Origin of the sequence: Streptomyces sp. NPDC006551 (assembly GCF_040611675.1) — a bacterium.
In the GTDB taxonomy this organism is placed as follows: Bacteria; Actinomycetota; Actinomycetes; order Streptomycetales; family Streptomycetaceae; genus Streptomyces.
Window position 1 is genome coordinate 1 of sequence record NZ_JBEXOT010000037.1, and the last position, 56741, is coordinate 56741.

The 56741-nt window shown below is 71.1% G+C and carries 50 protein-coding genes, 1 pseudogene and 1 riboswitch (1 of these 52 running past the window's edge); of the genes and pseudogenes, 23 read left to right on the top strand and 28 right to left on the bottom strand.

What is annotated here, in order from left to right; genetic code table 11:
* Window positions 1–3516 (top strand): multifunctional oxoglutarate decarboxylase/oxoglutarate dehydrogenase thiamine pyrophosphate-binding subunit/dihydrolipoyllysine-residue succinyltransferase subunit (locus ABZY12_RS26315; RefSeq protein ID WP_356894444.1); only part of this gene is annotated, 3516 nt, incomplete at its 5' end.
* 103 nt (window positions 3517–3619) lie between these two features.
* Here the strand turns inward: ABZY12_RS26315 and fxsT are convergent.
* From fxsT to ABZY12_RS26350, 7 genes are all read right to left on the bottom strand, one after another.
* Window positions 3620–6625: an FxSxx-COOH system tetratricopeptide repeat protein gene (gene fxsT, locus ABZY12_RS26320; protein ID WP_356894446.1), complete on the bottom strand. Its 3006-nt coding sequence runs from the start codon at window positions 6623–6625 to the stop codon at window positions 3620–3622.
* A gap of 57 nt (window positions 6626–6682) precedes the next feature.
* The gene (locus ABZY12_RS26325) at window positions 6683–7963 is read right to left on the bottom strand and encodes an HEXXH motif-containing putative peptide modification protein (RefSeq protein ID WP_356894448.1); all 1281 of its coding nucleotides are present in this window, start codon (window positions 7961–7963) and stop codon (window positions 6683–6685) included.
* Window positions 7964–8035: 72 nt separating this feature from the next.
* On the bottom strand, window positions 8036–8230 hold the full coding sequence (locus ABZY12_RS26330; protein WP_356894450.1) for a hypothetical protein: 195 nt from the start codon (window positions 8228–8230) through the stop codon (window positions 8036–8038).
* Between the two features lie 137 nt (window positions 8231–8367).
* Complete coding sequence (locus ABZY12_RS26335; protein ID WP_356894452.1) at window positions 8368–11445, bottom strand: SAV_2336 N-terminal domain-related protein; 3078 nt, start codon at window positions 11443–11445, stop codon at window positions 8368–8370.
* 7 nt (window positions 11446–11452) lie between these two features.
* Window positions 11453–12457, bottom strand: a complete 1005-nt coding sequence (locus tag ABZY12_RS26340; protein WP_356894454.1) for a MoxR family ATPase — start codon at window positions 12455–12457, stop codon at window positions 11453–11455.
* A gap of 154 nt (window positions 12458–12611) precedes the next feature.
* Complete coding sequence (locus tag ABZY12_RS26345; protein ID WP_356894456.1) at window positions 12612–14672, bottom strand: trypsin-like peptidase domain-containing protein; 2061 nt, start codon at window positions 14670–14672, stop codon at window positions 12612–12614.
* Complete coding sequence (locus tag ABZY12_RS26350; RefSeq protein ID WP_356894458.1) at window positions 14669–15184, bottom strand: CU044_2847 family protein; 516 nt, start codon at window positions 15182–15184, stop codon at window positions 14669–14671. The genes ABZY12_RS26345 and ABZY12_RS26350 overlap by 4 nt, the downstream gene beginning before the upstream one ends.
* 96 nt (window positions 15185–15280) lie before the next feature.
* Here ABZY12_RS26350 and ABZY12_RS26355 point away from each other — a divergent pair, with 96 nt between their 5' ends.
* Entirely contained in the window at window positions 15281–15466 is a 186-nt protein-coding gene (locus ABZY12_RS26355; protein WP_356102743.1) for a DUF6104 family protein, read from the top strand.
* Window positions 15467–15506: 40 nt separating this feature from the next.
* Here ABZY12_RS26355 and ABZY12_RS26360 read toward each other — a convergent pair whose 3' ends face one another.
* Entirely contained in the window at window positions 15507–16322 is an 816-nt protein-coding gene (locus ABZY12_RS26360) for a hypothetical protein (RefSeq protein ID WP_356894460.1), read from the bottom strand.
* A gap of 155 nt (window positions 16323–16477) precedes the next feature.
* Between ABZY12_RS26360 and ABZY12_RS26365 the strand changes: the two genes are divergently transcribed.
* Both ABZY12_RS26365 and ABZY12_RS26370 read left to right on the top strand, forming a co-directional pair.
* Window positions 16478–17365: a hypothetical protein gene (locus ABZY12_RS26365; RefSeq protein ID WP_356894462.1), complete on the top strand. Its 888-nt coding sequence runs from the start codon at window positions 16478–16480 to the stop codon at window positions 17363–17365.
* A 1-nt stretch (window position 17366) separates the two neighbouring features.
* Window positions 17367–18263: a helix-turn-helix transcriptional regulator gene (locus ABZY12_RS26370; protein ID WP_356894464.1), complete on the top strand. Its 897-nt coding sequence runs from the start codon at window positions 17367–17369 to the stop codon at window positions 18261–18263.
* 90 nt (window positions 18264–18353) lie between these two features.
* On the opposite strand, the gene ABZY12_RS26375 is transcribed toward ABZY12_RS26370, so the two are convergent.
* The 3 genes from ABZY12_RS26375 to ABZY12_RS26385 form a co-directional block, all read right to left on the bottom strand.
* The gene (locus tag ABZY12_RS26375; RefSeq protein WP_356894558.1) at window positions 18354–19688 is read right to left on the bottom strand and encodes a cellulase family glycosylhydrolase; all 1335 of its coding nucleotides are present in this window, start codon (window positions 19686–19688) and stop codon (window positions 18354–18356) included.
* Window positions 19689–19808: 120 nt separating this feature from the next.
* The gene (locus ABZY12_RS26380) at window positions 19809–20774 is read right to left on the bottom strand and encodes a zinc-binding dehydrogenase (RefSeq protein WP_356894466.1); all 966 of its coding nucleotides are present in this window, start codon (window positions 20772–20774) and stop codon (window positions 19809–19811) included.
* Window positions 20775–20984: 210 nt separating this feature from the next.
* Window positions 20985–22196 (bottom strand): NADP-dependent malic enzyme, encoded by a 1212-nt coding sequence (locus ABZY12_RS26385; protein ID WP_356894468.1) that lies wholly within the window; start codon window positions 22194–22196, stop codon window positions 20985–20987.
* Between the two features lie 536 nt (window positions 22197–22732).
* On the opposite strand from ABZY12_RS26385, the gene ABZY12_RS26390 reads away from it, so the two are divergent.
* Genes ABZY12_RS26390 through ABZY12_RS26400 form a run of 3 tightly spaced genes read left to right on the top strand, consistent with a single transcriptional unit; the run spans window position 22733 to window position 25439 of the window.
* Window positions 22733–23710, top strand: a complete 978-nt coding sequence (locus tag ABZY12_RS26390; RefSeq protein ID WP_356894470.1) for an ABC transporter substrate-binding protein — start codon at window positions 22733–22735, stop codon at window positions 23708–23710.
* A gap of 29 nt (window positions 23711–23739) precedes the next feature.
* Window positions 23740–24672: an amino acid ABC transporter permease gene (locus ABZY12_RS26395; protein ID WP_356894472.1), complete on the top strand. Its 933-nt coding sequence runs from the start codon at window positions 23740–23742 to the stop codon at window positions 24670–24672.
* Window positions 24673–24677: 5 nt separating this feature from the next.
* Window positions 24678–25439: an amino acid ABC transporter ATP-binding protein gene (locus ABZY12_RS26400; RefSeq protein ID WP_356894474.1), complete on the top strand. Its 762-nt coding sequence runs from the start codon at window positions 24678–24680 to the stop codon at window positions 25437–25439.
* Between the two features lie 63 nt (window positions 25440–25502).
* Here ABZY12_RS26400 and ABZY12_RS26405 read toward each other — a convergent pair whose 3' ends face one another.
* On the bottom strand, window positions 25503–26267 hold the full coding sequence (locus tag ABZY12_RS26405) for a class I SAM-dependent methyltransferase (RefSeq protein ID WP_356894476.1): 765 nt from the start codon (window positions 26265–26267) through the stop codon (window positions 25503–25505).
* Between the two features lie 95 nt (window positions 26268–26362).
* On the opposite strand from ABZY12_RS26405, the gene ABZY12_RS26410 reads away from it, so the two are divergent.
* Entirely contained in the window at window positions 26363–27037 is a 675-nt protein-coding gene (locus ABZY12_RS26410; protein WP_356894478.1) for a CGNR zinc finger domain-containing protein, read from the top strand.
* A gap of 65 nt (window positions 27038–27102) precedes the next feature.
* On the opposite strand, the pseudogene sodX reads toward ABZY12_RS26410, so the two are convergent.
* A pseudogene (gene sodX / locus ABZY12_RS26415) lies at window positions 27103–27387 on the bottom strand (nickel-type superoxide dismutase maturation protease); the annotation flags it as partial.
* 106 nt (window positions 27388–27493) lie between these two features.
* Between sodX and sodN the strand changes: the two are divergent.
* Window positions 27494–27889 carry a superoxide dismutase, Ni gene (sodN, locus tag ABZY12_RS26420; protein WP_137993403.1) on the top strand — a complete coding sequence of 132 codons (396 nt, stop codon included), beginning with the start codon at window positions 27494–27496 and terminating at the stop codon, window positions 27887–27889.
* A 359-nt stretch (window positions 27890–28248) separates the two neighbouring features.
* Here the strand turns inward: sodN and ABZY12_RS26425 are convergent, their stop codons facing one another.
* The 3 genes from ABZY12_RS26425 to ABZY12_RS26435 are packed head-to-tail and all read right to left on the bottom strand — an operon-like array spanning window position 28249 to window position 29675.
* Window positions 28249–28668: a DUF6304 family protein gene (locus tag ABZY12_RS26425; protein ID WP_356894480.1), complete on the bottom strand. Its 420-nt coding sequence runs from the start codon at window positions 28666–28668 to the stop codon at window positions 28249–28251.
* 42 nt (window positions 28669–28710) lie between these two features.
* The gene (locus tag ABZY12_RS26430; protein ID WP_356894482.1) at window positions 28711–29061 is read right to left on the bottom strand and encodes a hypothetical protein; all 351 of its coding nucleotides are present in this window, start codon (window positions 29059–29061) and stop codon (window positions 28711–28713) included.
* Window positions 29062–29087: 26 nt separating this feature from the next.
* A complete protein-coding gene (locus ABZY12_RS26435; RefSeq protein ID WP_356894484.1) occupies window positions 29088–29675 on the bottom strand; it encodes a dihydrofolate reductase family protein in 588 nt (195 codons plus the stop codon).
* Window positions 29676–29788: 113 nt separating this feature from the next.
* Between ABZY12_RS26435 and ABZY12_RS26440 the strand changes: the two genes are divergently transcribed.
* Window positions 29789–30364: a TetR family transcriptional regulator gene (locus ABZY12_RS26440; protein WP_356894486.1), complete on the top strand. Its 576-nt coding sequence runs from the start codon at window positions 29789–29791 to the stop codon at window positions 30362–30364.
* A gap of 3 nt (window positions 30365–30367) precedes the next feature.
* On the opposite strand, the gene ABZY12_RS26445 is transcribed toward ABZY12_RS26440, so the two are convergent.
* Window positions 30368–31417, bottom strand: coding sequence for a family 2 encapsulin nanocompartment cargo protein polyprenyl transferase (locus ABZY12_RS26445; RefSeq protein ID WP_356894488.1), 1050 nt, complete (start codon window positions 31415–31417; stop codon window positions 30368–30370).
* Window positions 31418–31649: 232 nt separating this feature from the next.
* Window positions 31650–33065, bottom strand: a complete 1416-nt coding sequence (locus ABZY12_RS26450) for a family 2B encapsulin nanocompartment shell protein (RefSeq protein ID WP_356894490.1) — start codon at window positions 33063–33065, stop codon at window positions 31650–31652.
* A 311-nt stretch (window positions 33066–33376) separates the two neighbouring features.
* Between ABZY12_RS26450 and ABZY12_RS26455 the strand changes: the two genes are divergently transcribed.
* Together ABZY12_RS26455 and ABZY12_RS26460 are read left to right on the top strand one after the other, a co-directional pair.
* Window positions 33377–33967 (top strand): N-acetylmuramoyl-L-alanine amidase, encoded by a 591-nt coding sequence (locus ABZY12_RS26455; protein ID WP_356894492.1) that lies wholly within the window; start codon window positions 33377–33379, stop codon window positions 33965–33967.
* Window positions 33968–33992: 25 nt separating this feature from the next.
* On the top strand, window positions 33993–34892 hold the full coding sequence (locus ABZY12_RS26460; protein WP_356894494.1) for a pyridoxal-phosphate dependent enzyme: 900 nt from the start codon (window positions 33993–33995) through the stop codon (window positions 34890–34892).
* A gap of 23 nt (window positions 34893–34915) precedes the next feature.
* On the opposite strand, the gene ABZY12_RS26465 is transcribed toward ABZY12_RS26460, so the two are convergent.
* On the bottom strand, window positions 34916–36514 hold the full coding sequence (locus ABZY12_RS26465) for a Na+/H+ antiporter (protein WP_356894496.1): 1599 nt from the start codon (window positions 36512–36514) through the stop codon (window positions 34916–34918).
* Between the two features lie 40 nt (window positions 36515–36554).
* Here ABZY12_RS26465 and ABZY12_RS26470 point away from each other — a divergent pair, with 40 nt between their 5' ends.
* The 3 genes from ABZY12_RS26470 to ABZY12_RS26480 all read left to right on the top strand — a co-directional run bounded on the left by ABZY12_RS26470 (window position 36555) and on the right by ABZY12_RS26480 (window position 38427).
* Complete coding sequence (locus ABZY12_RS26470) at window positions 36555–36815, top strand: UBP-type zinc finger domain-containing protein (RefSeq protein WP_356894498.1); 261 nt, start codon at window positions 36555–36557, stop codon at window positions 36813–36815.
* A 260-nt stretch (window positions 36816–37075) separates the two neighbouring features.
* Entirely contained in the window at window positions 37076–37489 is a 414-nt protein-coding gene (locus tag ABZY12_RS26475) for an anti-sigma regulatory factor (RefSeq protein WP_123457481.1), read from the top strand.
* Window positions 37378–38427 carry an RNA polymerase sigma factor SigF gene (locus tag ABZY12_RS26480; RefSeq protein ID WP_356894500.1) on the top strand — a complete coding sequence of 350 codons (1050 nt, stop codon included), beginning with the start codon at window positions 37378–37380 and terminating at the stop codon, window positions 38425–38427. The genes ABZY12_RS26475 and ABZY12_RS26480 overlap by 112 nt, the downstream gene beginning before the upstream one ends.
* A gap of 24 nt (window positions 38428–38451) precedes the next feature.
* Here ABZY12_RS26480 and ABZY12_RS26485 read toward each other — a convergent pair whose 3' ends face one another.
* Complete coding sequence (locus ABZY12_RS26485; protein ID WP_356894502.1) at window positions 38452–38877, bottom strand: hypothetical protein; 426 nt, start codon at window positions 38875–38877, stop codon at window positions 38452–38454.
* 74 nt (window positions 38878–38951) lie between these two features.
* Here ABZY12_RS26485 and ABZY12_RS26490 point away from each other — a divergent pair, with 74 nt between their 5' ends.
* Both ABZY12_RS26490 and ABZY12_RS26495 read left to right on the top strand, forming a co-directional pair.
* Window positions 38952–39920: a diacylglycerol kinase family protein gene (locus ABZY12_RS26490; RefSeq protein ID WP_356894504.1), complete on the top strand. Its 969-nt coding sequence runs from the start codon at window positions 38952–38954 to the stop codon at window positions 39918–39920.
* Between the two features lie 317 nt (window positions 39921–40237).
* Window positions 40238–40495 carry a WhiB family transcriptional regulator gene (locus tag ABZY12_RS26495; protein ID WP_003953983.1) on the top strand — a complete coding sequence of 86 codons (258 nt, stop codon included), beginning with the start codon at window positions 40238–40240 and terminating at the stop codon, window positions 40493–40495.
* A 178-nt stretch (window positions 40496–40673) separates the two neighbouring features.
* On the opposite strand, the gene ABZY12_RS26500 is transcribed toward ABZY12_RS26495, so the two are convergent.
* Both ABZY12_RS26500 and ABZY12_RS26505 read right to left on the bottom strand, forming a co-directional pair.
* Window positions 40674–42140: a PAS domain-containing sensor histidine kinase gene (locus tag ABZY12_RS26500; RefSeq protein WP_356894560.1), complete on the bottom strand. Its 1467-nt coding sequence runs from the start codon at window positions 42138–42140 to the stop codon at window positions 40674–40676.
* A gap of 303 nt (window positions 42141–42443) precedes the next feature.
* Entirely contained in the window at window positions 42444–43085 is a 642-nt protein-coding gene (locus ABZY12_RS26505) for a TetR/AcrR family transcriptional regulator (RefSeq protein ID WP_356894506.1), read from the bottom strand.
* Between the two features lie 203 nt (window positions 43086–43288).
* Here ABZY12_RS26505 and nagB point away from each other — a divergent pair, with 203 nt between their 5' ends.
* The gene (gene nagB, locus ABZY12_RS26510; protein ID WP_356894508.1) at window positions 43289–44074 is read left to right on the top strand and encodes a glucosamine-6-phosphate deaminase; all 786 of its coding nucleotides are present in this window, start codon (window positions 43289–43291) and stop codon (window positions 44072–44074) included.
* Between the two features lie 60 nt (window positions 44075–44134).
* Here the strand turns inward: nagB and ABZY12_RS26515 are convergent, their stop codons facing one another.
* The 4 genes from ABZY12_RS26515 to ABZY12_RS26530 form a co-directional block, all read right to left on the bottom strand.
* Window positions 44135–45652 carry a glycoside hydrolase family 3 protein gene (locus ABZY12_RS26515; protein ID WP_356894510.1) on the bottom strand — a complete coding sequence of 506 codons (1518 nt, stop codon included), beginning with the start codon at window positions 45650–45652 and terminating at the stop codon, window positions 44135–44137.
* 9 nt (window positions 45653–45661) lie between these two features.
* Window positions 45662–46543, bottom strand: a complete 882-nt coding sequence (locus ABZY12_RS26520) for a carbohydrate ABC transporter permease (protein WP_356894512.1) — start codon at window positions 46541–46543, stop codon at window positions 45662–45664.
* On the bottom strand, window positions 46540–47532 hold the full coding sequence (locus tag ABZY12_RS26525; RefSeq protein WP_356894514.1) for a sugar ABC transporter permease: 993 nt from the start codon (window positions 47530–47532) through the stop codon (window positions 46540–46542). Before ABZY12_RS26525 ends, ABZY12_RS26520 begins: the two co-directional genes overlap by 4 nt.
* 212 nt (window positions 47533–47744) lie before the next feature.
* Window positions 47745–49025 (bottom strand): extracellular solute-binding protein, encoded by a 1281-nt coding sequence (locus tag ABZY12_RS26530; protein ID WP_356894516.1) that lies wholly within the window; start codon window positions 49023–49025, stop codon window positions 47745–47747.
* 285 nt (window positions 49026–49310) lie between these two features.
* Between ABZY12_RS26530 and ABZY12_RS26535 the strand changes: the two genes are divergently transcribed.
* The 5 genes from ABZY12_RS26535 to ABZY12_RS26555 all read left to right on the top strand — a co-directional run bounded on the left by ABZY12_RS26535 (window position 49311) and on the right by ABZY12_RS26555 (window position 55810).
* Window positions 49311–50075 (top strand): GntR family transcriptional regulator, encoded by a 765-nt coding sequence (locus ABZY12_RS26535; RefSeq protein WP_356894518.1) that lies wholly within the window; start codon window positions 49311–49313, stop codon window positions 50073–50075.
* 132 nt (window positions 50076–50207) lie between these two features.
* Window positions 50208–50468: a DUF3311 domain-containing protein gene (locus ABZY12_RS26540; RefSeq protein ID WP_356894520.1), complete on the top strand. Its 261-nt coding sequence runs from the start codon at window positions 50208–50210 to the stop codon at window positions 50466–50468.
* On the top strand, window positions 50465–52087 hold the full coding sequence (gene mctP / locus ABZY12_RS26545) for a monocarboxylate uptake permease MctP (protein WP_356894522.1): 1623 nt from the start codon (window positions 50465–50467) through the stop codon (window positions 52085–52087). The genes ABZY12_RS26540 and mctP overlap by 4 nt, the downstream gene beginning before the upstream one ends.
* 89 nt (window positions 52088–52176) lie before the next feature.
* A riboswitch (cobalamin riboswitch) is annotated at window positions 52177–52253 on the top strand.
* 153 nt (window positions 52254–52406) lie between these two features.
* Complete coding sequence (locus tag ABZY12_RS26550) at window positions 52407–54791, top strand: ribonucleoside-diphosphate reductase subunit alpha (protein ID WP_356894524.1); 2385 nt, start codon at window positions 52407–52409, stop codon at window positions 54789–54791.
* Window positions 54791–55810, top strand: a complete 1020-nt coding sequence (locus ABZY12_RS26555; protein WP_356894526.1) for a ribonucleotide-diphosphate reductase subunit beta — start codon at window positions 54791–54793, stop codon at window positions 55808–55810. The genes ABZY12_RS26550 and ABZY12_RS26555 overlap by 1 nt, the downstream gene beginning before the upstream one ends.
* A 61-nt stretch (window positions 55811–55871) precedes the next feature.
* Here the strand turns inward: ABZY12_RS26555 and def are convergent, their stop codons facing one another.
* Together def and ABZY12_RS26565 are read right to left on the bottom strand one after the other, a co-directional pair.
* Window positions 55872–56501, bottom strand: coding sequence for a peptide deformylase (gene def, locus ABZY12_RS26560; protein WP_356894528.1), 630 nt, complete (start codon window positions 56499–56501; stop codon window positions 55872–55874).
* Between the two features lie 69 nt (window positions 56502–56570).
* Window positions 56571–56741: the final stretch of a hypothetical protein gene (locus ABZY12_RS26565; RefSeq protein WP_215065589.1), read on the bottom strand. The gene runs 810 nt beyond the window's last position; 171 of the gene's 981 nt are visible here — the last part of the coding sequence; the start codon falls outside the window, past its right edge; its stop codon occupies window positions 56571–56573.

The window sequence follows — 56741 nt, forward strand, 5'->3', positions numbered from 1 at the left end:
GCCCCCGCTCAGGCCGCTCCGGCTCCGGCGCCCGCCGAGCCGGCCGCCGCCGCTCCGGCCGCGCCCGCCCCGGCCAAGGCTCAGGCCCCCGCCCCGGCGGCCAAGGCCCCCGCGGCCCCGGCCGCCGCGCCGGCCACCGAGGCCCCCGCCGGCCCCGAGCTGATCACCCTGCGCGGCCCCGCCGCCGCGGTCGCGAAGAACATGAACGCCTCGCTGGAGGTGCCGACGGCCACGTCCGTCCGCGCCGTCCCGGTGAAGCTGCTCTTCGACAACCGGATCGTGATCAACAACCACCTCAAGCGCGCCCGGGGCGGGAAGATCTCCTTCACGCACCTCATCGGGTACGCGATGGTGCAGGCGATCAAGGCCATGCCGTCGATGAACTACTCCTTCGCGGAGAAGGACGGCAAGCCGACCCTGGTCAAGCCGGAGCACGTGAACTTCGGCCTCGCGATCGACCTGGTGAAGCCGAACGGCGACCGCCAGCTCGTCGTCGCGGGCATCAAGAAGGCCGAGACCCTGAACTTCTTCGAGTTCTGGCAGGCCTACGAGGACATCGTCAAGCGCGCCCGCGTCGGCAAGCTGACGATGGAGGACTTCTCCGGCGTCACGGTCTCGCTGACCAACCCCGGCGGCCTCGGCACCGTCCACTCGGTGCCGCGTCTGATGCCCGGACAGTCCGTGATCATGGGCGTCGGCTCGATGGACTACCCCGCCGAGTTCCAGGGCACCTCCCAGGACACCCTGAACAAGCTGGGCATCTCCAAGGTCATGACCCTGACCTCGACCTACGACCACCGGGTCATCCAGGGTGCCGCCTCCGGCGAGTTCCTGCGGATCGTCGCCAACCTCCTCCTCGGCGAGGACGGCTTCTACGACGACATCTTCAAGGCCCTGCGCATCCCCTACGAGCCGGTCCGCTGGCTCAAGGACATCGACGCCTCCCACGACGACGACGTCACCAAGGCCGCGCGCGTCTTCGAGCTGATCCACTCCTACCGGGTCCGCGGCCACGTCATGGCCGACACCGACCCGCTGGAGTACCGCCAGCGCAAGCACCCCGACCTGGACATCACCGAGCACGGCCTCACCCTGTGGGACCTGGAGCGCGAGTTCGCGGTCGGCGGCTTCGCCGGCAAGTCGATGATGAAGCTCCGCGACATCCTCGGCGTGCTGCGCGACTCGTACTGCCGCACCACCGGCGTCGAGTTCATGCACATCCAGGACCCGAAGCAGCGCAAGTGGATCCAGGACCGTGTCGAGCGCTCGCACTCCAAGCCGGAGCGCGAGGAGCAGCTGCGGATCCTGCGCCGTCTGAACGCCGCCGAGGCGTTCGAGACCTTCCTGCAGACCAAGTACGTCGGTCAGAAGCGGTTCTCGCTGGAGGGCGGCGAGTCCGTCATCCCGCTGCTCGACGCGGTCATCGACTCCGCCGCCGAGTCCCGCCTGGACGAGGTCGTCATCGGCATGGCCCACCGCGGCCGGCTGAACGTCCTGGCGAACATCGTCGGCAAGTCGTACGCGCAGATCTTCCGCGAGTTCGAGGGCAACCTCGACCCGAAGTCGATGCACGGCTCCGGCGACGTGAAGTACCACCTGGGCGCCGAGGGCACCTTCACCGGCCTGGACGGCGAGCAGATCAAGGTCTCGCTCACCGCCAACCCCTCGCACCTGGAGGCGGTCGACCCGGTCCTGGAGGGTGTCGTCCGCGCCAAGCAGGACGTCATCAACAAGGGCGGCACGGACTTCACCGTCCTGCCGGTCGCCCTCCACGGCGACGCGGCCTTCGCCGGCCAGGGTGTCGTCGCCGAGACGCTGAACATGTCGCAGCTGCGCGGCTACCGCACCGGCGGCACGGTCCACATCGTCATCAACAACCAGGTCGGCTTCACCGCCGCCCCGGAGTCGTCGCGTTCGTCGATGTACGCGACCGACGTGGCCCGCATGATCGAGGCGCCGATCTTCCACGTGAACGGCGACGACCCGGAGGCCGTGGTCCGCGTCGCGCGGCTCGCCTTCGAGTTCCGCCAGACGTTCAACAAGGACGTCGTGATCGACCTCATCTGCTACCGCCGCCGCGGCCACAACGAGGGCGACAACCCGCAGTTCACCAACCCGCAGATGTACAACCTGATCGACAAGAAGCGCTCGGTGCGCAAGCTGTACACCGAGTCGCTCATCGGTCGCGGCGACATCACGCTGGAAGAGGCGGAGCAGGCGCTCCAGGACTTCCAGGGCCAGCTGGAGAAGGTCTTCGCCGAGGTCCGCGAGGCCACCTCCGCCCCGGCTCCGGCGCACGTCCCGGACGCTCAGCCGGAGTTCCCGGTCGCCGTCACCACCGCGGTCTCCCAGGAGGTCGTGAAGCGGATCGCCGAATCGCAGGTCAACATCCCGGACCGGATCAAGGTCCACCCGCGCCTGATGCCGCAGATGCAGCGCCGCGCGGCCTCCATCGACGACGGCACGATCGACTGGGGCTTCGGCGAGACCCTGGCCATCGGCTCGCTGCTGATGGAGGGCACCTCCGTCCGGCTGTCCGGCCAGGACTCCCGCCGGGGCACCTTCGGCCAGCGGCACGCGGTCCTGGTGGACCAGGAGACCGGCGAGGACTACACCCCGCTGCTCTACCTCGCCGAGGACCAGGCCCACTACAACGTCTACGACTCGCTGCTCAGCGAGTACGCGGCGATGGGCTTCGAGTACGGCTACTCCCTGGCCCGCCCGGAGTCCCTGGTGATCTGGGAGGCCCAGTTCGGTGACTTCGTCAACGGCGCGCAGACCGTCGTCGACGAGTTCATCTCCTCGGCCGAGCAGAAGTGGGGCCAGACCTCCGGCGTCACGCTGCTGCTGCCGCACGGCTACGAAGGCCAGGGCCCGGACCACTCGTCCGCCCGCCCGGAGCGCTTCCTCCAGATGTGCGCGCAGGACAACATGACGGTCGCCATGCCGACCCTGCCGTCGAACTACTTCCACCTGCTGCGCTGGCAGGTCCACAACCCGCACCACAAGCCGCTGATCGTCTTCACCCCGAAGTCGATGCTGCGTCTGAAGGCCGCGGCGTCGAAGGTGGAGGAGTTCACCACCGGCGGCTTCCGCCCGGTGATCGGCGACGAGTCGGTGAACGCGGCCGACGTCCGCAAGGTCGTCTTCTGCGCCGGCAAGGTCTACTACGACCTGGAGGCCGAGCGTCAGAAGCGCGGTGTCACGGACACGGCGATCATCCGCCTCGAGCGCCTGTACCCGCTTCCGGGCGCCGAGCTCCAGGCCGAGATCGCCAAGTACCCGAACGCCGAGAAGTACCTGTGGGCGCAGGAGGAGCCGGCGAACCAGGGTGCGTGGCCGTTCATCGCGCTCAACCTGATCGACCACCTGGACCTGGCGGTCGGCGCCGACATCCCGCACGGCGAGCGCCTGCGCCGGATCTCGCGTCCGCACTCCTCGTCCCCGGCGGTCGGCTCGGCCAAGCGCCACCAGGCCGAGCAGCAGCAGCTGGTCAACGAGGTCTTCGACGCCTGACCCGCTGTCCGTCCGTTCTCGTACGGAAGGAGGCCCGGCACCCCGCGAGGGGTGCCGGGCCTCCGGCGTGTCCGCACGCCGCTCCGTACGGGTCCGGTACGGGTCAGACGTACGCCTCGAAGTCCCAGTAGGGCCGGTTCCGCTGGCGCGCGGAGAGGGTGTGGGGGTGCTGGGCGCCCAGGGTGCGGGTGAGGGTGAGCAGCGCGTCCTCCTCGACCTTTCCGGCCTCCTCCACCTCGCGCAGGCCGCGGAGGTCGGCGGCGAGGGCGATCTGGCAGGAGAGCGTCAGCGGGTGGTCGTTGCCCAGGACGTGGCGGGCTCGCCGCAGGGTGTCGCGGCTGAGTTCGGTGGCGTCGGCGACCCGGCCGTTGAAGTTCCGGGCGGCCGCCGCGTTGAGCGCGCAGCCCAGGACCCAGGGGTGGTCGGGGCCCAGGGAGGCGGACAGGCCGGCGAGGGACGCCTCCAGCATCGCCATGGCGTCGGCGCGCTCCCCGGAGGCCTGCATGACGAGGCCGGTGTTGGCGAGCATGCCGGTGGCGAAGGGGTGGGCCGGTCCGAGGAGGGAGCGGTAGCCGGCCTCGGCCTCGGCGATGAGGTCCCTGGCCTTGGCCAGGTCGCCGTGTTCGCGCAGATAGTTGCCGTAGTCGTTGACGAAGGAGAGCGTGACGTAGTGGCCGCGGCCGTGGACCTGTTCCAGCTGGTCGAGGACGCTGGACATCAACGCGCCGATGTCCTGCTGCGAACCGCCCTCCCTGCGGCGGCACAGCGCCAGCTGGGCTCGGGCCTTGAGGGTCTGCGGGTGCAGCGGGCCGAGGACCTGGACGTGCATCCGGAGGGTGGACTCCTGCCGGGCGAGGGCGTCCCGGTAGTGGCCGAGGAGCCGGAGGTCCTGGGCACAGGCGATGCTGGAGTTCAGGGTGTTGGCGTGCCGGGGACGCAGAATGGTCTCGCGCCGGGCGAGGGTCTCGACGTCGAGTTCGTACGCCTCCTGGTAGCGGCCGAGCAGACGCAGTCCCACGCCGAGGTTGTAGCGGGCGACGAGGGTGACGAACTCGGTGTCTCCGAGGAGCCGTTGGGCTTCGTTCAGGACCTCGCGCTGGAGCGCCTCGGCCTCCGCGTACTGGCCGAGGTGGCGCAGGTCGCTGGCGATGGCGCCGTTGCAGAGCATGATGCCGAGCTCGTTGGGCGGTGAGGCGCGGCGCAGGCGCTCCTGGAGCGCGTGGTCGAGCTGGTACGCCTCGCGGAACCGGCCGCTGGAGCGCAGGACGTTGCCCTCCTGGGTGGTCAGATCGAGGAGGGGCTGGGACAGGGGGTCCATGAACCCGGTCCAGCTGGTGCGGATCTTCTCGGCGAGCCGGACGCCCGCCGTGAACTCGCCGCTGCGGTAGCAGTAGCGCAGGCAGTTGAGGACGGCGTTCTGGATGCGCGGGTTGCGGCTGGTGAGGGCGCCGGACGGCTCCAGGTGCGGCAGCAGCTCCGCGTACCGGGGCCAGTGCCGGCTGTCCATCGGGTTGCCGGGGTCCGCCTCGGCCAGCAGGGTGCGGACGGCTTTGCGGTGGGCGGCGCGGTGGGGTCCGTCGGTGAGCCGGGCGACGATGTCGTGGACGAGCCGGTGCATGTGCACGGACTCCTGGTGCGGTCCCATCTCCGTGCTCGTGACGGGGCCGCGGGTCTCGCGGGTGAGGACGGAGTAGTTGACGAGCGTGTCCAGGGCGCGGGTCCAGGCGGGCAGGTCGTTCGCCATCCAGCGCAGGTCCTCGGGCAGGTCGGCCTGGGGGTAGGCGCGGACGACGCCGAGCGGGATCCGGCCGGGGGCGAAGGAGGCGCACAGACTGAGGATCTCGACGGCCTGCGGCTGGGCGCGTCGGAGCCGGTTGATCAGTATCGACCAGGAGGTGAGGGAGGCGTTGGGGAAGCCGTCGCCCTGCGCGGGTTCGTCGACGGTGGAGAGCCGCCCTTCTCTGACCATGCGCAGGTACTCGGGGACTTCCATGCCGGACTCGCCGAGCCAGGCGGCGGCCTGGACGAGCGGCAGGGGCACGTCGCCGAACTCGGCGGCGACCTCGTCGGCCTCCGGCCCGGTGATGTGCGGGGCGCGGCGCATCAGATAGGCGGTGGACTCGGCCCGGTCGAAGCTGGGCACTTCGACGATGTCGGTGTGCTCGCCCCAGCCGCGGTTGCGTGAGGTGATCAGCACGTGTCCGGGGCCGTGGGGGAGCATGACGCCGGCGCCGTCGGTGTCGTCCCAGCCGTCGAAGATGACCAGCCACCGGGACTGCGGGTCGCCCCTTCGCAGCGCTTCCCGTACGGCACGGATGCGTTCGCCGGGTTCGTTGCCCGCGGCGAGCCCCAGTTCGGCGGCGAGTTCGCCGAAGCGGTCGCGCTGGACGTTGCGGTCGTCGGAGTTGACCCACCAGACGACGTCGTAGTCGGGGCTGAAGCGGTGGGCGTACTCGGCGGCGATCTGCGTCTTGCCGATCCCGGACATGCCGAGCAGCGTGCAGGCCGCGTTGCCGCGTTCGGCGTCCATGAGCCGCTGCTGGAGTTCGGTGAGCAGGTCGTCGCGGCCGGTGAAGCGGGGGTTGCGGCGCGGGACCTCGCCCCAGATCTCGGGGGGCGTGTCGGGGTAGCGGGCGAGCGTTCCCGGCAGGACGCGGCGGTTCGGGGAGCGGCGTGGTTCGACGGCGAGCCGGGAGAGCAGACGGGCCTCGGCCTCGTCCTCCCCCACGCCCCACAGGCTGACGGGTTCGAGGACGGCGGTGGCGGGGAGCAGCGGCCGGTTGGTGAGGTTGACGGCGGCGAACCGGTCGGCGTGGGCCGCGACGAAGCCGCGCAGGACGTCGTTCCATTCGCCGGCCGGGCGTGGGCCGAGTTCGAAGAACCAGTCGTTGAGGACCAGGAGCACCTGGCCCCGGGCGAGCAGCAGATCGCCGAGGGAGTCTTCGAGGGGCACCTCGCGCGGGGGGTCCCAGCGTTGCAGGGTGACCCTGATGCCCTGGCCTTCGAGGCGCTGCGCGATCCAGGTGGCCCAAGGGCGGTGATAGCCCGGGAAGACCACCAGGACATGCTCCGGCGCCCCGGCGCCGCCCGACCGCCCTTGTTCCGCCATCAACGTCTCCCTATCCCGCTCACGCACCACGTGCTGTCATCGTTCGTCGACACAGTGTTACCCACGGGCCTTGCGCCCGCTGTCGAGGCTCGCATGGTGCCTCTTCATTTCGCGGACGAACTCCCGTCCCGCGATGGTCAGTTCATCGGATTCAAGCAGGATCGCGAGCGCCCCGCCCACCTGATCGTGGAAGCGCTCGAACTGTTGCCCGGCACCCGTTCGCCACGCGGTCGGCAGCCCGTCGGCCGCGGCGGCCCGCCGCCACAGGTCGGTGAGCGCGAGATGGGCGTAGGCACCCTGGAGCACTCCGGCGATGGGCCGCGGATCGGAGCGCCAGCCGACCTGGTGGCGGGCCGGCCGCCCGGGCCGGTGCAGGGGTACGAGTTCGTGCAGAGCGGCCAGTTTGCTGTGGTGGATCTCGTGGACGAGGGTCTCGGCCATCGTCCGCGCGCTCGACGGCAGGGAGGCCAGCACGGCTCCGGGTGCCGCGCGGAGGGTGGCGCTCATGGGCACCGCCCGGGGGCCGCCGGCGGTCAGCGGGACGACCGTCCGCACCACCCGTGCCACCTCCGCCGCGCGGTCCGGATCGACCTGCCGCAGCAGATGGCGGGCGGCTCGCCAGCGCCCGGACCAGGCGCCCGCGTCCGTGCGGGCGTGCTCGGCCGCGGCACGCGGTGGGGCGCCGACCCCGTCCGGTGGCACCCGGTACGGGTCCAGGTCGTCGAGGACGGCGGTGGCGCCGGGCAGGGTGCGCAGCGGGGTCCAGCCGGAGCCGAGCCCGGTCAGGGTGCCGGATCGGGGGTCCGCGAGGAGGAGGACCGCGTGGCCGGTACGGGACCCTTCGGGACCCAGCCGTACGACCCGGGCGCGGGTGCGCAGCCGTATCCGCTCGCCCTCCACCCGGAGCCGTCCGACGCCGGTCAGCGAGAAGACACCGCCGGGCGCCGAGACGGTGAGGTCGAGCGGGCAGCCGGCCCGCAGGGCGGCGGTGACGGCGATGGACTCCAGCCGGTCGAGCCTGCGGTCGAGGGCCGGGCCCTCGGGGGCGGCGAGTGCGGCGGCCAGCCACGCTCCGGTGGTCGGATAGTCGAGGACCGCGCGCACCACGCGCGGGTGGGTCCGCTCAGCCTGTTCGAGGAGGCCCCAGGCGGCCTCGAAGCGCCGGGCCACCGCGCCGTCCACGCCCTCCCGCCGACGCTGGACGCGTATCAGCAGGGCCTTGAGCAGCAGCAGCCGACGCGAGCGGAGTCCGGCGTCGAGCCTGGCCATCGCCGGAGTCGCCGGCCCGGTCCTGGCCAGCTCCGCGAAGTCGGCCGCGGAGAGCGGGGCGGCCGTCATCGTGCGCTCCCGGCACCGGCCGCCGCTCGTTGCCGACATCTGACCGGAAAGAGCCGGTGGGCGCGGTGAGCGTCAGGGGTTGCCCTCGCTGACCCAGGACTCGCCCAGCTCCAGCGACCGGCCGAGCACCCGGTCGACCGCGGCCACCAGGTCGGGATGGTCCATGACGCGCAAGGTCCGCAGGTCGACAGCGGTGAGATCGGGCAGGGGCGGAGCCTGACCGGCGTCCCGGTCGACACCGGTCGCCCACTCCGTGTGCTCCAACACCCTCGGCTCCTCCTCACCGACGCCTGTCCCCCACGGTCGTAGCGGCGGACCGGTTCTTCCCGACGCCAGGAAGTCAGAAACCCGTTCGACTCAACTGCGCCCATTCACGCCCCCGTATCCAGCCGTCTCCGCGGTCGCTATCCGGCCGTCTCGCTCCAGACCCACCAGGGCGGTGCGATCCGGTGGCGGTCATCATCGGAGAGCCGGCCCGTGACCCGCAGCCGTCCGCTGCCCGTCTCGACCAGCAACCCTCTGGTCCGTTCGACGTCGTTCCCGTCCACCTCCACCCTCGCGGCCACCAGTCGCCGCCACTGCTCGGCCGCGGCGCGCAGCACCGTACGGGCTCGTCCGTCCCGCCCCATCAGCCGCAGGACGGCTCCTTGGGCGTGCAACGCGCGGGCACCGGTGACCGTGCCCGGGGTGTCGCCATGGGCGGCCCTGGCGTCCTCCCAGGAGCGTTCGTACGCCGTGAGCGCGTCGCCGAGCACGCCGTCCCGGGCCGTCTCGCTCAACTCCAGTCTCACCCGTCCCAGTTGCAGCCACACCTCGGAGCGTGTGCCGGCGTCCCGGGTCGTCCGGACGGCCTGTTCGAGGAGATGACGGCTCTCGAACAGGTCGGGCAGGAAGCCGGCTCGGTGGAAGCGCAGGGCGAGCACGCTGCCGATCAATATCCGGGCCCGGTCCCGGCCGGGGGCGTCGGCGGGCAGGCGGGTGAGGGCCTCGCGCAGCACGCTCTCGGCCCGGTCGACCGGCTGCGTGCCGGTGTCGGCCGCGGCGCGGCGCATGAGCGACTCGCCCCAGGTCATCAGGATCCGTCCGCGCCGCTCGCTGTCGGCCGGGGCGAGCAGCGTGGCCTCTTCGTAGGCCGCGTCGGCGGCCGGTGCGTCGCCCACGGCGTCGTACAGCCTGGCCCTGGCCGTCGTCCAGCGCAGCCGCAGAGCGGCGCTGTCGCCGAGGGCGTCGCCCGCCCGGTCGAGTACGGAGGTGATCTCGGCCGCGTCGGCTCCGGCGAGGTGCAGGGCGTCGGCCAGGTCGAGCAGGACGGGACCGCTCTCGGACAGGCGCAGCGCGGCGGTGAGTTCGGCGACCGCCGCCGGGCCGTCGCCGCGGGCGAGAAGCAGACGGCCGCGGCGCAGGTGGAGGAGGTGGAGCGTGGGGTGGCCGGCCTCGGGCCAGTCGCCCGGGTCCCCGGCGAGCGCGTCCAGGGCGGCGTCCAGGTGCGCGGGGTCGTCCGTGTGGCGCCACAGGGCGTGGTGGACCACGGCGAGTTCGAGCCGGGCGTCGGCCCACTCCTCGCTGCCCCTCCCCGCCAGCTCGGCAGCCCGTTCCAGCTCGGCCACGGCACGGGTGAGCAGCTCGTGCCGCCGCCGTGTTCCGCGCACGGCGCCGGTGTCGGCCTCGGCTTGCAGGACCCGGCCGAGCACGATCCGGGCGCGGACGGCGTCGTCCGGGAGCGCCGCCTCGGCCCGTTCGCGGGCGTCGGCGAGGAGCGACGGGTCGGACTGGCCGCGTCCCTGCGCGAGCAGCCGTTCGGCCTCGGCGAGCGGTTCGGGGGTGACGAGGTCGGGGTGGTAGAAGCGGAGCACGCGCGCGGGGATGCGGGCGAAGAGTTCCGGCTCGGGTCCCACCGGGCCGGTCGGCTCGTCGGACTCGTCCGCCGTGGCGGGCAGGTCGTCCTCGGGGCCGTGGCCGGCGAGCCGGGCGGCCGCGAGCGCGGGGAAGTTGCGCATGCCCTGGCCGAAGTTGCGCTCCACGTACGCGGAGCAGTGCTTGAGCACGAGGGCGGCCGCGCTGCGGTCCAGCGAGCCCAGGAGGTACTGCTGCACGCCCGGCGGATAGCTGAAGCAGGGGTACGGGGAGGGGCCGGGCAGTTGTCTCAGCAGCCCGCTCAGGAGCACCTCGGCCAGCTCCATGGGGCCGGTGTCGGGGAGCATCGCGCGCTGGACCAGTTGCATGACGGGGAGGGTCAGCGGCGCGGCCGCGAGGTGGACGGCGAGCCGCAGGGCCCCGGGCGAGGCTCCGGCGCGGAAGGCGCTCAGCAGTTCGTCGTCGCCGCGCGCGGGCCGGGACGGTGCCGCGGTCGGCGCCGCGTCTCCCCGGCGTACCGCCTCGGGGTCGATCCGGGCGGCCCAGCCGCGGACCGCGCCGGCGCCGTGGCCGCTGAACAGCCGGGCCCAGGAGGCGAACGCCTCCGGGGTGGGCGTGAGGACGGGCACGGCCCGGCTGTCGGCCGGGACCGGATCCCAGGGCTCCTCGTCGGGCTGGAAGACGGTGTGTCCGCCGGGGGTGGAGGGGCGCAGCAGCGTGCCGGGTTCGACGGGGAGCGCGGTGCGCGGCCACAGGCGCGGGGGCAGCGGCTGCACGACGGCGAGCGGGGACTGCCGGGGCCAGTGGTGGATGAGCCGCTGAACCGCCCCGCGCTGCCAGAGCGGTCCGACGCAGTCGCTGACGATCAGGGTGAGGCGGCGTCCGGTGGGGTCGTGCAGCTGGTCGGCCGGGCGCAGCCGGGGGTGGCCGTCGGAGCCCGACGTGGTGGTGACGAGCGGCGGGCCCTCGCCGGTGTCGTACAGGCGGTGGACCTGGACGTCGCGGAAGGCGCCGGACTGCTGGCAGGCCTGGCGCAGTTCCTCCACCATCCGGGTCCATACGACCATGGCGGGCCCGGTGTCCATGAGGAGCTGGATGTCGGGGCGGCGGCCGGCGGCGGGGCGCAGGACCGGGGTGATGATGCCGGCGGCGGCGGTGCGCTCGGCCGTCGCCTCCTCGTCGAGGAGGCCTTCGCCCGGCCGGAGCGGGAACAGGGTGTAGTGCCGCAGGGGGCGGAGCGCCTTCTGCAGGCCGAGCAGTCCGGGCAGGGCGTTGGCGCCGGGCGCGCGTACGGGCAGGGCCGCGCCGCCGCGCACGCCGGCGCCGCCGCGGCCCGCGCCGCCCGAGTCCATGTGGAGGGCGACGGTCTCGGAGGGGCGGCCGCCGCGGACGTCCGGGGCGGGACGGGTCTCGCGGACGTCCTCCATCCCTGCGCCGATGGCCGGTTCTCGCCCCTCGCCGGGAGGGCCGGGGGCGGGCGGGCCGGTGGTCCGCTCCGCGCCCGGGTCCGCGGGCGCGTGCGGCAGCCACTGGGCCAGCCAGACCGCGTCCGCCATCTCCTCGGCGGTCGGGTCCTGGCCACCGGCCCGCAGTCTGCGGGTGAGCTCTTCCAGATGCATCCGGTGCATCCGGCCATCACCTCGGCTGATCGAGCGGCTGCATGAGCATGTCCGCGATGCGTTCCCGGGTCACCCGCTCGGTGCGGGGGGCGTGCTGGGTCAGGTAGATCGCGTTGAGGAGCTGGTCGGTGGCGATGACCTCGCCGGGTTCGCGGTTCAGGAAGCGGCTGATCAGGCCCTGCTCACCGGCGGCGGCCTCCGCCCCGAGATGGGCCTCGATCATGGCGCCCAGCTGCTCCTCGCCCGGCGGTTCCAGTTCGAGGCGGATGCAGCGGCGCAACAGGGCCGCCGGGAAGTCGCGTTCGCCGTTGGAGGTGAGCACGATGAAGGGGAAGGTGCTGCAGCGGATCCGGCCGCCGTGCACCGGCACCTTGCGGCCGTCGTCGGTGAGCACCTCGACCACGGGCTCCCGGTCGGCGAGCCGTTCCAGCTCGGGGATGGCGAACTCGCCTTCCTCCAGCGCGTTCAGCAGGTCGTTGGGCAGGTCGAGGTCGCTCTTGTCGAGCTCGTCGATGAGCAGGACGCGGGGCTGCTCGGAGGGGAGCAGCGCGGTGCCGAGCGGTCCGAGCCGGATGTACGAGCCGATGCCGGCCGGGGCCGCGGCGGGCACGGGCGACCCGGCCTGGGCGCGCTCCAGCTGGACGTCCTGGAGGCGTCCGATGGCGTCGTAACGATAGAGGCCGTCCTGCAGCGTCGAGCGGCTGACGATGGGCCAGCGGAGCACGCGGCCGAGCCCCAGCTCATGGGCGACGGCGTGGGCGAGCGTGGACTTGCCGGTGCCGGGGTTGCCCGTGACCAGGAGCGGTCTGCGCAGATAGAGCGCGGCGTTGACGGCGTCGGTCTCGGCGGGCCGGGGATGGTGGTTCTGGACGAGCCGGCGGCGGACGCCGAGCCGTCGTTCGGAGCCCGGGTCGGTGTCGTCCGGACCGGTGGTGAAGTCGCGCCACGGGGGCGGGGGCGGCAACCGCCTTATCTCGTCGTGCGGATGGCCGGCACCACGGTAGATCCGCCAATCGTTCACGCTGGACTCCTCCTGGCTGTGGTGTGGTGGCCGGGTACGTCGAACGTACCGCCCGGCGGGCGGAGCTGCCGATGCTCGAACCGGACCAATTCTCCCGGGGCCGGCCCGTGCGGAGCCATGGCCGGCGGAGGCGCCCGTCGCTCCCGTCGCGCCCTCACGCGGGGTCCTCGCCGAGCATCGGCGGACCGTGGAGCGGAGGGTCGTGCGGGGGCCGGTCGGGCGGGTCGAACAGGACGGCGAGGTTCTCGGCCCAGGCGTAGGCGGACCGCTCCCGTGGATCGGCCTCCTCGTCCCCCGCCCTGATCCGCAGGGTGCGGACGGGCCGGTGCAAGCCCTCGGCCTTCCCGGCCTCCAGGAGCAGCCGCCCGGCCTGCTCGTGGAACTCGGCGCAGTCGGTGTGGTCGTGGGGCCCGGTCCGCCACAGGGCCAGGGGGTGGCCGGCGGCCAGCGCGGCGGCCATGGCCTTGAGGCCGTCGCCGCTGCCGACCCGTCCGCAGTAGACCGGCACCGCGCCGCCCTCGGCGTCGGAGAGCCGGGCGTACGCCTCCCTCGGAGTTTCGCGCCGGATGTGCGCGGTGTGCGGGCTCCGGCCGGCACCGAGCACTTCGGCGCGCAGCGGAACGGCCCGGAGAGGCTCGTGCTCGGCGGCACGCCAGCGCTTGAGCCACTCGTGCGAGGGGGGCCGGGCGCGGCGGCCGGCGTCGCGGATGACCACGATCCGGCGCTGTCCGAGCGTCAGCGAGAACTCGTCGACGAGTTCGTCGTCCGAGGAGGGGCGCCAGCTGTCGATGGGCAGGTCGAACAGCTCGCGCGGCAACACCGCCTCGACGGCGGCCAGATGCTCGCCGCTGTCGCCGCGGCGCAGCGCGTCGGTGAGCGGTCCGCGCAGGGTCTCGGGCAGCCGTTCGCGCTCCACCCCCCGGTCGTCGCCGTGCAGCGGGCTGACGGTGCGCCCGTCGAAGAGCAGCTTCACCCGCCATGGGAAGCGGGTGCCGTAGTGAGGGGTGTCGATCTCCACCAGGACGTCGGCGCGCGCCCCGGGTTCTCGTACGGTGGCGGGGGCGGGCGCGGTGGCGTCCGGGCGGCCGGAGGCGAGGAGTTGGGCGATCTCCTGCTGGATGGCGGGGTGGGCCTCCACGGCCTCGTCCGTGATCCAGCGGACCAGGCTCTCGACGGCCGGGCCGTCGCCGTGCAGGTCGACGACGTGCCGGGCGACCAGCGCGGCGTACAGGAAGACGGCGTTGAGGCCGAGGTCCTGGATCGCCTCCTGCACCGGGTCGCGCAGTTCGTGGAGCAGCCCGACGCCCTCCCGCCAGGTGCGCGGGTCGGCTTCGAGCACGGAGCGGAAGTCGTCGTGCAGGACACGGCGCTTGACGTCGTCGACGAGGTTCATCACCTCGCCGGGCCCCGCGGGCGGGGGCAGTTCGGCGAGACGTCCGTACAGATGGATCCGGCGCCCGGGGCCGACGCCCTGGGTGGTGGGGGGCCGCAGCCGGATCTGCTCCCGGGTCCAGTCGGGGTCGCCGGAGAGCGAGCGGTACCGGCCGAGGTGGTGGCGGTCGTGGTCACGCATGACCTCGTGGAGGATCTCGCCGCCGGGTGTGTCGTACAGCCGGCGCAGGGCGGTGATGGGCACGGCGGCGCCCTCGTCCCTGCCCCGTCCTTTGTTGAGGCCGATGACGGCGCCCCTGCCGAGATCGACGACGGGTCCGCCGGAGCAGCCTTCCACGGGCAGCGTCCAGCGCAGCAGGAGAGCCTGGCCGTCGACGGCGTGGGCCTCGCCCACGGCCTGGCGGACTCCGGCCCTGCCGGTCTGCCGGGACCAGCCGTGCAGGCTCACCGGGATGGGCTGGGTGACGACGGGCGGGCGCTCGCTGAGCCGTACGCAGGAGACGTCCCGGGCGTCGGGGACGCGGACGAGGGCGATGTCGGGGAAGTCCCAGTGGTCGGGCGGCTGTTCGGGCCGCTCGGGGTGCGGTTCGGCGAGGACCACCTGCCCTGCGGCCGTCCCGCCCTGCCAGGTCACGCCGACGGCCCGCTCGTGTCTCCACACCGCGCTTCCCCCCTTGGCCACGACATGGGCGCAGGTCAGAACCCAGCCCGGGGCGATGAAGAAGCCCGAGCCCCAGTACCGCTCGCTGCGCCCGTCATACCCATCGGCGGGGTCGGAGATGCGCACCAGGGCGGAGCGCACGAGAGCGTCGAGGGCGCTCATACGGTGCCATCGGCCGCCGGGCGGTGACGCGGGCCGGGTTCGGGCGCGGCGCCGGACGTGGCCTGGGCGGGAACCGGCGCGGAACCCTCCCCGGGCCCGGTGGCGGAGCCGGAGGCCGTGCCCTCCGCGGACCCGGATCCGGACGCGGATCCGGACGCGGAGCCAGGGCCGGGTTCGGGGGTCGGGCCCGGTTCGGTCCAGGTCAGGGAGACCGACACCGAGGCCGTGCCGCCGCCGTCCGCGAGGACACCGATCACCTTGCCCGCCTGGGCCGAGAGTTCGATGCCGAAGCTCACCGCGACCTCCACGGGCGCCTGCGGGTCGAGCCCGGCCCGCAGCGAACCGACCACCCCGCGCACCACGTCCGTGAGCCCGCCGGCCATCGAGACGACCCGGTCACCGATACCGGTGTCCTGGAAACCGTCGCCCCGGTCGAGTTCCTCGGCCCCGCTGATCCGGGCCCAGACGGGCGTCCCGTCGTCCAGCCGTATACGAGCGATCCCATGCGTCACAGCGGCCCCCCGCTCCCCGGAACGATGATGAAGAAGGCTAGACCGTGGCGCTGACAAGCGCGAGGGGCCCTCGGACACACGGCCTATCCTGATCGCATGTACTTCACTGACCGTGGCATCGAGGAACTGGAGAAGCGGCGCGGCGAGGAGGAAGTCTCCTTCGAGTGGCTCGCCGAGCAGTTGCGTACGTTCGTCGACCTCAACCCCGACTTCGAGGTGCCGGTCGAGCGCCTCGCGACCTGGCTGGCCCGTCTGGACGACGAGGACGAGGACGACGAGTAGGACCTGAGATCGCGGCCCCGGGCGGGTGGGCGCGCGGGCGCTACGGCCCGCGCAGCCGGTCGTAGGCGAGACCGAACGCCCCGTGCGCGACGAGGAGCGCCCCCGCCGCCGTCCACCCGCCGCTGCGGCGGGAGACACCCCAGGCGAGCAGCGGCAGACCGGCGCCCAGTTGCGCCGCACCGAACAGCCGGGCCCGGGGACCGCGCAGATACGGGCCGAGACGGCCGCCCTCCATCGCGTCGAGTTCCGCCCGTACGGCATCGCGCCAGCCGGACCATTCGAGTTGTTCGGCCCCTTGGGCCAGGGCGACCGACCGGAGCCGGTCGGCGCTCTCGCCGGGCGTGAGCCCGGTCGGCAGGCGCAGGCCCACGCGCGCGAGGACCGCCACGAGGCCGAGGAGCCTGGTGTCGGCGTCGGCCTCGGGGTCGGGTTCGGTGAGCGGCGTCAGGGCCTGGAGGTCCAGAACGGGGTCGAGGGCGAGCCGGGCCGCGAAGGTGCGCATGGCCTCGTCCTCGCCGACCGGGGTGCCGTCGGTGAGCCAGGTGTAGCCGACGGTGCGGCGGAACCCGGCGGCGAGGGTGAACCCGGCCCGGTCCGCGTCCCACCAGAGCGCGAGGACGGGCCAGGTGGCGGCGGAGACCGCCAGCGCGGTGGCCCAGCCGGTGACTACCCGGTCGACGGGCTCGCCGCCGTGGAGCCACGGCTTCCCCTCGGGGACGATCACGCTCCAGTCGGTCCCGGCCGGGCCGAGGAGCAGCTGTTCCCGGAGCAGCTGGGCCGGTGGGCGGACCGCCGGGGGCTCGGCACGGCAGAGCAGCAGCGCCCCCACGGGGCGCGGTCCGGATCTCGCGTTCATGGCCCATACGCTAGGTCAATTTGTCCGTGTACGTAGGCGAATGCCACCCATTGAAGGGGGTTGACTTCCCCGCACCGCGATATATCGTGTTCAGCGAGAGACGCGATATGTTGCGTCACAGCGTCGCCGCGTCATCGATACGGGAGGACAGCACCATGACAGAGTGGTCCGTCGCCGAGCCCAGGAAACTCACGCTGACCGATCCCGTGTCCCGGCTCCAGGTGCGCATCGTGAACGGGGCGGTCAACGTCGTCGGGACCGACGAGGCCACCGCCCGCCTGGAGGTCTCGGAGATCGAGGGTCCGCCCTTGATCGTGACCCAGGACGGCTCGACCCTGACCGTGACCTATGAGGACCTGCACTGGAAGGGTTTCCTCAAGTGGTTCGACGGCAAGGGCCACCACCGTAGGGCCGTCGTCTCCGTCGCCGTCCCGGCCGGCGTGGACGTCGAGGTGGGCGTGGTCGGCGCCGGTGCCGTGATCTCCGGCATCCGGGGCCGTACGGACATCCGAGGGGTCACGGGCGACACCACGCTCGTCGGCCTCTCCGGCCCGGTCCACGCCGAGAGCGTCTCCGGCGATCTGGAGGCCCAGTCCGTCACGGGTGCCCTGCGGATCAACTCGGTGACCGGTGACATGACGGTGATCGAGGGCGCGGGCGCCTCCGTCAAGGCGGAGACGGTCAGCGGGGACATGGTCATCGACCTCGGCCCCACCCACCGGGAAGGACCGCCGGCGGACATCCGGCTGACCAGCGTCTCCGGCGAGGTCGCCATCCGCCTGCCGCACCCGGCGGACGCCCGGGTCGAGGCGAACACCACCAGCGGCTCCCTCTCCAACGCCTTCGACGACCTTCGGGTCGGCGGGCAGTGGGGCGCCAAGAGCATCACCGGCACGCTCGGAACAGGCCGTGGCACGCTCAAGGCCACCACGCTCTGCGGGTCGATCGCGCTGTTGCGCCGCCCCGACCCGGCCCCGGGCGACGGCGAGCCCCCCGCGCCGTCCGCCCCCGACGCGCCCACCGCCTCCGGAAAGGTGCTGTGACATGCCGCCCGTCTTCGCCCACGGCCGACTGCGCCTGTATCTGCTCAAGCTCCTCGACGAGGCCCCCCGGCACGGCTATGAGGTGATCCGCCTCCTGGAGGAGCGCTTCGAGGGTCTGTACGCCCCCTCGGCGGGCACGGTCTATCCACGCCTGGCCAAGCTGGAGGCCGAGGGCCTGGTCACGCACGCCACCGAAGGCGGCCGCAAGGTCTACTCCATCACCGACGCCGGCCGCGCGGAGCTGGCCGGGCGCGGGGGTGAACTGGCCGATCTGGAGCGGGAGATCCGCGAGTCGGTCTCCGAACTGGCCGCCGAGATCCGCGACGACGTGCGCGGAGCGGCCGGCAAGCTGCGCAGCGAGATGCGCGCGGCGGCGAGCGAGACCCGGCGCAAGGACTCCTCGTTCGCCGACGCCAAGGAGGAGCTGCGCCGCGCCAAGCAGGAGTGGAGGGAGCAGACGCGCCAGGCCCGCGCCGAGGCCCAGTCGGCGCGCCGCGAGGCGAAGGAGTTCCAGCGGATCGCCCGGCAGATCCAGGAACAGGTCCAGGACCGGTTCGCGCGAGGCGACTGGCCCTCGGGCGTCTGGGAGGGCCTCTCGGATCTCACCGCCCAGCTCGGCGGCCTGGTGACGGGGTCGACGCACCCCAAGGCGGCGGCTCAGCAGCCGGAGACCGCCGAGGAGGCCGCGTCGGAGTGGGCGAAGGACCACGAACCCACCGGCGACCCGGCCCGCGACCTGGACCGGCTCCTGGACCGCTTCCGCGACGACATCCGCGACGCGGCGCGCGACCACGGCGTGGACGCGGCCCAGCTGGCGGAGACCCGCCGCCATCTGTCGACGGCGGCGGCTCACATCACGGCCCTGTTGCACCCGTCGGGCCGGAAGCCGGACCACTGATCCGCCCACCAGGCACCGGGCCGGGGCTGCCACTCCGGCCCGGCCGCCTTCCGGAGGACGGGCCCTGGCCCCGGGGCTGATCGGCGGCCGTCAGCCCCGGGTGACGGTCACCGTCACCCGAGCACCGGGGGCTGCGAGGATCCATGCTCTGCCGGGCTCCTTGCGCAGCACGACCGCCTTGCCGCCGGCCGCGACCTTCCAGGGACCCGGCGGCAGGGAGAGCTCCGTCCGCCGGGCGCCGCGCCGCGCGGAGTCGTACTCCAGCCGGTAGACCCCGCTCCCGGAGTCGTACGCGGAGGAGCGGACCGTGCCCGCGACCGCCTCCGCGTACGGCTCGGCCGTCAGCTCCTTGTTCGTACGGAAGGTTCCCGCGCCGTCCACCGCGCAGTACCCGCCCCCGTAGCACCACACATAGCCGGCCCACCCGGAGCCGTACCGGCCGAGGGAGGCCATCGCGTCCCGGTAGAAGCGGTTCATGTTCGGCAGGGAGTTGTTGAGCGGGCCCCACTCCCCCACCACCACCGGGATCCCGTACTCCCCGGGGTACCGGGTGACGGCCTGCTCGTACGCCTCGATCCAGCCGGCCGCCGGGTCGTAGTCGGCGCCCGCCTCCATGCCCGCGTTGTAGAAGTGCGGGGCGTAGACGACCTTCGGGTCGTCGATCCTGCCGAGGCCGGTGGGGACGCCCTCGCCGACGATCGGGGTCGGCTCGACGAAGACCCAGGTGTCGCGGTCGACCGCGCGGACGGCGTCCGCGAGACGGTTGTACATCGGGGTCAGCTGCTCCCGCTCGATCCGCCGGGCGGCGGTCGGCAGGTCCTCACCCTCCCGCAGCTCGCCCATCGGCTCGTTGATCAGGTCGTAGCCGAGGACGGCCGGATGGTCCGCGAAGCGATCGGCGAGGACCCGCCACATCTCCGCCTGGGCGCGCCGCAGGTCCTCGTCCTGGTAGAGATGGGTGAAGGCGCGCTGCACGGCGGGCTCGAAGTACTCGGCGAACCAGTCGTCCGGGTGCGGGGTGAAGGGCAGTCCGTCCGTCCGGGTGGCCCACTCCGGCACACCGCGGTGTCCGAACGCCGGGCCGAAGACGTCCTGGTGGGCGTCGATCAGCACGTGGACGTCGTGTTTCTCCGCCCAGCCGAGGACGCGTTCGATCTTCCCCAGGTACGCCTGGCTGTACTGGCCCGGCCGGGGCTCCAGGTCGTCCCAGAAGACGAGGAGCCGGGCGAAGTTGAAGCCCTTGGCCCGCATGTCCCGGAAGTGTCGCTCGGTGACCGCCGCCAGGGCGTTCTCGCCGCGGCCCGCCTTGTCCTCGACGTTCCAGCCCCGCAGGGTGAGGGTCCGGCCGTGCGCGTCGGTGAGGACGGGTATCGGGCCGGCGTCACGGCCGGGGCTCTCGGCGTGGGCGGCCGGCGGGGCGAGCAGGGCGGCGAGGGTGGCCGCGACGGCGGCGGCTGCCGCAAGGGGCGTTCGTAACACGGGAAACCTCCGGCACGACGGCGTGTTCGCAGTGCCGGAGATCCCATCAGTACATCTGACGGTCCATCAAGACGTCGTGAGGACGATCTTTCCGAAGAGTTCGCCCGAGGCCATCTTCTCGAAGCCCTCGCGGGCCCGGTCCAGCGGCAGCACGTCGTCGATCACCGGCCGCACGCCCGTGGCCGCGCAGAACGACAGCAGGTCCTCCAACTCGTCCTTGGACCCCATGGTCGAGCCGACGACCTTGAGCTCCAGGAAGAAGATCCGGGTCAGCTCGGCGTGCGAGGGCCGGTCACCGCTGGTGGCGCCCGAGATGACGAGGGTGCCGCCCGGCTTCAGCGACTTGACCGAGTGCGACCAGGTGGCCGCGCCGACGGTCTCGATGACCGCGTCCACGCGCGCCGGGAGTCGCGCGCCCGGCTCGTACGCCTCCACGGCGCCGAGCTCGACGGCCCGCTTCCGCTTGGCCTCGTCACGGCTGGTGGCGAAGACGCGCAGTCCGGCGGCCTTGCCGAGCACGATCGCCGCGGTGGCGACGCCGCCGCCCGCGCCCTGCACCAGGATCGAGTCGCCCGGCCGCACCCCGGCGTTGGTGAAGAGCATGCGGTACGCGGTGAGCCAGGCGGTCGGAAGGCAGGCGGCCTCCTCGAACGAGAGCTCCTTGGGCTTGGGCAGCACGTTCCAGGAGGGAACGGTGACCCGCTCGGCGAAGGTGCCCTGATAGCGCTCGGTCAGGATGGAGCGGGGCTCGTCGGGGCCGACTCCGTGGCCGGTCTGCCCGATGACGGAGTGCAGGACCACCTCGTTGCCGTGTTCGTCGATGCCCGCCGCGTCGCAGCCGAGGATCATCGGCAGCTTCTCCTCGGGCAGCCCCACCCCACGCAGCGACCAGAGGTCGTGGTGGTTGAGCGAAGCGGCTTTGACGGTCACGGTGGTCCAGCCGGCACGGACCTCGGGCTCGGGACGTTCGCCGAGCTCAAGTCCGTTCAGGGGCTGATCGCGGTCGATTCGGGCGGCGTAGGCAGCGAACATGACCTTGAGCGTAGATCCGGGGGGCCGATGGCGGAACCACACGACCCTGTGACGCACTTCTCTCGTCACCGCCCACACCGGACGCGGGAGCCACCGGACGCGAGGACGCCGGACGCGAGGACGGCGAAACCGCGAGGACGCCGGACGCGAGCAGGGGCCCCGCCTGTCCGGCGGGGCCCCTGCTCGGTGGACGTCGGCGTCCGGGACGCGTCAGCGGCGCGCCACGCCCTCGGCGCGGGCGGCGGCGGCCACGGCGGCGGTGACCGCCGGGGCGACGCGCTCGTCGAACGGGGACGGGATCACATAGTCGGCGGCGAGCTGGTCGCCGACCACGTCCGCCAGGGCGTTCGCCGCGGCGATCTTCATGCCTTCGGTGATCCGGGAGGCCCGGACCTGGAGGGCGCCCGCGAAGATGCCCGGGAAGGCGAGGACGTTGTTGATCTGGTTCGGGTAGTCCGAACGGCCGGTCGCCACGACGGACGCGTACTTGTGCGCGACGTCGGGGTGGACCTCGGGGTTCGGGTTGGCCATGGCGAACACGAAGGCGTTCGGCGCCATCGAGGCGACAGCGGCCTCCGGGACCGTACCGCCGGAGACGCCGATGAAGACGTCCGCGCCGGCCAGGGCGGTCTCCAGGGAGCCGGTGAGGCCCGCCTTGTTGGTGATCTCCGCGAGCTCGCGCTTGACCGGGGTGAGGTCCTCACGGTCACGGCTGACGATGCCCTTGCGGTCCGCGACGGCCACGTCGCCGAGCCCCGCCTCCAGCAGGAACTTGGCGATGGCGACCCCGGCCGCGCCGGCGCCGGAGATGACTCCGCGCAGGTCACCGAGGGTGCGGCCGGTCAGCTTCGCCGCATTGCGGAGCGCGGCGAGGGTGACGACGGCCGTGCCGTGCTGGTCGTCGTGGAAGACGGGGATGTCGAGGCGCTCCTGGAGCTTGCGCTCGATCTCGAAGCACCGCGGCGCCGAGATGTCCTCCAGGTTCACTCCTCCGAAGGAGGGGGCGAGCCGGACGACGGTCTCCACGATCTCGTCGGTGTCGGTGGTGGCGAGCGCGATCGGCACCGCGTCCACGCCTCCGAACTGCTTGAAGAGGATGGCTTTCCCCTCCATGACCGGAAGCGACGCCTCCGGGCCGATGTCGCCGAGTCCGAGCACTGCCGTTCCGTCGGTCACGACCGCGACGACCTGAGACTTCCAGGTGTAGTCGTGGACCAGCTCCGGCTGCTCGGCGATCGCGGTGCACACCTTGGCGACGCCGGGCGTGTACGCGAGGGACAGGTCGTCCTTGTCCCGGAGCGGCACTGTGGCCGCGACGGCCATCTTGCCGCCACGGTGCAAAGCGAAAGCCGGATCGAAGGGCTCCTCATGAGCCCCTTCCGCACCGCTCCCGCTGCGAGGGTTGACGATCTCCGCTGCCATTGGGTTGACCCCTTAAGTCTTCATCATTTGAGGGTGGCCACTCCTGGTTGAGGAGGGGGTGGGTGGGTCCCGCGGCCACCGTGTCTGGCAGCCGCGCGGGCGCGCCGCACAACGCGCCCTGAGCCCCGGATGAGGGGTGTAAGGATCCTTCTTACCGGACGGACGGCACCGCGGACGAGTCCATAGTGGAGCGGTGATGCGACTCATACGGCCGTATCGTCACCTTGCCTTGGGCGGACGCGTCACCGAATGTCCGGACAGATATGCCCGCACACCGAATCGCGCGTTTCGTGTCGTCCGAATGGCGAGATCGACCGGAGATTTTCCGGCCCGAAGGAGGTATCTCCGGAGAAGGTCCGGCCGGGAAGTACCGGCCTCTCGGAGTTCGGGGGTCACCCGTTACCCGATTTTGACATGCGCGGCCGTCTGTTTGGGGGGGTCCGAATGGCAAGATGCCGTAATCACACGAGGTCGCGACACCCGAAGGTGCGTGCGCGGCCTATGGCAACTCCCTCACACGCCGGAGGAACCCGACCATGACCGCACGCTCCACGCGCTGTACGACCGCCGCCAAGACCCGCACCTCCCGTCTTGCCGCGGTCGCCGCCATCGCGGTCGCCGGCTCCATGCTGCTGACCGCCTGTGGAGACCAGACCGAGGGCGCGAAGACCACTCCCGAGGGCGGCACGCAGTCCGTCGCCTCCAACGCTCCGCTCTTCTCGAAGCTGCCCGCCGACATCCAGAAGGCCGGCGTCATCAAGGTCGGCACGGACGCCACGTACGCCCCGATGGAGTTCAAGAAGGGCGAGGAGATCGTCGGTGTCGACCCCGACATCGCCGCCGCCCTCTCCAAGCAGCTCGGCGTGAAGTTCCAGTTCACCAGCGGCACCTTCGACACCCTGCTCACGGCCCTGCCCACCGGTCGCACCGACATCGTCATGTCCTCCATGACGGACACCAAGGCCCGTCAGGAGGGCCTGGACGACAAGGGCAAGAAGACCGGCACGGGCGTCGACTTCGTCGACTACTTCACCGCCTCCACCGGCATCCTGGTGAAGAAGGGCAACCCGGAGAACATCAAGTCGCTCGACGACCTGTGCGGCAAGAAGCTGGCCGTGCAGCGTGGCACGACGTACGAGCAGGCCGCCAAGGACCAGGCCGAGAAGTGCAAGAAGGACGGCAAGCCGGCCCTCACCTTCGAGTCCTTCCCGACCGATGCCGAGGCCCAGACCCGCGTCAAGGCGGGCGGCGCCGTCGCCGACCTGAACGACTCGCCGGTCGCCGCGTACATCGCCCAGACGGCGGGTGGCGGCAACGACTTCGAGGCCATCGCCAACAAGACGGACGCGGGCTTCTTCGGCATCGCCGTCGACAAGAAGGACACCCAGCTGCGCGACGCTCTCAAGGAAGCGCTGGACGCGATCATCAAGGACGGCACGTACAAGGCCGCCCTCGACAAGTGGAACGCGGGCGACGGCGCCATCCCCGCGGCCAAGATCAACGGCGGCTCCTGACCCCCACGCACCACTGAAGGGCAGTCGTTGTGACTGACAAGCTCGACAAGGTTCCCGCCGGGGCGTCGCCCGCCCCGGCGGGGCTCCCGCCGGAGGCCATCAAGGCCATTCCGGTCCGCCACTACGGACGCTGGGTCGCCGGCGTCCTGGTCGTCGCCCTCCTGGCCCTCCTGGCGTACGCCTTCTCGCAGGGCAACGTGCGCTGGGCGACGGTGCCGGAGAAGCTGTTCGACCCCAGCATCCTGTCCGGCCTGGGGAACACGATCCTCATCAGCGTCGCCTCGATGGCGCTGGGCCTGGTGCTGGGTGTGCTCTTCGCCGTCATGCGGCTCTCCAAGAACCCGGTGACCAGCTCCGTCGCCTGGCTCTACATCTGGGTCTTCCGCGGCACGCCGGTCTATGTGCAGCTGCTGATCTGGTTCAACCTCGCCCTGATCTTCCCGATCTTCAACATCGGGTTCTACAAGGACGAGATGACCGATGTCATGACCCCCTTCCTGGCCGCCCTGCTGGGTCTCGGCCTCAACGAGGGCGCGTACATGGCGGAGATCGTCCGGGCAGGTATCCAGTCGGTCGACGAGGGCCAGACGGAGGCGTCGCACGCTCTGGGCATGAGCCAGGCGAAGACGATGCGGCGCGTGGTGCTCCCGCAGTCGATGCGGGTGATCATCCCGCCGACGGGCAACGAGTTCATCAACATGCTGAAGACCTCGTCCCTGGTCGTGGCGGTGCAGTACCCGGATCTGCTGCGCGCCTCGCAGGACATCGCGTCGACCTCGTTCGCGGTGATGGAGATGTTCTTCGTCGCCTCGATCTGGTACCTGATCCTGACCTCGGTGTTCAGCGTGGGCCAGTTCTACCTGGAGCGGCACTACGCACGCGGCTCCCTGCGCACGCTGCCCCCGACGCCATGGCAGAAGGTCAAGGCGAACCTGGTCTCCCTTTCCAACTGGCGGCGGTGAAACACATGACGGCAATGGTGAAGGCCGAGGGCGTCCACAAGTCCTACGGTGCCGCCCACATCCTCAAGGGCATCGACCTCGAGGTGAACAACGGCGAGGTGTTCTGCCTGATCGGCCCGTCCGGTTCCGGCAAGTCGACCTTCCTGCGGTGCATCAACCACCTGGAGAAGATCAACTCCGGTCGGCTGTACGTCGACGGCGAACTGGTGGGCTACCGCCAGAAGGGCGACAAGCTCTACGAGCTGAAGGACAGCGAGGTCGCCGCCCAGCGCCGTGACATCGGCATGGTCTTCCAGCGCTTCAACCTGTTCCCGCACATGACGGCCCTGGCCAACGTCATGGAGGCGCCGATCCAGGTGAAGGGCGAGTCCAAGGCGGTCGCCCGCGAGCGGGCCGAGCGGCTGCTCGACCGGGTCGGTCTGGCCGACAAGGCCGGGAACTACCCCTCGCAGCTCTCCGGCGGTCAGCAACAGCGTGTGGCCATCGCCCGCGCGCTGGCGATGGAGCCGAAGCTGATGCTCTTCGACGAGCCCACGTCGGCGCTCGACCCGGAGCTGGTCGGTGACGTCCTCGACGTCATGCGGGACCTGGCCGAGTCGGGCATGACGATGGTCGTCGTCACCCACGAGATGGGCTTCGCCCGCGAGGTGGGCGACTCCCTGGTGTTCATGGACGGCGGCGTCGTGGTCGAGTCCGGCCACCCGCGCGAGGTCCTGGGCAACCCCCAGCACGACCGGACGAAGGCGTTCCTGTCCAAGGTGCTGTAAGCGGTACGACGCGCGAAGGGGCGGTACGGGACTCCCGTACCGCCCCTTCGCCGTGGACGCAACCTACTTCACCGCGAGCACCAGCGTGTCGGAGGGCGAGGCCCAGACCGGGCGTGCCTCGGCGAAGCCCGCGGCGCGCAGGATCTGGCCGTGGCGGCGGGCGGAGGGCATGTCGCCGTCGGCGTGCTCGCCGTAGATCTCGAAGCGGCGGGCGGTGGGCTCGGCGAGGACCGGGTCGGCGGCGGCGAGCGCCCACCAGTCGGCCCAGTCGAGGACGCCGGCGGCCTTGGCCTCGTCCATCCGGGCGTGCCGCTGGGCGCGCTCGGCGGCGTTGATGCGGGGGGTGGTCTCGTCGATCATGTGGTCGGCGTTCATGAAGACGCCGCCGTCGCGGACGATCCCGGCGAGCTGCCCGTAGAGCGCGGTGAGCGGCTCGGTGTGGAGCCAGTGCAGAGCGGTGGCGGTGAGGACGGCGTCGTACGTGTCGTACGGCAGCCTCGTGACCCACTCGGGGTCCTTGAGGTCGGCGGTCACCAGGGTGACGCGCCGGTCGCCGGCGAAGTACCCCTCGGCGATGGCGAGCAGGGCCGGGTCGAGGTCGACGCAGGTACTGATCGCCTTCGGGAACCGCTTGAGCAGCCGATCCGTAATACTCCCAGTACCGCACGCCAGGTCGAGGACGCGGGGCTCCGGTCCCACCACGGCCTCGACCATGTCGAGCATCACGCGGAACCGCTCCTCGCGGTCCGGCATGTACCACTCCTGCTGACGGTCCCAGCTCTCCTGCCAGGCCGCCCAGTCGGTTCCGGTCGTCGCCGCGTCCGTCATCGCCGTACCTCGCCCTCTTCGTAATACCCTCGAAGGGGAAACAGCTGTTACCCCTTTCCGCACCAGACCCTAGACCGCCGGAGTAAGGACTACAAGTGGAACTGGCCTATTACTCGGATTACGCCGTGCGTCTGGTCAACACCGAGGAGCCGACTCGCCACAAGGACTCCCTGACCTCCGTCGAGGCGGTTCGCGAGCTCTTCGGCACGGCCTCCCAGATGGCCCGGCGGGCGACGGACGCCGATGTGACGCGCTTCCGTTCGGTCCGCGGGCGGCTGCGGGCGGTCTTCACCGCGGCCGACGAGGGCGACCACACCCGGGCCGTGGACCTGCTGAACTCCCTGCTCCTGGAGTTCCCGGTGAGCCCGCAGATCTCCGGGCACGACTTCCTCGACGACGAGGGGCGGCCGCGCTGGCACATGCACCTCGCCGACCACCCTTCGAACGCCACCGCGGGCTACGCGGCGATCGCGGCGATGGGGCTGGCCTTCCATCTGACCGAGTTCGGCGCCGACCGGCTCGGGCTGTGCCAGGCCTCGCCGTGCCGCAACGCGTACCTCGACACCTCGACCAACCGCTCCCGCCGCTACTGCTCGGACCGCTGCGCGACCCGCGCCAACGTGGCCGCCTACCGGGCCCGCAAGCGCCTGGAGGCCGAACGGAGCGACCGGGAGGCCCTGGACGACGACCCCACCGGCCTGACGGCCGAGAGCAGCCAGGAGAGCACGACGGCCGGCGAGCGCCGGCGGCCGGGAGTCACGGGGCGGTAGCGCACCCGCACACGGCCGAGCACCAGCTCGGTGGGCACGACGCCGAAGACCCGGCTGTCGCCCTCGGCGTCGGGGTTGTCGCCGAGCACCCACCAGCCGGCGTCCTGTCGCTCCGCCAGACGCTTGACGATGAGCAGGTCCTGCTGGAGCGGATGGCGCAGCACGGCCACGTTCCCCGGGCGCAGCCGGGCGCCGTAGTGCACGAACAGCTGATCGCCGTGGAGCAGCGTCGGCACCATGGACACCCCGGTCACCTCGGCGATACCGAACAGGGGCCCGGTTCCCCGCCCCGGCTCCCGCCCCGATTCCGTCATCCGGCACCTCCCGGTCCGATCGTCCACGAGTCCCATGGTGACCCTGGACTTTTGTCCTAAGCCCTAGGGGGCGCTCGCGAAAACACGCTTCTCACGGAGTAATGTCCCACCTGAGAAGACGATCACGAGGAAGGACAGCTCAATGCTCTCCCGCCTGTTTGCCCCCAAGGTGAAGGTCAGCGCCCACTGCGACCTCCCCTGCGGTGTCTACGACCCGGCCCAGGCCCGGATCGAGGCCGAGTCGGTCAAGGCCGTCCAGGAGAAGTACCAGGCCAACGAGGACGCGCACTTCCGCGCCCGCGCCACGGTCATCAAGGAGCAGCGCGCGGAGCTCGCCAAGCACCACATCTCGGTGCTCTGGAGCGACTACTTCAAGCCCCCGCACTTCGAGAAGTACCCGGAGCTGCACCAGCTCATCAACGACACCCTGAAGGCCCTCTCGGCCGCCAAGGCGTCGACGGACCCGAAGACGGGCGAGAAGGCCCTCGAGCTCATCGCCGAGGTCGACCGCATCTTCTGGGAGACCAAGAAGGCCTGACCTTCCTCCCGTAGACCGCCCGAAGGGGCCCGACCGGCGATCCCGGCCGGGCCCCTTCGGCGTGCGGGGGCTCCGGAGCGCGAAGGCGGCCGCGGCGTCGATGCGGCGCGCCGCTGGGCGGCCCGGCTCGCGGCCGCCGGTTTTCCCGTCGTACGCCCGAAGATCGAGACGGAGGAGGAGTTCGTCGTCCTCGACGACGGCCCGGTCACGGACGCGGGGTGGATGCCGTCGAGGACGGGCGCCGGACCCGCCCGCGACCGAACAGCCTCGGCGTGACGCCGGGTTGTGCGGATGACCGCCGAGCCCGGTTCATGACCGGGCCGGGCGGCCGGCGGGGACAGGTTGGGGCGGGCGCAGGCTCAGGCGGCCTGGAGCAGTCGGCGGCCGAACACGGCCCCGTTCGGCAGTTGGCGCCTGACCCGGTCGAGGGCCTCCTCGAAGTCGCCGCCGGCGATGCCGGATTCGTAGGCGGCGCCGCCGTGGTGCAGCGTCAGGCTGAGGTCCACGCGTTCACCGAGTGTCAGCAGACAGCTGAGGGTGGCCTGCTCGGTGACCCCGTCGAGGACCACGGGAAGCGGCAGATCCCATTCCAGTACGCACCCGGTGAGCGTCTCGCCGCCCTCGTCGGCCGCACGCAGGGCGCCGAAGCTCGCGCCGCTGTACTCGATTCCCCTGATGCGGGTGGACACCTGCGGTCCGTCCACCGTGATGACGATCGCTTCCGCGCCGCCGCGGTCCCGGTACCAGCCGGTCCAGACTTCTGTCGACTCCGATGACATGCGCGGACTGTAGCGGTATGACCGGCTCCACCGCGCGGCCGGTCACCCCGGGGCCTGACTTCTCCCGGTCTCGCCGTTCTTGCCGGTCAACTGCGTACTCGCGGCTTCCGCACCGCCCGTCGCGGTGCCTTCGGTGGCTTCGGAACGCTCTCCGCTCCCGGCGCCCGCTGCGCCCTCGGCGTCGTCCGGCGCCGCAGCGGTCGGGCGGGAGCCGTCCGCCTTGCGGCCGAAGAGTTCACAGTCCGGGTTGTGGCACGGCCGTGCCTCCCAGACCGGCACCCAGGCCCCCAGGACCTTGTGCCGCTTGATGGCCGTACCGACAGACTGCCCACAGGCCGGACAGTGGGGCTCGGCCTGTGGATCGTGGACGGTGCGGCGTCCTTCGGTGCCCATACCTCCAGGGTAGGGCGCCGGCCAGGTCACCGCTTCCTGGTGTACGTCCGCACCAGCACGCCGTTGTCGAAGGCGCGCACCGTGCCCAGCTCGAAGTCGCGAGGCTCGAAGCCGGCGCCGAACATCGGCATGCCGGAGCCGAAGACCTGCGGATAGGTCTTGATGATCAGCTCGTCGATCTCGTCGATCAGCTCGCCGGCGATGGTGGAACCGCCGCAGAGCCAGATGTCGAGCGGGCTGTCCTCGGCCTTGAGTTCGCGGACCCGGCCGATCAGGTCGTCGGCGATCAGCTCGACGTTGGGGTCCGGCGACTCGGCGAGGGAGCGGGTGGCGACGATCTCGCGCATATGGGCGTACGGGCTGGTGACGCCGATGTCCAGGCCGAGCCGGTAGGAGTTCATGCCCTGGATGACGGTGTCGAAGTGCCGGTTCGGGGAGTCGGGGTCGACGCCGAGCACGGGCCAGGCGTGGGCGGCGATGGTCTCCGGGTACTCCGCCTTCAGGTACTCCAGGTACTCCCCGGCCACGTACTGGTAGGTGGAGGTGGCGTCGCCCTTCGGGTCACCGATGAAGCCGTCGATGCCGCAGGCGATGAAGTAGGTGAGCTTGCGCAAACCGGTCCTCTTTGTCTCTGGGAAGCGGCTGCGATCGCAACCACGACGGTTATAGTGCTTCATCTGTAGTGGTTGCGCAAGACCCTTTTGTCGAACGTTCGAAGGAGCCGGTGATGGCAAGGAATCCGGAGCGGCGGGCCGCGCTGCTCGACGCGGCGATCGAGGTGCTCGCGGACGAGGGCGCTCGGGGGCTGACCTTCCGGGCGGTCGACGCCCGCGCCGCCGTCCCCATGGGCACCTCCTCCAACTACTTCGCCGACCGCGACCGGTTGCTCTCCCAGGTCGGGGACCGGATCTTCGTACGGCTCACCCCGGACCCCGGCTCCCTGGACACGGCCATGCGGCCGGAGCCCAGCCGAGAACTGGTCGTGGAGCTGATGCGGTGGCTCGCCCGCCGCATGGCGGCCGAGCGCAGCTGCTACCTGGGCCTCTTCGAGCTGCGGCTGGAGGCCGCCCGCCGCCCCGAGCTGCGCGGCCGGCTCACCAAGATCCTGCGCTCGGACCTGGACGAGAACATCCGCATCCACCTGGAGTCGGGGATGCCGGGCGACGGCGACACCGTCCGACTGCTCTACTTCGCCCTGACCGGGCTTCTTCTGGACCACTTCACGGTCCCCGGCCTCCACGGCGACCGGGCACTGGACGACCTGATCGAGAGGGTCGTCACCCGGATCGTGCCGGAGTCCTGAGCCTCACCGCGTCCGGCGAGTGACGAACTCCGCCAGCGCCAGCAGGTCCCCCGCCGCGGACAGGTCCGGCACCGCGCGGGAGAGATGCTGGACGGCCAGGGCCATCCGGTCCGCCGCCTGGGTCTGCGCCCAGTCGCGCCCGCCCGCCCGGTCGACCGCGTCCGCCGCCGACCGCACCGCCGAGGGGTCGAGTACCGGACGGGCGTAGAGCGCGGCCAGCTCCTCCCCCGCCGCGGTCCCCGAGGCGAGCGCCGCCACCACCGGCAGCGACTTCTTGCGGGCGACGAGATCGGCCCCGGCGGGCTTGCCCGTCCGGTCGGGGTCGCCCCAGATCCCGATCAGGTCGTCGATCAGCTGAAAGGCGAGCCCGGCCTCCCGGCCGAACGCGTCCATCGCCGCCACTTCCCCCTCGCCCGCGCCCGCGTACAGCGCGCCCATGGCACAGGCGCAGCCCAGCAGCGCTCCCGTCTTGGCGGTCGCCATCGCCAGACACTCGTCCAGCGACACCTCGTGCGGGCCGCGCCGCTCGAAGGCGCAGTCCGCCTGCTGGCCGGCGCACAGTTCGATCACGCAGGCGGCGAGCCTGGCCGAGGCGGCGGAGGAGGCGGTATGGCCGTCCTCGGCGAGCAGGCGCAGGGCCAGGGCGAGCATGGCATCGCCCGCGATCAGCGCGTCGGGGATGCCGAACACCGTCCAGGCAGTGGGCCGGTGCCGGCGGGTCGGGTCCTCGTCCACGATGTCGTCGTGGAGCAGGGTGAAGTTGTGGACGAGCTCCACCGCGGCGGCCGCCCGCACCGCCGGGGCGGGGTCGCCGCCGAGCGCGCGGGCGGCGGCGAGCACGAGGGCGGGCCGGATCGCCTTGCCGGCCTGCCCGGCGGCCGGGGCACCGTCCGCGTGCTCCCAGCCGAAGTGGTACATCGCCACTCTCCGAAGGGAGGCCGGCAACGACTCGACGAGTGAGCGCAGTTGGGGGTGGACGACATCCCGGGTGTGGTCGAGGAACGCCACGGCGCCCTGGCCGTCGGTCGCGGCGTCCGCACTGGTCGTGGTCACGGTCACTGCCTCTCTTTTTTGGGGCTCGGTTCGCCTCCGGGGCGCTTGGTGCGTCTGTCGACGGTCGATCGCCCCCTACGCCGTGGGGCGTGGGAGGATACCCCCGCTCGGCCGCTCGTTCCTCGGGACCTGCGCGCGTTCTCCCTTTCGACAGCCGCACGCCCCTTCGGCTCACTCGCCGGGTGGTCGGGTCGAGATGGTGGCGGGGGCCCCGGGCCCCCGCCCTCGCCGGTCAGCGCCAGCGGCTGACCTCCACGTTCTCCAGGACGCCGAGGGCGTCCGGCACGAGCACCGCGGCGGAGTAGTAGGCGGTGACCAGGTAGGAGATGATCGCCTGCTCGTCGATGCCCATGAAGCGGACGGACAGGCTCGGCTCGATCTCGTCCGGGATCCCGGTCTGGTGCAGGCCGATCACGCCCTGGTCCGCCTCACCCGTACGCATGCAGATGATCGAGGTGGTCCGGGCGTCCGAGATCGGGATCTTGTTGCAGGGGTAGATCGGCACACCGCGCCAGGTCGGGATCCGGTTGCCGTTGATCTCGATCGACTCGGGGACCAGACCCCGGCGGTTGCACTCGCGGCCGAAGGCGGCGATGGCCCGCGGGTGGGCGAGGAACATCTTCGAGCCGCGGCGGCGCGAGAGCAGCTCGTCCATGTCGTCGGGGCCGGGGACGCCGTCGTGGGGCTGGAGCCGCTGGCCGTAGTCGCAGTTGGAGAGGAGCCCGAACTCCTTGTTGTTGACCAGCTCGTGCTCCTGGCGCTCGCGCAGCGCCTCCACCGTGAGCCGCAACTGCTGCTCGGTCTGGTTCATCGGCTGGTTGTAGAGATCGGCGACCCGGCTGTGGACCTTCAGCACGGTCTGGGCGACGGACAGTTCGTACTCGCGCGGAGAGGCGTCGTAGTCGACGTACGTGTGCGGGACGATCGCCTCGCCGACGTGACCGGCGGAGAGGTCGATCGCGGCCTCGCCGAACTTGTTGGTGCGCTGGTGGGGCAGTGCGGCCACCCCGGCGAGGTGGGCGGCGAGCGAGCCGGCGCGCTCGGCGAGGTTGCGGACGTCGTCGCGGGTGAGTTCGAGGACGGTGCAGGCGGTGGCCGCACGGGCGGTCCACTCCCAGGTGGCGTCGGAGTGGGTGAGCGAGCGGTCGCCGAAGTAGGCGCCGTCGGCGAGGACTCCGAGGATCGCCTCGTCGCCGTACGGCCCCTCGCCCAGCTGCTCGACCTTGCCATGGGCCAGGAGGTGTACCCGGTCGGTGGGTTCACCCGCGGTGGCGATCAGCTCGCCCGGAGCGTACTCGCGCTGTCGGCAGCGCGCCGCCAGCTCGGCGAGGGCCTCCTCGTCGTCGTATCCCCGCAGCGCTGGGAGTTCGCCGAGCTCGGCGGGGATGACGGTGACCTGCTCACCGGTCTGCACGAACGTGACGCGTCCGTCTCCCACGGAGTAGCTGAGTCTCCGGTTGACCCTGTACGTACCTCCCTGCACCTGCACCCACGGCAGCATCCGCAACAGCCACCGGGAGGTGATCTCCTGCATCTGCGGGGCCGATTTGGTGGTGGTCGCGAGGTTCCGCGCGGCGGCGGTACCGAGACTCTGCTGCGGGCCCGCCTGTTCCGCGCGGACCTCGTCGCCAACCGAACCAACGGACATGGAACTCCCTCTCGTATGACTGACCTGCGAAAGGAAGCCTTTCAGCACGGCGCGTGTCGGCGCCATTACACAAATGAGTGGGAGTGGATCAGCTCCGGCTGGGCATGTCGCCCGGTTTCCACCCGGACAGCCCAGCCCCGTCAGCCTCATGGCTCCCTGTCCGGATCGGCTCGCACACGGCCCGAACAGATGGCCCGGGCGGGAATCGCTCCGGTACTTCGGGAACACTCCCGGTACCCCGGTCTCCCGGTATCCCGGCAGCTCCGCTTCCGTCCCGTTCCCCCCGTTCTTCTTATCCGAAGGAGTCGGCCATGGCCCCACCCATGTCCGCGAGCAGGTTCCTCGACGCGCTGCGCGACGAGGGCCTCTCGGTCGTCGAGGTCGGCAACTGGCGTACCCACAACCGCAACCACAAGGGCCCCTGGGGCCCCGTCCACGGCGTGATGATCCACCACACCGTCACCCGCGGCACCGCGAACACCGTCCGGCTCTGCCGGGACGGCTACGCCTCCCTGCCGGGACCGCTCTGTCATGGCGTGATCGCCAAGAACGGCACGGTCCACCTGGTCGGCTACGGCCGCGCGAACCACGCGGGCGCCGGTGACGACGACGTCCTGCGGGCGGTCATCGCCGAGCAGGGCCTCCCGCCCGACAACGAGGCCACGACGGACGGCAACCGGTACTTCTACGGCTTCGAGTGCGAGAACCTCGGCGACGGGAAGGACCCGTGGCCGAAAGTACAGCTGGAGGCCATCGAGAAGGCGGCCGCGGCGGTGTGCCGGGTGCACGGCTGGACGCAGCGTTCGGTCATCGGGCACCTGGAGTGGCAGCCCGGGAAGGTGGACCCCCGGGGCTTCACCATGGCGTCGATGCGGCAGCGGATCGGCGAGCGCCTGCGGTAGCCCGGCCGCGGTGGACAATGGCCGGGTGAACGCGTTCGACCTCGCTCTCTCCCGGCTGCGGCCCCGGCTCCCGTCCCCCTTGGAGCCGGTCGAGGACGAGCGCTTCACCCGCCACGGCGTGCGGCTGCTGCTCAAGCGGGACGATCTGATCCACCCGGACCTGCCGGGAAACAAGTGGCGCAAGCTGGCGCTCAACCTGCGGGCGGCGGACGGGCGGCCGGTGCTCACGTTCGGCGGCGCGTACTCCCACCACCTGCGCGCGACGGCCGCCGCCGGCCGGCTGCTCGGCTTCCCGACGACCGGCGTCGTACGGGGGGACGAGCTGGCCGGCCGGCCGCTGAACCCCTCGCTCGCGCGGTGCGTGGCGGACGGCATGCGTCTGGTGTTCGTGGACCGCTCCACGTACCGCTCGAAGAACGACCCCGAGGTGCTGGCCGCGCTGCTCGCCGACGCTCCCCCGGAGACGTACGTGGTCCCCGAGGGCGGCAGCAACGCGCTCGCCGCCGAGGGCTGTACGGAGCTCGGCCGCGAGCTGTCCGGCGCGGCGGACGTCGTGGCGGTGGCGTGCGGCACCGGCGGCACGCTCGCGGGTCTGGCCGCCGGTCTCGCGCCGGGACAGCGGGCGCTGGGCGTCCCGGTCCTCAAGGGCGGCTTCCTGGGCGCGGAGATACGCGCCCTGCAGACCGCGGCCTTCGGCGGCCCCCGGGGCGACTGGGGCCTCGACGAGCGCTTCCACGGTGGCGGCTATGCCCGTACGAGCCCGGCGCTGGAGGCGTTCGCGCGGGACTTCGAGGCGCGGCACGGACTCGCCGTCGAGCGACTGTATGTCGCCAAAATGCTGTATGGACTCGTCGCCCTGGCGGAGGAGGGAGCGTTCGCCCCGGACACCCGGATCGCCGCGGTGATCACGGGAGCGCCGTCCTGAGAGCCCAGGGCGAGCGAGGCCGCTCAGGCCGTCTCCTCGCGGTACGCCGCCGCCTCCTCCAGGTCCAGGCGCCGCAGCAGGGTGCGCATCATCTCGTCGTCGATGCGGCGCTCGTCGCGGAGGCGGACGAAGACCTCGCGTTCGGCGTCGATCATCTCGCGCGCCAGCCTCCGGTAGGTGTCGTCCGCGGTCTCCCCGGTGACCTCGTTGACCGATCCGAGCCGCTCCCAGACCGCGTTGCGGCGTCGCTCGAGGACGGTGCGGAGCCGGTCGGCCAGCGGCTGCGGCAGGGCGTTGCGCTCGTCGGCCAGCAGCTGTCCGAGGCGCTCCTCGGCGGCCCTCGACGCCTCGCTCTGGGCCTGGGCCTCGGCCAGGGTCTCGGCCTGGCGGTCGCGGCCCGGGAGCTTCAGCAGCCGGATCAGCGGCGGCAGGGTGAGGCCCTGCACCACCAGCGTCCCGATCACGGTGGTGAAGGTGAGGAAGAGGACGAGGTTCCGCGCGGGGAACTCCACCCCGTCCGTGACGACCGGGATCGAGAAGGCGATGGCGAGGGAGACCACGCCCCGCATCCCGGCCCAGCCGACGATCAGCGGCGCCTTCCAGTCCACCCCGTGCTCGCGCTCGCGGATGCGCTCCGACATCCAGCGCGGCAGGAAGGTGGCCGGGAAGACCCAGACGAACCGGACCACCACCACGGCCACGAAGACCCCTACGGCGTACCAGGCCGCCTCGCCGATCCCGTACCGGCCGAGCCCCTGGACGACGTACGGCAGCTGCAGTCCGATCAGGGCGAAGACGGCGGACTCCAGGATGAACGCGACCATCTTCCACACGGCCTCCTCCTGGAGGCGGGTGGCGAAGTCCACCTGCCAGTTGCGGTGGCCGAGGTAGAGGCCGACGACGACCACGGCGAGGACGCCGGAGGCGCCGACCTCCTCCGCCGCCGCGTAGGCGACGAAGGGGATCAGCAGGGAGAGGGTGTTCTGCAGCAGGGCCTCGCCGCCCAGCCGGCAGCGCAGCCAGTGGAGGGGGACCATGAGGACCAGCCCGACGCCGATCCCGCCGATCGCCGCGAGGGCGAATTCGCCGATGCCGCCCGCCCAGCTGACGCCCGCCCCGACCGCCGCGGCGAGCGCGACCTTGAAGGCGGTGATCGCGGTGGCGTCGTTCACCAGGGACTCGCCCTGGAGGATGGTGGTGATCCGGTTCGGCAGCCCCAGCTTGCGGGCGATGGCGGTGGCGGCGACCGCGTCCGGGGGCGCGATCACCGCGCCGAGGACCAGCGCGGCGGTCAGCGGCAGGTCGGGGACCAGGACGTAGGCGAGCCAGCCGACCGCGACCGTGGCGAAGAGGACGTACCCCACGGAGAGCAGGGCGACGGGCCGCAGGTTGGCGCGCAGGTCGAGATAGGAGGACTCGACGGCGGCGGTGTGCAGGAGCGGCGGCAGGATCAGCGGAAGCACGATGTGCGGATCCAGCGCGTAGTCCGGTACGCCGGGAACGTACGAGGCCGCGAGGCCGGCCGCGACCAGGAGCAGCGGCGCCGGCACCGGTGTCCTCCGGGCGATCCCCGCCACCGCGGCGCTCCCCGCGACCAGTGCCACCAACTGCAGTGCGTCCATGCCCCGTCCCCGACTCGATCGACCGCGTAACCTGGCCATCATGAGCGAGTGTCCTCACGTTGCCGAAATGCCGCGCCCCGAACCGGCGCCGCTGACCGACACCTGCCCGGAGTGCCTGTCCGACGGGACCCACCCGGTGCAGCTGCGGATCTGCCTGAGCTGCGGGCACGTGGGCTGCTGCGACTCCTCGGCGGGGCGGCACGCCACGGGGCACTTCTCGACCACCGGACACCCGGTGATGCGGACCTTCGAGCCCAATGAACGCTGGCGCTGGTGCTTCGTGGACGGTTCGATCGTCTGACGGTTGGGTACGTCACACCCCCGCGGCCAAGCGCCCGTCGAGCCCCTGCAATTGGGCCCCGCACACCCCTAGCCACTGTGCGTACTCATGGCCTTACCATGAGTGACAGACGTGGGGTGGGGTCCGCGGGGGCCCACGGCGACACGGCGGCATGGATCGCGATAGCGTCACGGCGGACTGCGCAACCGACTGCGTACCGCCTGGTTCGGGGGGCTTTCTCCCCGGGCCCCGAATGAGCTTGTGCCACCTTGGAGGTGAGGGTGTCCCAGATCGCAGGCGAGCCCGGGACCCAGGACTTCGTGGAAGTCCGGCTGCCCGCTGCGGGTGCCTACCTGTCCGTGCTGCGTACGGCCACGGCCGGCCTCGCGGCGCGCTTGGACTTCACCCTCGACGAGATCGAGGACTTGCGGATCGCGGTCGACGAGGCATGCGCGATCCTGCTCCAGCAGGCCGTGCCGGGGTCCGTTCTCAGCTGTGTGTTCCGGCTGATCGACGACTCGCTCGACGTGACGGTCTCCGCCCCGACGACGGACGGACGGGCTCCGGAGCGCGACACCTTCGCGTGGACGGTGCTCTCCGCGCTGGCCGGGAAGGTCGAGTCGTCCGTGGCCGAGGACCGTACGGTCTCCATCAGCCTGTACAAACAGCGCGGCGCGGGGCCAGGCCCGGCGTGAGGAGCGGGGACGCGACGGCCGGCATCCCTGAGCAGCAGGCGCGGCCGCATCCGGAGGTCGAGGTCGAGGTCGCTACGGAGCAGGCGGTCCACATGAGCGAGCACGAGCAGCACAGCAAGGTTCCCGAGGCGGCGGAGGCTTCCGCGATCCTCGCGGACTCCGAGCCGCACGAGGTTCCGGATCCGCACGACCGGAGCGGGGCGCGGGCGCTCTTCGTCGAGCTGCGCGCGCTGCCGGAGGGCTCCGCGGAGAAGGCGGAGCTGCGCAATCAGCTGGTGCGGATGCATCTGCCGCTGGTCGAGCATCTGGCCCGGCGCTTCCGCAACCGCGGCGAGCCGCTGGACGACCTGACCCAGGTCGCGACCATCGGCCTGATCAAGTCGGTGGACCGCTTCGACCCGGAGCGGGGTGTCGAGTTCTCGACGTACGCGACTCCTACGGTCGTCGGCGAGATCAAGCGCCACTTCCGGGACAAGGGCTGGGCGGTCAGGGTGCCGCGCCGTCTGCAGGAGCTGCGGCTCTCGCTGACGACGGCGACGGCGGAGCTCTCCCAGCAGCACGGCCGCTCCCCGACGGTGCACGAGCTGGCGGAGCGCCTCGGGATCTCGGAGGAGGAGGTCCTGGAGGGCCTGGAGTCGGCGAACGCCTACTCGACCCTCTCCCTGGACGTCCCGGACACGGACGACGAGTCGCCCGCCGTCGCGGACACGCTGGGTGCGGAGGACGAGGCCCTGGAGGGCGTCGAGTACCGGGAGTCCCTCAAGCCGCTGCTGGAGGACCTGCCGCCGCGGGAGAAGCGGATCCTGCTGCTGCGTTTCTTCGGGAACATGACGCAGTCGCAGATCGCTCAGGAGGTCGGCATCTCCCAGATGCACGTCTCCCGGCTGCTCGCCCGCACGCTGGCCCAGCTCCGGGAGAAGCTCCTCGTGGAGGAGTAGTACCCCGCGGGGTACGGAACGTCGTCAGACCTCGCCGCGGCGGCCGATGCCCAGGGCCTCGGTCGTCGCCGGGTTCACCAGGAGGACCAGGCCCGTCACCGCGAGGGCCGCGAGGGCGATGCCCGCCGGGATCATCGCGCCGTTCGTCTGGAGCAGCTGCCAGGCGACGGGCAGGGCCAGGATCTGCGTGATGATCGCCGGCCCGCGGCTCCAGGCGCGGCGCAGCAGCAGTCCGCGCGCCGCCGCCGCCGGGAAGAGGCCGAGCACGATCAGCGTGGCCCCGCCGGTGACGGCCTGGGTCAGGCTGTCCGGGCTGCCGGTGACTCCGGTCACGAGGACGTACAGGCCTCCCACCACCAGCGCCAGCGCCTCGATCCCGGCCACCGCGGCCGCCGCGGTCAGCCGGGCGGGGCGGGAAGTGTGCTCAGTGGTCCGTTCCGTGCCGCTCATACCTGGCAGCGTAGCCGGGTCGCCGGGACCCACCCCTCTGGGCCCGGTACCGCCGGGTAGGTACGCTGGCGGCCATGCGCGCACTTCTTGTGGTCAATCCGGCAGCAACCACCACCAGTGCCCGCACCCGTGATGTCCTCATCCACGCGCTGGCCAGCGAGATGAAGCTGGAGGCGGTGACCACCGAGTACCGCGGGCACGCTCGTGACCTGGGGCGGCGGGCCGCCGAGTCCAAGGATGTGGAGCTGGTCGTCGCCCTGGGTGGTGACGGCACCGTCAACGAGGTCGTGAACGGACTCCTCCACGGCGGCCCCGACCCGGACCGGCTCCCGGGCCTCGCGGTGGTTCCCGGCGGTTCGACCAATGTCTTCGCCCGTGCCCTCGGGCTGCCGAACGACGCCGTGGAGGCGACCGGCGCCCTGCTCGACGCTCTGCGTGAGCGCCGTGCACGCACGGTGAGCCTGGGGCTGGCCTCCGGCACCCCGGGCAGCGAGGACGAGGGCGTGCCGCCCCGCTGGTTCACGTTCTGCGCCGGCTTCGGCTTCGACGCCGGTGTCGTCGGGCGGGTCGAACAGCAGCGGGAACGCGGCAAGAGATCCACCCACGCCCTCTACCTCCGTCAGGTGGTCCGGCAGTTCCTGGGCGAGCCGCACCGGCGCAACGGCACGATCACCCTGGAGCGCCCCGGCGAGGACCCGGTCGAGGACCTGGTCCTGTCGATAATCTGCAACACCTCCCCCTGGACCTACCTGGGCAATCGCCCGGTGTACGCGTCCCCGGAGGCGTCCTTCGAGACGGCTCTGGACGTCCTCGGGCTGAGCCGTCTCTCGGCCCCCGCAGTGGCCCGCTACGCCACCCAGTTGCTCACGTCGACGCCCGAGCGCGGCCCTCACGGCAAGCACGCACTGTCTCTCCACGATCTGACCGACTTCACCTTGCATTCGAAGGTTCCGCTCCCTCTGCAGATGGACGGAGACCACCTCGGGCTGCGTACCAGCGTGACGTTCACAGGCGTACGCCGTGCACTGCGTGTGATTGTGTGAGTGGAAGGGCCGAAAGTCCTTTCACTCGAACGTTTAGGCTGGCATCCACCCCTAAGAAGTACGGCTGTGACCTAGCCGACACCGAGGAATCAAAAAAAACTTTCCTGAAGGGGTTGTATCCGCCGCCGAGGTTTGCGAATCTCTTCATGGCGATCGGGACGGCCCGCAAGACCGGCCTCCACTGAGAGCCAGAACCCCTCCTCGAATCCAGGACCACACCAGTTCATCTGGCAGTCGGCCCTTCACTTGCGGGGGGATTCGTGAAAGCGTTCACATTCACAAGCAACCCGCACGTAATACCAAGAGAGGTAGCAGCCATGGACTGGCGTCACAACGCCGTTTGTCGTGAGGAAGACCCCGAGCTGTTCTTCCCCATCGGCAACACCGGTCCTGCGCTGCTGCAGATCGAGGAAGCCAAGGCCGTCTGCCGCCGCTGCCCCGTCATGGAGCAGTGCCTGCAGTGGGCGCTCGAGTCCGGCCAGGACTCCGGCGTCTGGGGTGGCCTCAGCGAGGACGAGCGCCGTGCGATGAAGCGCCGCGCCGCTCGCAACCGGGCGCGCAACGCCAGCGCCTGAACACCCTGACAAGCCTGAGGCAAGCGGCGCGTACATCGCGTACGCAATCACCGCCCCCGAGCCGCAGCGCGCAGCAGTAACCCACAGCATTCGAGCCCCGGACCGATCTCCTTCGGTCCGGGGCTCGCTGCTGTGCTCGGCCGTGTTCAGCCGTACGCGGCCGCACTCGGCGGGGCGATCACTTCTGCGGCTGTACGGGGATGTCGAGGACGACCTTCGTGCCGCGCTCGGCGCCCGGCCGCATGTCGAAGGTGCCGCCCAGCTCGCCCTCGACCAGGGTGCGCACGATCTGCAGTCCGAGGTTTCCGGCGCGCTGCGGGTCGAAGCCCTCGGGCAGGCCGCGGCCGTCGTCCTGGACGGTGATCAACAGGCGTGCGTCGGCGCGGGGTTCGCCGCGGACGGCCGTGACCTCGACGGTGCCCAGCTCCGCGGGTGCGAAGGCGTGTTCGAGGGCGTTCTGGAGCACTTCGGTGAGGACCATGGAGAGCGGGGTGGCGACCTCGGCGTCCAGGATGCCGAAGCGGCCGTTGCGCCGGCAGGTCACCTTGCCCGGGGAGATCTCGGCGACCATCGCGATCACCCGGTCGGCGATCTCGTCGAACTCGACCCGCTCGTCCAGGTTCTGGGACAGCGTCTCGTGCACGATGGCGATCGAACCGACCCTGCGCACCGCCTCGTTGAGCGCCTCGCGCCCCTGGGGCGAGTCCATCCGGCGGGCCTGGAGGCGCAGCAGCGCGGCGACCGTCTGGAGGTTGTTCTTCACCCGGTGGTGGATCTCCCGGATGGTGGCGTCCTTGGTGATCAACTCGCGCTCGCGACGGCGCAGTTCGGTGACATCGCGGAGCAGGACGAGCGAACCGATGCGGGTGCCCTTGGGCTTGAGCGGGATCGCGCGCAACTGGATCACACCGCCGTTGCCCTCGACCTCGGCCTCCCGGGGCGCGTAGCCGGAGGCCAGTTTGACCAGGGCTTCGTCGACGGGCCCGCGGGAGGGGGCGAGTTCGGCGGTGATCTGACCGAGGTGCTGGCCGACGAGGTCGGCGGCGAGGCCGAGGCGGTGGTACGCGGAGAGCGCGTTGGGCGAGGCGTACTGGACGATGCCGTCGGCGTCGAGACGGATCAGTCCGTCGCCGGCGCGGGGCGAGGAGTCCATGTCGACGGCTTCCCCGGGGAAGGGGAAGGAGCCGGCGGCGATCATCTGGGCGAGGTCCGAGGCGGACTGGAGATAGGTGAGCTCCAGCCGGCTCGGGGTCCGTACCGTCAGGAGGTTGGTGTTGCGGGCGATGACGCCGAGGACGCGGCCCTCCCGGCGTACGGGGATGGACTCGACCCGGACCGGGACCTCCTCGCGCCATTCGGGGTCGCCCTCGCGCACGATCCGGCCCTCGTCGAGTGCGGCGTCGAGCAGTGGGCGGCGGCCGCGCGGCACGAGGTGGCCGACCATGTCGTCCTGGTAGGAGGTGGGGCCGGTGTTGGGCCGCATCTGGGCGACGGAGACGTACCGGGTGCCGTCGAGGGTGGGGACCCAGAGCACCAGGTCGGCGAAGGAGAGGTCGGAGAGCAGCTGCCACTCCGACACCAGCAGATGGAGCCACTCGAGGTCGGACTCACTCAGAGCGGTGTGCTGGCGGACGAGGTCGTTCATGGAGGGCACAGGTGCGAGCGTACCCGCGGAATTCAGGGGCCATGAACCTGGATCTCGGGGCGTTCGTGATGGAGGATGGGCCAGGAAGGACGCCGCTCCCATGGATGGACAGACAAGAATGGTCTAGTCCACAATGGCAGAGCAGCATTCTGTGTGACCTCCGCCCTCCCCGCACAGGAGGGTGGATCGAGGTACCCGGCGCTCTCTGCCCTGACTGCGCCGAGACCTCCCACACGGCCGAGGGACCGCACACCCCCGGCCGGGCAACTCCGGGCTGCGGTGCCGGACGGGTTGAGGGTCCCGTCAGGCGCCGCGGCCCGCGGGTGTTTCCGGGGCCTTTCCGTCCCCGTGCGCCACGGGCCACGCCCCCATCGCCGCCTCGGCCACCGCTTTGAGCTCCTCCCGGGTCGCGCCGTCACGCGCCTGCTGGGACATGCCCTGGAGGACCGCGCCGCAGAGGCGGGCCAGCGCGCCGGTGTCCGTGTCCCCGGGCAGCTCCCCCGCGTCCGCACCCCGGCGGATCCGGGCCTCGAACGACGCCAGAGAGCGGTTGCGGCGCTCGCGCAGGGCTTCCGCGACCTCCGGATTCGAGCAGTTGATCGCGGAGGAGATCACCAGGCAGCCGCGCGGGTGGGACGGGTCGGTGAAGGCGTCCGCCGCCTCCTTCAGCATCCGGGCCAGCGCGTCGCGCGCGGTCGGCTCCTCCGCCAGGGCCTTGTCGCCGAAGGCGCCGTACGCGACGGCGTACGCCTCCACGACCTCCTCGAAGAGCGTCCGCTTGTCGCCGAACGCGGCGTACAGACTCGGGGCGCTGATGCCCATGGCGCCGGTGAGGTCGGAGACGGAGGTCGTCTCGTACCCGTGCTCCCAGAACGCCGTCATGGCCTGCTCCAGCGCCGCCCGGCGGTCGAAGGAGCGGGGGCGGCCGCGCCGCTTCGTCGTCATGACGGCCGATTCTATAGCGCACGTTACGGAACGCGGCCGCGGAGGCCGTGGGCCCCGGGTGGCTGGACCGGAGACGCCGATCGACGATGAGGGGGGCGGGGTCCGTCCCGCGAACGGGACCGTGCCGGGGGCCCGCGCTCTGCTAGATTCAGCGCTACAATTGGTCTATACCACCCGCCCCTCACACGATCGGCAGGCACAGCGTGGAAGTTGTCATCGTCCCGGACGCCAAGGCAGGCGGCGAGCTGATCGCGGACGGCATCGCCGGCCTTCTGCGCCGCAAGCCCGACGCGCTGCTCGGCGTGGCCACAGGATCGACTCCGCTGCCCATCTACGAGGCCCTGATCGCCCAGGTCAAGGCCGGCTCCGTCGACGCCTCGCGGGCCCGGATCGCCCAGCTCGACGAGTACGTCGGGCTGCCCGCGGGCCACCCGGAGTCGTACCGCTCGACCGTGCTGCGCCAGGTCGTCGAGCCGCTCGGGCTCTCCCAGGACGCCTTCATGGGCCCCGACGGCTCGGCCGAGGACGTCCAGGCCGCCTGCGAGGCGTACGACAAGGCGCTCGCCGACGCCGGCGGCGTGGACCTGCAGATCCTCGGCATCGGGACCGACGGACACATCGGCTTCAACGAGCCGTGCTCCTCGCTCGCCTCCCGCACCCGGATCAAGACGCTGACCGAGCAGACCCGGGTCGACAACGCGCGCTTCTTCGACGACGACATCGAGCAGGTGCCGCACCACGTCATCACCCAGGGCATCGGGACCATCCTGGAGGCCCGCCACCTGGTGCTCCTCGCCACCGGCGAGGGCAAGGCGGAGGCCGTGGCCCAGACCGTCGAGGGCCCGGTGGCCGCGCTCGTACCGGCCTCCGCGCTGCAGTTGCACCCGCACGCCACGGTCGTCGTGGACGAGGCCGCCGCGTCGAAGCTGAAGCTCGCGCACTACTTCCGCCACACGTTCGCCAACAAGCCCGCCTGGCAGGGCATCTAGCCGGCTGTGCGCAGGGGCCCGGCACCACGTCCAGGTGCCGGGCCCCTCGCGTGGCGGGTGTCAGACTCCGGCCACGGCCTCCGCCGCCGCGCGGCCGCAGACCCGGGCCGCGCCGTGCGTGGCGATGTGCAGGGCCCCCCGGGGCTCCGCCTGGTTGAGGCCCATCTCCACCACCACGGTGTCCGGGCGCGCCGCCAGCAGGGCGTCCAGCGCCCGCGTCATCCAGGGGTGCCGATGGGAGTCCCGTACGACCGCGACGATGCGGCGCTCCCCCGCCGCGGCCAGGACCGCGTCCACCGACGGCTCGTCGTAGGTGCCCGTCGCGGTCCCCGGAAGCAGCCGCTCCAGCTCCGCGGCGACGCCCCACGGGGTTTCGTCGCCGACGGCGATGTTGGCGACCGGGGTGAAGGCGGCGACGTAGGGAGCGCTGGTCATCGGCGTGTAGGGCCGCTCCCCCGTCGTCACCGTCACGGCGCGGCGGGCCGCCACGAGTCCGATGTCGGTGCCGGGCGCGGTCCCCTCCTGCACTGCCGCGCCCGACCCCGATACAGCCCCCCTGACCCGGTGCGCCTGGGTCCACGCCGCCAGGGCGCGCACCCGCGCCGCGGCGTCGGACAGCCGCTCCTCGGGCAGTTCGCCGGTCCGTACCGCGTCGACCAGGGCGTCGCGCAGTCGCAGTACGGTGTCCTCGTCGGCCAGCCCGCCGCCGACGCAGATGGCGTCGGCGCCCGCGGCGATCGCGAGGACCGATCCGCGCTCGATGCCGTACGTCGACGCGATGGCCTGCATCTCCATGCCATCGGTGACGATCAGCCCCTCGAAGCCCAGCTCCTGGCGGAGCAGACCGGTGAGGATCCGCGGGCTCAGGGTGGCCGGCCGGTGGGGGTCGAGCGCGGAGAGAAGAATATGCGCGCTCATGACGGCTTGGGTACCCGCCGCGATCGCGGCGCGGAAAGGTACCAGCTCACGGGCGTGCAGTGTGTCGAGGTCCACATCGATGCGGGGCAGCGCGTGGTGGGAGTCCACGTTGGTGTCGCCGTGCCCCGGGAAGTGTTTGGTGCAGGCCGCGACACCGACGGCCTGGAGGCCCTCGACGTACGCCACGGTGTGCCGGGCGACCAGCTCCGGGTCGGCGCCGAAGGAGCGGACCCCGATGACCGGGTTGTCCGCGTTGGAGTTCACGTCGGCGGAGGGCGCCCAGTTGAGGTCGACCCCGCACGCGGCGAGCCGGCGGCCGAGCTCGCGGGCGACGGCCCGGGTGAGGTCGGGGTCGTCCACGGAGCCCAGCGCGTAGTTGCCGGGGAACGAGGAGCCGTGCCGGACCTCCAGGCGGGTGACGTCCCCGCCCTCCTCGTCGATGGCGACCAGGACGTCGTCCCGCTCGGCCCGCAGCCGCGCGGTGAGCGCGGCGAGCTGCTCGGGAGAGGCGATGTTCCGGCCGAACAGGCCGACCGAGGAGAGTCCTTCGCCGATTCTGCGGAGCAGCCAGTCGGGCGCCGTGGTGCCGACGAAGCCGGGCTGGAGGACGGTGAGCGCGTCACGCGTCAGGGTGTCCGTGCCGGTTACGAGAGTGGTCATGGGGAGGCGTTATCCCTTCACCGCGCCCGCGGTCAGTCCCGCGGCCATCTTGCGCTGGACAAGGAGGAAGAGGATCACGATGGGGACGGCCATCATGGTGGAGCCCGCCATCATCGGGGCGTACTCGGTGCCGTTCTTCGTGATGAAGTTGCCGAGCCAGACGGTGGCCGTCTGGTTCTGCTGGCTCATCAGCATCAGCGCGTAGAGGTACTCGTTCCACGCCTGGATGAAGCCGTACACGGACGTGGCGACCATGCCCGGCGCGAGCAGGGGGAAGACGACCCGGACGAACGCACCGGTGCGGGTGCAGCCGTCGACCTGGGCGGCCTCCTCCAGTTCCTTGGGGATGTTCACGATGAAGCCGCGCAGGGTCCACACCGTGAAGGGGAGGATGAAGGTGAGGTAGGTGATGATCAGGCCGCTGATCTTGTCGTACTGACCGAGATCGTTGAGCATCAGGAAGACCGGGATGATCATCGCGACGAGCGGGACCATCTGGACCGCGAGGATGCCGACGATCACGATCTTGCGGCCGCGGAAGGCGAACCGGGAGATGGCGAGCGCCGCCAGCATGCCGACGACGATGCCGATGACGACGACCGTGGCCGAGACGACGAGGCTGCGCCCGACGGGCCCCCAGAAGTCCGCGATCTCCAGGGCACGCTTGAAGTTCTCGAGCGTGAAGGTGGAGGGGAAGAAGTGCGGGTCCGGGTCGATGGCGTCCTTGGCCGGCTTGAAGGCCGTGTTCACCATCCAGTAGACGGGGAAGCCGACGATGACGAAGACGAGCAGCCCGAGCAGGTTCCAGCCGAGCTTGGACTTGCGGGGGCGGGTGACGCCGGGGGCCGCGGCCTTCGGGGTCGTGCGGCCGGTCGCGTTCGCGGCGCTCACTCGACTTCTCCGATCTTGAGCATCTGGCGCATGTAGACGGCGACGACGCCCAGCAGCAGAGCGACCGTGACGAGGGCGATGGCCGAGCCGGTGCCGTAGTCGTTGACGACGAACGCCTTGTCGAACGAGTACGTGGTGAGGAGCTGGAACTCGGCCTCGGGGTGGCCGTTGCGCATGACGTAGACCTGCGGGAAGACGCCCATGTCCCAGATGACCGAGAGCGTCGTCAGCATGACGATGATCGGCTTGAGGATCGGCAGGGTGACGAAGCGGAAGACGCCCCACGCGCCCGCGCCGTCGAGGCGAGCGGCCTCTTCGAGCTCCTTGGGCACCTGCGTCAGACCGGCGCTCAGGGTGATCACGACGAAGGGCACGGCGCCCCAGACGACCAGCAGCATGATCACGGCGAGGCCCTGCGGACCGCTGGCGAACCAGTTGTGGCCGATCATGTCCACGCCGGGCAGCTTGTCGAGCAGCCAGTTGAGCACGCCGTAGTCGGCGTCGAAGAGCCACTTGAAGATGGCGGTCGCGACGATGATGGGCATGCCCCAGCTCGCCACCAGCACGATGTTGATCAGCGCCTTGACCCAGCCGGAGACCTTCTGCAGCAGCAGCGCGATCACCATGCCGAGCACCATGGTGAGGATCACCGCGCCGCCCGCGAAGATCACGGTCCGCAGGACCACGGCCCAGAACTCCCCGTCGGAGAGGATCTTGGCGAAGTTGGCGAAGCCGGCCGACTCCGCCTCCTGGAAGCCCCAGAGCTGCGGCTGGCCGAAGTGCTGGAAGGAGAGGGTGACCAGGCGCACGAGCGGATAGCCGAGCACCAGGAGCAGGACGAGCAGGCATGGCGCGAGGAGCAGCCATGGGACTCCCGCCCCGCCGTCGGACTTTCTTCCCGGCTTCCCGGGCTCGCCGGCCTCGGAGCCGGATGGTGGCGATTGCCGCACCGGCGGCACCTTCGCGGTGGTTGTGTCTGCGGCACTCATCCCGTGCTCCTCAGCGATCCCTCTCCTGGTACGGGAGACAGGGCCCCGTCGGCCCTTTTCGAGGCTCGGTTCTCCTCCGGGGCGCTCTCAGCGCGCGTCGACGGTCGATCGTGCTCGGGTCGCTCGTTCCTCGCGACCCTCCGCGCGTTCTCCCCTTCGACGCCCGCGCGCCCCTTCGGCTCACTCGCCAGGGTGACGGGGCCCTGCCCAGGTCACTTGGTGTTGATGACCTTGTCGATCGCGGCGTCCGCCTCCTTGGCGGCCTCCTCGACCGACTTCTTGCCGTTGGCGATGTCGATGAGCATCGTCTTGAGGATCTGGGCCTTCTCGACCTGGCCCCAGCCGGGGGCGGTCGGCACGAACCAGCTCGACTCGGCCGCGGTGGCCGGGACGGCGGTGGCCGGGTCGGCCTTCAGCGGGGCGAGGTCCGCCTTGTTGTTGGGCAGGTTGCCCTTGCCGATGAGGCCCTTCTGGCCCTCGGCACCGGTGAACGCGGCGATCCACTCGGCCGCGACGCCCTGCGCCTTGGACTTGACCGGGATGGCCAGGTCGGAGCCGCCGAGGAAGACGGGCAGGTTCTTGCCGGACGGGCCGGGCATCACGAAGTTCTCGAGCTTGTCCTTCAGCCCGCCGACCTTGTCGCTCTTCGGGTCGGCCGCGGTGGCGCCCTCCCACGCGGCGGCGAACATGGTGGCGGCGTTGCCCTGGCCGAAGACGACCGGACGGTCGGCCTCGTCCTTGGTCTTGTCGCCGTGCATGTACTTGTCGACGATGGTCTTGTAGTCGTTGAGGCCCTTGAGGGACTCGGGCGACGACAGGTTGGACTTCCAGGTCTCGCCGCTCTGCTCGGCGATGGAGCCGCCGGCGTCGTAGACGAAGGACATGGCGGCGTACCAGTCGGGCGACGGCTGGTACCAGGCGCTGAACTTGGCGCCCTTCTTCTTCTGGATGGCGTCGAGAGCAGCGGTCAGCTCGGCCCAGGTCTTCGGAGCGGCCTTGACGCCCGCCTCGGCGGCGATGTCCTTGCGCCAGGTGCCCACGCGGCCACCGGCGTAGTAGGGGACGCCGTAGGTCTTGCCGTTGTAGGTGACGGAATCCTTGAGGGCGTCGAGCCACTTGTCGGAGTTCTCGAACTTCGACGCGTCGACCTCGGCGAAGGCGCCCTTGGCCATGTAGCCGATCATCTCGGTGTTGCCCATCTCGACAACGTCCGGGGCCTTGTCCGTGGCGAGTACGGCGTCGAGCTTGGTGTTCTTGTCCGGCCAGCCGTAGTACTCGTGGTTGATCTTGATGCCCGGGTGCTTCTTCGTCACCGCGTCGTCGGCGGCCTTGACCAGCTCGGGCCAGTTGTTCTGGGCGTCGACCGTCAGCCAGACGGTGATCTCCTTGGCGCCGCCCCCGGCCGAGTCCCCACCCTTGTCGCCACCGCCACACGCCGCGATGCCGACCATCATGCCCGCGACGCCGATCGCCGCGATGAGCTTGCGCTTCACGCCACCCTCCTCAGGGATGCCTGCAACCCCTGCCCACCGCGCGAAGACATACGCCGAGTAATGCTCGTGGGGCTGGGAGCTGGTCTTTAATGGTTTAGACCAGTACCGGGAGCTTGGCCTAGACCTTTAGGGGTGTCAAGGGTGTATAAGAAGGGCAGTCGGGTCCGTTATCGGACCGACACCTGAGGGAGGGCGACGACCCGTGACCGGTCCGTGCCACCATGTGAGCCGCGACAGACGGAGGAGCCGGTGACGGCAGCAGCACAGGAGTCGGGAAGGCGGAGCATGGCCACGGACCCGGGCAGCACGGAGACGGAGGGCGGTGCCGCCACCCGTACCGCGCGCGTGCCCAAGTACTACCGACTGAAGCGGCACTTGCTCGACATGACGGAGACCCTGCCGCCCGGCACGCCCGTCCCGCCGGAGCGCACCCTCGCCGCCGAGTTCGACACCTCGCGCACCACCGTGCGCCAGGCCTTGCAGGAGCTGGTCGTCGAGGGCCGGCTCGAACGCATCCAGGGCAAGGGCACGTTCGTGGCCAAGCCCAAGGTCTCGCAGGCGCTGCAGCTCACCTCCTACACCGAGGACATGCGGGCGCAGGGCCTGGAGCCCACCTCGCAGTTGCTCGACATCGGGTACGTCACCGCCGACGACACCCTCGCCGGACTGCTCGACATCTCGGCGGGCGGGCGGGTGCTGCGGATCGAACGGCTGCGCCTCGCGAGCGGCGAGCCGATGGCGATCGAGACCACGCACCTGTCCGCCAAGCGCTTCCCGGCGCTGCGCCGTTCGCTGGTGAAGTACACCTCGCTCTACACCGCGCTCGCCGAGGTGTACGACGTGCACCTCGCGGAGGCCGAGGAGACGATCGAGACCTCCCTCGCCACCCCGCGCGAGGCCGGCCTGCTCGGTACGGACGTGGGCCTGCCGATGCTGATGCTCTCCCGCCACTCGCTGGACGCGCAGGGCGAGCCGGTCGAGTGGGTGCGCTCGGTCTACCGCGGCGACCGGTACAAGTTCGTCGCGAGACTGCAGCGCCCCAACGGCTGACCGGGACAGCGTCAATCCCTGACAAATGACCCCAGTTCCGTCCGTTATCCGGACGGGGGTTCCATAGAGCGAAACCGTCCCCTAGATTTCCTGCGCATTGAGCAGGTGATCAGCGAGGGGACGGTTCGCCGTATGTCGGAAACACAAGGAAGACAACCAACCGTCACACCCGTACGGGTGGTGGTGGCGCTCTGTCTGTTCGCGCCGTTCGTGGCGATGCTCTGGGTGAGCTCGTACGCGAAGGTCGAGCCGACCTTCATCGGCATCCCGTTCTTCTACTGGTACCAGATGGCCTGGGTCGTCATATCCACCGTGCTGACGATGATCGCCTACAAGCTCTGGAACCGTGATCTGAAGGCCCGCAAGGCCCGCCAGGGGGGTGCGTCCGAGTGAAGGACGGCGTGAACGGCGTCGCGCTCGCCGTCTTCATCTTCTTCTTCCTGGCCGTCACGGTCATGGGATTCCTCGCCTCCCGCTGGCGCAGGGCCGAGAACGAGCACAGCCTGGACGAATGGGGCCTGGGCGGCCGCTCCTTCGGCACCTGGGTGACCTGGTTCCTGCTCGGCGGCGACCTCTACACCGCGTACACCTTCGTCGCCGTCCCGGCGGCGATCTACGCGGCGGGCGCGGCCGGCTTCTTCGCCGTGCCCTACACGATCCTGGTCTACCCGCTGATCTTCACCTTCCTGCCCCGTCTGTGGTCGGTGTCGCACAAGCACGGCTACGTCACCACCTCAGACTTCGTCCGCGGTCGTTTCGGTTCCAAGGGCCTGTCGCTGGCGGTCGCCCTCACCGGCATCCTCGCCACCATGCCGTACATCGCTCTCCAACTCGTCGGCATCCAGGCCGTCCTGGACGTGATGGGCGTGGGCGGCGGCGAGACCACGCACTGGTTCATCAAGGACCTGCCGCTGCTGATCGCCTTCGGTGTCCTCGCGGCGTACACGTACTCCTCGGGTCTGCGCGCCCCGGCGCTCATCGCCTTCGTCAAGGACACCCTGATCTACATCGTCATCGCGGTGGCGATCATCTACATCCCGATCAAGCTGGGCGGCTTCGACGAGATCTTCGCCAAGGCCGGCGAGGCGTACGCGACGATCAACCCTGCGACCGAGAAGCCGCGCGGCGCTCTGGTGCCGGGCGAGATGGGCCAGTGGGGCTACGCCACGCTGGCGCTCGGCTCGGCGCTCGCGCTCTTCATGTACCCGCACTCCATCACGGCGACGCTCTCCTCTCGCAGCCGTGACGTGATCCGCCGCAACACCACGATCCTGCCGCTGTACTCGCTGATGCTGGGTCTGCTGGCGCTGCTCGGCTTCATGGCGATCGCCGCCGGGGTCAAGGTCAGCAACGGCCAGCTCGCCATCCCGCAGCTGTTCGAGAACATGTTCCCGGACTGGTTCGCCGGTGTGGCCTTCGCCGCGATCGGCATCGGCGCGCTGGTGCCGGCCGCGATCATGTCGATCGCCGCGGCCAACCTCTTCACCCGCAACATCTACAAGGACTTCCTGAAGCCGGACGCCACCCCGGAGCAGGAGACCAAGGTGTCCAAGCTGGTGTCGCTCCTGGTGAAGGTCGGCGCGCTGGCCTTCGTCCTGACCATGGACAAGACGGTCGCCATCAACTTCCAGCTCCTCGGCGGCATCTGGATCCTGCAGACCCTGCCGGCGCTGGTGGGCGGTCTGTTCACCCGCTGGTTCCACCGCTGGGCGCTGCTCGCCGGCTGGGCGGTCGGCATGGTCTACGGCACGGCGGCGGCGTACGGCGTGGCCAGCCCGACCCAGAAGCACTTCGGCGGCTCGTCCGCCGAGATCCCTGGCATCGGCGAGATCGGCTACATCGGCCTCACCGCCTTCGTGCTCAACATGCTGGTCACGGTCGTCCTGACCTTCGTCCTGAGGGCCGTCAAGGCTCCGGACGGCGTGGACGAGACCTCCCCGTCCGACTACACCGCCGACGCGGGCGACGCGGGCGTGAAGGTTGAACTGCCGAAGGTCGGTGCGGGCCACTAGCGGGCCATTCAACACGGAACGACACAACATGTGGGGGGTGCCGCAAGCGGCGCCCCCCACATGTATGCTCATGCTCGCTGTCGCCGCAGGGGAATCCGGTGGAAATCCGGAACTGTCCCGCAACGGTGTGTTGGCGTGCTTTTGCGCTCCTCCGAGTCCGAACACCTGCCGACAGTGCGCCCGGTCCGTCCGTTCCGGGTGCCAGAGTCGTCCGGGCCTCGCGGAGTGGGCCGGTGGACATGGCGCGCGCCCGCGTACGGGTGCCCCTGCCGTCCGCCTCCCGTCGCCGCCCCCGGGCCGAGCGAGGGAGAGCCCCCACGTGACCATCGCGCCAGCCGATCCGGCCGCGGCGATCGAGAGCGACGGACCCGGGACGCTACTGCTCCGGACCCTGACCGACCTCACCGCCGACCTCCCCGACACCGACCCGGGCAAGGTCGCCGCCGCCGCGCTGCGCGGCCGCAACGCCGCCTCGGACGAGGCGGAGTTGCGTGAGCTGGCCACCGAGGCGGCCGCCGGTCTGATCGCCGAGGACCCGGCGTACTCCCGGCTCGCGGCCCGGCTGCTGACGATCACCATCGCCGACGAGGCGGCCGGCCAGGGCGCCGCGTCCTTCTCCGCCTCGGTCGCCGTCGGCCACCGCGAGGGTCTGATCGCCGACCGGACCGCCGCGTTCGTCCGGCTGCACGCCGCACGGCTCGACGCCCTGATCGACCCCGCCGCCGACGACCGCTTCGGCTACTTCGGTCTGCGCACCCTCTACTCGCGCTATCTGCTGCGGCACCCGATCACCCGCAAGGTGATCGAGACCCCGCAGCACTTCATGCTGCGCGTCGCCTCCGGCCTCGCCGACACCGCTCCTGATGATTCGAAGACTGGCAGCACGCGCGTGCTGGACGAAGTCGCGGCGCTGTACGGGCTGATGAGCCGGCTCGACTACCTCCCCTCCTCCCCCACGCTCTTCAACTCCGGCACCCGCCACCCGCAGATGTCGTCCTGCTATCTGCTGGACTCGCCGCAGGACGAGCTGGACTCCATCTACGACCGCTACCACCAGGTCGCCCGGCTGTCGAAGCACGCGGGCGGCATCGGGCTCTCGTACTCCCGCATCCGGGCCCGGGGCTCGCTGATCCGCGGCACCAACGGCCACTCCAACGGCATCGTGCCGTTCCTCAAGACGCTGGACGCCTCCGTCGCCGCCGTGAACCAGGGCGGGCGCCGCAAGGGCGCGGCCGCGGTCTACCTGGAGACCTGGCACGCGGACATCGAGGAGTTCCTGGAGCTGCGCGACAACACCGGTGAGGACCAGCGGCGTACGCACAACCTCAATCTGGCGCACTGGATCCCGGACGAGTTCATGCGCCGGGTGAACGCCGACGCCGAGTGGTCGCTGTTCTCCCCCGCCGACGTACCCGAGCTGGTCGACCTGTGGGGCGACGAGTTCGACGCCGCCTACCGCGCCGCCGAAGCCGAGGGCCTGGCCCGCAAGACCATGCCCGCGCGTGATCTGTACGGCCGGATGATGCGGACCCTGGCCCAGACCGGCAACGGCTGGATGACCTTCAAGGACGCCTCGAACCGGACCGCCAACCAGACGGCGGAGCCCGGCCACACGGTCCACTCCTCCAACCTCTGCACGGAGATCCTGGAGGTGACGGACGACGGCGAGACGGCGGTCTGCAACCTCGGTTCGGTCAACCTGGGCGCCTTCGTGGCCGGCGGTGACATCGACTGGGAGCGGCTCGACGCGACCGTCCGTACGGCCGTCACCTTCCTCGACCGGGTCGTGGACATCAACTTCTACCCGACCGAGCAGGCCGGGCGCTCCAACGCCCGCTGGCGGCCCGTCGGCCTGGGCGCGATGGGCCTCCAGGACGTCTTCTTCCAGCTGAAGCTGCCCTTCGACTCGGCCGAGGCACGGGCGCTGTCGACGCGGATCGCCGAGCGGATCATGCTCGCCGCGTACGAGGCGTCCACCGACCTCGCCGAGCGCAACGGGCCCCTCCCGGCCTGGGAGAAGACCCGTACCGCCCGGGGTGTCCTGCACCCCGACCACTACGACGTGGAGCTGAACTGGCCCGAGCGCTGGGCCGCCCTGCGCGAGCGGATCGCCACGGTCGGCATGCGCAACAGCCTGCTGCTCGCCATCGCGCCGACCGCGACCATCGCCTCGATCGCGGGCGTGTACGAGTGCATCGAGCCGCAGGTCTCCAACCTCTTCAAGCGCGAGACGCTCTCCGGCGAATTCCTCCAGGTCAACTCCTACCTGGTGGACGAGCTGAAGCGGCTCGGCGTGTGGGACGCGCAGACCCGCGAGGCGCTGCGCGAGTCCAACGGCTCGGTGGCCGGCTTCAGCTGGGTCCCGGCCGAGGTGCGCGAGCTGTACCGCACGGCCTGGGAGATCCCGCAGCGCGGCCTGATCGACATGGCGGCGGCCCGCACCCCGTTCCTGGACCAGTCGCAGTCCCTGAACCTGTTCCTGGAGACGCCGACGATCGGCAAGCTGTCGTCGATGTACGCGTACGCCTGGAAGCAGGGCCTGAAGACGACGTACTACCTGCGCTCCCGTCCGGCGACCCGGATCGCCCGCGCGGCCCAGGCGTCGACGACCGCCACCGCCCCCATCCCCGTCCAGCAGGCGGCCGACCCCGACGCCGTCGCCTGCTCCCTGGAAAACCCCGAGTCCTGCGAGGCCTGCCAGTGATGACCACTCCGAACGCCGAGAAGAACCTGCTGGACCCGGGCTTCGAGCTGACCCTGCGTCCCATGCGCTACCCGGACTTCTACGAGCGCTACCGGGACGCGATCAAGAACACCTGGACCGTGGAGGAGGTCGACCTCCACTCCGACGTCGCCGACCTCGCCAAGCTGACGCCGGGCGAGCAGCACATGATCGGCCGGCTGGTCGCGTTCTTCGCGACCGGCGACTCGATCGTCGCGAACAACCTCGTGCTGACGCTGTACAAGCACATCAACTCCCCCGAGGCGCGGCTGTATCTCTCGCGCCAGCTGTTCGAGGAGGCCGTGCACGTCCAGTTCTATCTGACGCTGCTCGACACCTACCTGCCCGACCCGGAGGACCGCACCGCCGCGTTCGCCGCCGTCGAGAACATCCCCTCCATCCGCGAGAAGGCGCAGTTCTGCTTCAAGTGGATGGACTCGGTCGAGAAGATCGACCGCCTGGAGACCCAGGCCGACCGCCGCCGTTTCCTGCTCAACCTGATCTGCTTCGCCGCGTGCATCGAGGGCCTGTTCTTCTACGGCGCCTTCGCGTACGTGTACTGGTTCCGCTCGCGCGGCCTGCTCCACGGCCTCGCGACCGGCACGAACTGGGTTTTCCGGGACGAGACGATGCACATGAACTTCGCCTTCGAGGTCGTGGACACCGTCCGCAAGGAGGAGCCGGAGCTCTTCGACGACGCGCTCCAGCAGCAGGTCACCGACATGCTGAAGGAGGCCGTGGAGGCGGAGCTGCAGTTCGGCCGTGACCTGTGCGGCGACGGACTGCCGGGCATGAACACCGAGTCGATGCGCGAGTACCTCCAGTGCGTCGCCGACCAGCGGCTGACCCGCCTCGGCTTCGCCCCGGTGTACGGCTCCGAGAACCCGTTCGCGTTCATGGAGCTGCAGGGCGTCCAGGAGCTGACGAACTTCTTCGAGCGCCGCCCGTCCGCCTACCAGGTCGCGGTCGAGGGCTCGGTCGACCTCGACGAGGACTTCTAGCCGTTACGGGAAAGGGCCCCGCTCCTGGTGAGGAGCGGGGCCCTTCGCCGTACGGCGGGCGTCAGTCGTTGGGGACGGTCTCGTAGCGCGGCGTTCCCTCGGCCATCTGCCTGAGCGCGTCCTTGCGGTCCCGCTTGGAGAGCCGGTCGATGTAGAGGTAGCCGTAGAGATGGTCCGTCTCGTGCTGCAGGCAGCGGGCGAAGTAGCCGGTGCCGCGGACCTTGATCGGGTTGCCCTGGGCGTCCTGGCCGTGCACCTCGGCGTAGTCCGGGCGCGCCAGCGAGGCGTACGCGGTCGGGACGGACAGGCAGCCCTCGTTGGAGTCGTCGAGCACCCGGCGGTCGGCCGGCAGGTCCTGGAGGACCGGGTTGACCACGACACCGGTGTGCCGCACGCCGTCGTCGTCCGGGCAGTCGTAGACGAAGACCTTGAGGTCCACACCGATCTGGTTGGCGGCCAGGCCAACGCCCTCGGCCGCCTTCTGGCTGGCGAACATGTCGTCGATCAGCGCCGCGAGCTTGTCGTCGAACTCGGTGACGTCCTTGCACTCCTTGTGGAGCACCGGGTTGCCGACGACCGTGATCGGGCGTGCGGTGCCGCGCTCACGGTGGGCGAGCTCACGCGCCTCGCAGTCCTCCGTGTCCACGACGAACCCGTCGTTGATCTGCTCGTCCGTCTCCTGCTGCGCCATGTCGCTTCTGCGCCTTCCTCAAAACCCCAGCGATGGTCGCGTACAGCCTACGGGCAGCGCCCGCCCGGCTCAGCAGACCTCTTCGAGATCCCGCCACTCACGGCTGTCCGGGCTGTCCGCCACCCAGCCGTCGAGGAGCCCGCGGACCAGGCCGACGGGGGCCGCGATGCCGCATTCGCGTTCGGGGACCCACAGCTCACCGGGTGAGCGGTGCCCGAGCGGGCCGGGGTGGCCGGGTTC

Excerpts from the sequence above, each read along its gene's own strand:
- fxsT (WP_356894446.1), bottom strand. The coding sequence starts at position 6,625 with ATGGCGGAACAAGGGCGGTCGGGCGGCGCCGGGGCGCCGGAGCATGTC.
- ABZY12_RS26325 (WP_356894448.1), bottom strand. The coding sequence starts at position 7,963 with ATGACGGCCGCCCCGCTCTCCGCGGCCGACTTCGCGGAGCTGGCCAGG.
- ABZY12_RS26335 (WP_356894452.1), bottom strand. The coding sequence starts at position 11,445 with ATGCACCGGATGCATCTGGAAGAGCTCACCCGCAGACTGCGGGCCGGT.
- ABZY12_RS26345 (WP_356894456.1), bottom strand. The coding sequence starts at position 14,672 with ATGAGCGCCCTCGACGCTCTCGTGCGCTCCGCCCTGGTGCGCATCTCC.
- ABZY12_RS26355 (WP_356102743.1), top strand. The coding sequence starts at position 15,281 with ATGTACTTCACTGACCGTGGCATCGAGGAACTGGAGAAGCGGCGCGGC.
- ABZY12_RS26360 (WP_356894460.1), bottom strand. The coding sequence starts at position 16,322 with ATGAACGCGAGATCCGGACCGCGCCCCGTGGGGGCGCTGCTGCTCTGC.
- ABZY12_RS26365 (WP_356894462.1), top strand. The coding sequence starts at position 16,478 with ATGACAGAGTGGTCCGTCGCCGAGCCCAGGAAACTCACGCTGACCGAT.
- ABZY12_RS26370 (WP_356894464.1), top strand. The coding sequence starts at position 17,367 with ATGCCGCCCGTCTTCGCCCACGGCCGACTGCGCCTGTATCTGCTCAAG.
- ABZY12_RS26380 (WP_356894466.1), bottom strand. The coding sequence starts at position 20,774 with ATGTTCGCTGCCTACGCCGCCCGAATCGACCGCGATCAGCCCCTGAAC.
- ABZY12_RS26385 (WP_356894468.1), bottom strand. The coding sequence starts at position 22,196 with ATGGCAGCGGAGATCGTCAACCCTCGCAGCGGGAGCGGTGCGGAAGGG.
- ABZY12_RS26390 (WP_356894470.1), top strand. The coding sequence starts at position 22,733 with ATGACCGCACGCTCCACGCGCTGTACGACCGCCGCCAAGACCCGCACC.
- ABZY12_RS26400 (WP_356894474.1), top strand. The coding sequence starts at position 24,678 with ATGACGGCAATGGTGAAGGCCGAGGGCGTCCACAAGTCCTACGGTGCC.
- ABZY12_RS26405 (WP_356894476.1), bottom strand. The coding sequence starts at position 26,267 with ATGACGGACGCGGCGACGACCGGAACCGACTGGGCGGCCTGGCAGGAG.
- sodN (WP_137993403.1), top strand. The coding sequence starts at position 27,494 with ATGCTCTCCCGCCTGTTTGCCCCCAAGGTGAAGGTCAGCGCCCACTGC.
- ABZY12_RS26425 (WP_356894480.1), bottom strand. The coding sequence starts at position 28,668 with ATGTCATCGGAGTCGACAGAAGTCTGGACCGGCTGGTACCGGGACCGC.
- ABZY12_RS26430 (WP_356894482.1), bottom strand. The coding sequence starts at position 29,061 with ATGGGCACCGAAGGACGCCGCACCGTCCACGATCCACAGGCCGAGCCC.
- ABZY12_RS26440 (WP_356894486.1), top strand. The coding sequence starts at position 29,789 with ATGGCAAGGAATCCGGAGCGGCGGGCCGCGCTGCTCGACGCGGCGATC.
- ABZY12_RS26450 (WP_356894490.1), bottom strand. The coding sequence starts at position 33,065 with ATGTCCGTTGGTTCGGTTGGCGACGAGGTCCGCGCGGAACAGGCGGGC.
- ABZY12_RS26455 (WP_356894492.1), top strand. The coding sequence starts at position 33,377 with ATGGCCCCACCCATGTCCGCGAGCAGGTTCCTCGACGCGCTGCGCGAC.
- ABZY12_RS26465 (WP_356894496.1), bottom strand. The coding sequence starts at position 36,514 with ATGGACGCACTGCAGTTGGTGGCACTGGTCGCGGGGAGCGCCGCGGTG.
- ABZY12_RS26470 (WP_356894498.1), top strand. The coding sequence starts at position 36,555 with ATGAGCGAGTGTCCTCACGTTGCCGAAATGCCGCGCCCCGAACCGGCG.
- ABZY12_RS26485 (WP_356894502.1), bottom strand. The coding sequence starts at position 38,877 with ATGAGCGGCACGGAACGGACCACTGAGCACACTTCCCGCCCCGCCCGG.
- ABZY12_RS26490 (WP_356894504.1), top strand. The coding sequence starts at position 38,952 with ATGCGCGCACTTCTTGTGGTCAATCCGGCAGCAACCACCACCAGTGCC.
- ABZY12_RS26495 (WP_003953983.1), top strand. The coding sequence starts at position 40,238 with ATGGACTGGCGTCACAACGCCGTTTGTCGTGAGGAAGACCCCGAGCTG.
- ABZY12_RS26500 (WP_356894560.1), bottom strand. The coding sequence starts at position 42,140 with ATGAACGACCTCGTCCGCCAGCACACCGCTCTGAGTGAGTCCGACCTC.
- ABZY12_RS26505 (WP_356894506.1), bottom strand. The coding sequence starts at position 43,085 with ATGACGACGAAGCGGCGCGGCCGCCCCCGCTCCTTCGACCGCCGGGCG.
- ABZY12_RS26515 (WP_356894510.1), bottom strand. The coding sequence starts at position 45,652 with ATGACCACTCTCGTAACCGGCACGGACACCCTGACGCGTGACGCGCTC.
- ABZY12_RS26525 (WP_356894514.1), bottom strand. The coding sequence starts at position 47,532 with ATGAGTGCCGCAGACACAACCACCGCGAAGGTGCCGCCGGTGCGGCAA.
- ABZY12_RS26535 (WP_356894518.1), top strand. The coding sequence starts at position 49,311 with ATGGCCACGGACCCGGGCAGCACGGAGACGGAGGGCGGTGCCGCCACC.
- ABZY12_RS26540 (WP_356894520.1), top strand. The coding sequence starts at position 50,208 with ATGTCGGAAACACAAGGAAGACAACCAACCGTCACACCCGTACGGGTG.
- ABZY12_RS26555 (WP_356894526.1), top strand. The coding sequence starts at position 54,791 with ATGACCACTCCGAACGCCGAGAAGAACCTGCTGGACCCGGGCTTCGAG.
- def (WP_356894528.1), bottom strand. The coding sequence starts at position 56,501 with ATGGCGCAGCAGGAGACGGACGAGCAGATCAACGACGGGTTCGTCGTG.